Below are 57172 nucleotides of genomic sequence, written 5' to 3' on the forward strand. Positions count from 1 at the left end.
GGCGGCGCAACCTCTATCACGCACCGGAGCGCGACTGGCTGAACTCAGGGCCGGAATCGGCAACCTGTTTCTGGATAGACGACCTCGGCCTTCCAGGCCGAGGTCCGTCAAAATATCCAAGACTCGCTACCCCGTGAATCGAAAAGCCGCTCCGCTTAAGTGAACAGCATTACGCCGATGGCGGCCTCTTTCGTGAATGGAATGCAGACACAGCGTCGGCCTGCCTGCATTCGCGTTTACTTCTCGGCGAAGTCGGTGGCCAGGCCGACCTTGCGCCAGGCCTCGACCTCGGCCAGCAGGTCTTTCAGATAGCCGGTGACCTTCTCCACGCCCCAGGCGCCGAGCACCAGATGGCGTGGGGGATTGGCATGGTCGACCAGATCGATCATTGCCTGCGCCGCGAGGGCGGGATCGCCGGCCTGCTTGCCGCTGCCTTCGCTGGTGCCGCGCATGCGCGCGGCGGCGGTGTCGGCGTAGTCGGCGATCTTGCTCGGCGTCTGCTTGAGCGAGCGTCCCGCCCAGTCGGTGCGGAACGGGCCCGGCTCGATACAGGTCACCTTGATGCCGAGCGGTTCGACTTCCGCCGCCAGGCCGTCGGCCCAGCCTTCCACGGCGTGCTTGCTGGCCGCATAGAAGGCCGAACCTGGAAAGCCGATAAAGCCGGCGACCGAGGTGATGTTGAAGATGTGTCCCCGGCGCCGCGTGCGCATACCCGGCAGCACCACCTGCGTCATGGCGAACAGCCCGAAAACGTTGGCCTCGAACTGGGCGCGGATTTCCTTGTCCTCAGCTTCTTCCACGGTCGACTGATAACCGTAGCCGGCATTGTTGACCAGCACGTCGATACGGCCGAACTGGTCTTGGGCGGCTTTCACCGCAGACTTGATCTGCGCCGTGTCGTTGACGTCCAGCGCAACGGCCAGCGCCCGGTCTTCGTGGCCGGCAACCAGATCGGCGACCTTGGATGGATCGCGGGCGGTAACGACGGCGCGTGCGCCGCTCTCGATAACGCGCTGCGCCAGCGCGCGGCCCAGGCCGGTAGAGCAGCCGGTGATAAACCAGACGGGTGTGGATTCTGACATCGCAATGCCTCGCACGCTTAAGTGTTGATTGGGACGCCGAAGGTAAAGTCATTGCCGTGAATACGCTGGAAAAACGCAGCCGGCGTGAATTGACGGGGTATGTCGTTGGGCCGTTGTGCTTCGGCGGACAGCGCCTGCGTTTATCGATCGTGAGCCGGAAAAACATAAGGCCGCTTCGAGAGCGGCCTTATGTTGAACACCAAAACGTGATCGATCAGCCGGCCGAAGAGGCGCTTGCCGGAGCCGCGGACTTGCCGTGCTTGTGCGACGAGTGGGCGGCTTTCTTTTTGGCCTGCTCATTGCGGTACATCGCGTCGGCCACCTGCTTCTGCTCCGGCGAAAGCACGGCGTACAGATCGCTGAAGGCCGACGACAGCTTCTGCATGTTTTCCGCATGCTGCTGAGCCAGCGCCGCGTACGACTTCATGGCGTCGTCGGCGTTCATGCTGGAGAGCTTGCTGGCACGATCGCGGAAGGCGCCGTCGGTTTTCGTGGCGTTGTCACGCATGGTCTGCGTGAAAGCGTCCCACTGTTTGGACTGTTGATCGGTGATGTTGAGCTGGCTGTGCAGTTCGGCGATTCTCTGCTCGACCACGTCCGCATGCTTTTGCGCACGGCTTTTGGACATGGACGAGGAAGACATCGACGAACTGCTGGCGGATGCCGGTGCCTGTTGCGCGAAGCCCGCCGTCGTGACGATGGCAAGCGACAGCAGAGCAGGGAGCGCGATGCGACGAATGGTTTGTTTCATGGATGATGCTCCGATTCACAGGGTGTGATCGACAGCGGCCCGAGATGGGCGCGTCGCGCTGCTCAGTAACCGTTCTGCGGCGGCGGGTAATTGTTGTCGTAATAGACAACGCCCGGCGGCGGTGGCGGCGGTGGCGACGAATACACCACATCCGGCGGTGGACGCTGGGCCGCATTCGAAATGGCGGCGCCGGCTATCACGCCGAGCAGGGCACCGGCGATAAGACCGCCGCTGCCGCCGCCGCGACCACGGTCGCGATAGCGGTTGTCGTTGCGGCGGTCGTAGTGCGGCTGCGGGCGGCCGTGATAGCCATGGTCATAGCGCTGTGCCTGTGCGGGTATCGCAACAACGGTCACTGCCACGGCGACGACAGCCATGGCAAGGTAACGATGAAACGCGGTTCGAGCGATGTGAGTCATGAACGTATGCTCCTCACGGTGGGGCGAGTGATCGCCTATATCGGGCGGGCATGAAAAGGCGCCTCGAACAGGGTTCTTGAAGCTGACGGAAATCGATGGCCGCGACGCAGGCTATGTCATGGCCTCAGTCGCTCGCCGAGTCTAGGCGCATGTGTGTGATCGAGCATTTAACGAATGTCCGGGACCGTAGTGTCGGCGAAGCCTGCAGGGTTTCATGCCATGGAAGCGCTTCGTCCGTCCGATGCTCGGCGGCGTGCCATGAAGTGGATAGGCGGTGCGCAAAAGAACAGGCTCTTGGAGCCTGTTCTTTCCGTGCTGTGGGGAAGCCGATAGGCTCACTCAGCGTCGTCGCGTATCGCTGGCGGCATCGCCTTATGCGCCGTTCGGCGACCGGCTCACGCTTTCCACGCGGCCGCCGTCTCCTTTGCAAACGCCCGGTACGAGCGCGGCGCGTGGCCGAGGATGCCGGTCATGATGTCGATGGCGCCGGGCTTGGGCAGCATGCCGTCGCTCTGGAAACGCGCCAGCATCAGGCGAATGTCGTAGGCGGACCACGACGGCGCACGGCTGGCCATGTTCTTTTCGAAACCGACCAGATCGTTGCCGCCGTAGGCCACCGGCTTGCCCAGGGTTTCGGACCAGATCGCAGCGGCGTCCTTGCCTGTGATGGCATCGGGACCGACCAGCTCGATCACCTCACGCGGCAGCGGAGTCGCGGCCTGCTCGCGGCGCAGCAGCGAGGCGACGGCGATCTCGGCGATGTCGCGGGTGTCGACCATCGACACGCCGCGCTCGCCCAGCGGCATCGGGTAGACGCCGTTCTCCAGCGCGCCTTTCATCATGGCGTCGTTCTGCATGAAGTAGGACGGGCGCAGCACGGTGGCCGGCAGGTCGAGCTGTTCGATCGCACGTTCCACCGTGTATTTGCCGGTGAAGTGCGGCACGTCGGTGAACGCGTCGCTGTTCTGCACCGAGAAGTAGACGATGCGCTGGATGCCGGCTTCGCGCGCCAGGTTCAGCGCGATCAGCGCTTGAGTGACTTCGTCGGCGACGACCGCGTTGAGCAGAAACAGCGTGTCGACGTCCTTCAGCGCGGCGCGCATGGACTCGACGTCGGTCATTTCACCGGCGACGGCGCGTACGCCGTGGGGAAAGCTGGCCTTGTCGGGGTTGCGGGTCAATGCATGGACGGTGGCTTTATGGGCCACCAGGCCGTTGACGACCTGGGTGCCGATGGCGCCGGTGCTGCCAGTGACGAGAATGCTCATGTCATTACTCCTTATCGTTTCGGTGGGAATGGGTTTGGTCGGTTGCGGTGCGAAGCGAGTACGGAGCTACTTTGTGCGTTTCGCAAAAGAAACGAAAGACGCATAATTGGGACATCAAGTCTCAAAAATGGAACGTATATGGATCTCGAAGCGCTGGCCGATTTCAACGCCGTGGCCAACCACGGTGGTTTCAGTCACGCCAGTCGGGCGACGGGGCGACCGAAGGCCACTCTGTCGCGGCGGGTCCGGCAATTGGAGGATTCGCTCGGCGTGCACCTGATCGAACGCGGCGCGCGTACCTTGCGCCTCACCGACGACGGCGCCGCACTGCACGAGCAAACGTCCGCGCTGCTCGATCGCATCGACGACATCAAGGAGGCGCTGATCGGTGAGGTGGGTTTGCCGCACGGACGTCTGCGCATCAATGCACCGGTACTGTTCGCGCAGCGTGGACTGGGCCGCATTGCCGCGCGCTATGCGGCGGCCTATCCCGACGTGCAGCTGGAAATCACCGCCGACGATCGCTTCATCGATCCGCTGGTGGATGGTTACGATCTGGTGTTGCGGGCCAATCCCAAGCCGACCACCGAACTGGCCGGCCGCTGTTTTCTGCGCGACGAGCCGATCGTGGTGGGATCACCAGCGATGAAGCGCCCCGAGTCGGCCAGCGACGATGCGCCGGTGCCGGCCGTGTTGTTGCTCGGTGCGCCCGAGAGCTCGCCGTGGACAATCGCATACGACGGGCAAACCCAGCAGCTGCACACGCGCGCCGTTCTGCGTCTGTCATCCATGACGATGGTGCACGACGCGGTGCTCGACGGCGCCGGCGTGGCGATGATGCCGCGCTCGCTGGTGCAGGCCGATGTCGACGCCGGTCGACTGGTCGAATGGGGCACTGCCGTGGGTCGACGTCTTGAGGTATGGGCGCTGTATGCGCCGCATCGTCACGTGAGCCGCAAGGTCTCCGCCTTTATCCGCATGCTTACGGAGCAATTCGTCGACGGCTCACCGGAAGGGTTTCGATCGCTGTCGCGATCGGTGGGGTGAGTCGCCAGTCCGTATTGTCGCGTGGCGAGGTCGACCCGGCCGTGCCGGGTGCATCGAACATCAGGATGGTGATTTCCTTACCCTCGGGAATTTCCAGCGCCGGCGTGCCCAAGGCGGCGATGCGGCTCTTGAAGGCGTCGAGCGTTATGCCTGGCCCCATGGCCGAGCGCCCGTTGACGGCCCAGACGCGGCTACCCTGTTTCCAGCGTGCCAGGGCCACATCGAGCCTGGACGTCACCAGCGCCGACTGGTCGATCGGCACTTGGTCTTTAGGCTGCAATACGGCGAGCATGGTGGGCGCGTTCGTGTCGCCGGTGAAAACGGTATCGCCGGGGCGTACGTGCGCCGCCAGCGTCGCCGCGGCCCGGTCCCAGCGAGGCTTGGTCTCGGTGTGATAGATCGGTAGAAGATTGATCGTGCACAGCAACAGCAGCGCGATGATCGCGACTGGCAGCATACGGCGCGGCAGGGCGGTTGCGCCGATGCCGACCAGGATGAAAAACGGTGCCGCACTCCACAGGATGTAGCGCGGCAGCACCATCGACTTCACCAGCGACACGGCCAGCAGCAACAGCGGCAGCACGGCAAAGCCCAGCAGCAGCACGCGTCCTTCCAGCCGGCGGCGCATGCGATACAGCCCGATGCCGCCGAGTGCCGCCACCAGCAGACCGAGCAGGGGTACGACGGTGGGCAGCACGCTGAAGCGCACCACCGCAGCCATGCGCATCAGATAGGTGCTTTTTGCCGCAACTCGCAGATTTTGCCAGCTCAGCGGCGGAATCCAGTCGAACTTCTGCAGCATCTGGCCGTCGCTGAAGGCGAGGATGGCGCCGTAAAACGGTACGCAGAACATCAGGATGAGACCTGCGCTGAACAGCCAGTTGCGCCGAAAGCCAAGGCTCGCTTGGCTGTTGTGCGGCGTGCGCAGGCTGCGCCAGATAAGGTACAGCGACAGGTTCGCAGCCAGCAGCCACGGCGCCGCGTCGCCGAGTACGTCCAGCGCGCCGATCGTGCCGAGCACATAAGCTCCCCAGCCGAAGCGGTCGAACTCGGCATGGCGAAAATCCAGAGCCGCACCGCGCGGATTCTGCGCCAGGCGCACCAAGCCCCACAGTGCGACGGTGATCAGCAGGGTGACGAGCGTGTACGAGCGCGCTTCCTGCCCGTATTGCACCTGCAGCGGCGACAGCGCCATCAACAGGGCCGCGACCACGGCAGCCGCACGACCGGCAACGCGTCGCGCAATGGTGAACACCACGGCGATCGACGCGGTCCCGAACAATGCCGACGGTATGCGCAGCCCGGCGTTGTTCGTGTCGAGGGGCGAAAGCGCCTGCAGCATCAGAAAATAGCTCGGCATATGCCGGTTGCTGAAGCTGTCCGCGATCAGGCTGCCGATGCCCAGATGAACGCGCTGATAAGTCAGCGCCTCGTCGAGCCAGAAAGGCTGGCTGTCGATATGCATCAGTCGCGCCGCCAGGCCGATGAATACGATGATCAGCAGCCATGCGGCATCGCGCGCCGAGAATGTTCCGGTGCCGCTGGGCATCTGAGTGTCGGTGAGCATACGCGTGTTCAGAATGGGTCAGCCGTGGTGATGGTGCGACGCTAAAACCGTCGCACGCGGCGTATGAGGGACCAAAACTAATTCACCGATGTGACAGTCCGGCATCTCGGTTCGCCAACAGTCACGAAGCAAACGCCGTCGGCATCGATCGGTTGTCAGCGCTTGTGCCTGCGTTGTGCACCGTTCATTCCATTGCATCATTTCGATGCCCTAACTCTGCGGGCCCTGGCATGGTGAGATCAATTGACAACCGCTTCACTAAATGGCGCATGCGCTTGCAGCAACGCGCAGCCGCCACCCTATGACCATCAGGGAAAGATTTTGACGTCGAAGCGTCGTCCTGATGTGGGATCGGCTCTGTGCCGATGCATGCCGTTTCGTTATCGCTTATGTCATCGGGCCATCCGATCGGTCAGAGCGTCACATCGCATTGCCGATCTTGCGGGCGAGAAAATCTTTCATCAGCGCCGCGATGTCGTCGGCATGCGTTTCCAGTGCAAAGTGTCCCGTATTCAACAGATGCACTTCGGCATCCGGAATGTCGCGTTGGTACGCCTTGGCGCCTGCCGGCAGAAAGTAAGGGTCCTTGTCGCCCCACACCGCGAGCAGCGGCGGCTGGTGCTGGCGGAAATAGGCTTGCCACGTCGGATAGAGCGCGACGTTGCTGCGGTAGTCGAGGACGAGATCGAGCTGAATGTCCTCCATGCCCGGGCGAGCGATATAGGCGATGTCGAGGGTATAGCCGTCCGGCGAGACTTTGCTCGGGTCGGCGCCATGCAGGTATTGCATACGGATCGCCTCGGGCGACAGCGCCTCACGGCAGGCTGCGCGGGTCTGCTCCGATGGCGACCGCCAGTACGCCTGATACGGCGCCCATGCATCGCTGAGACCTTCATCGTAGGCATTGCCGTTCTGGCTGATGATGGCGCTGACGCGTTCGGGATGCGCCGCGGCCACGCGCAAGCCCGTCGGTGCGCCGTAGTCGAACACGTAGAGTGCGTATTTGTTCAGCGCCAGAGCCTCGGTGAAATCCGTGACGACCTGCGCGAGGCGATCGAAGCTGTAATCGAATTGCCCGCGCGGCGGCGTTTCGGTATTGCCGAAACCCGGCAGATCCGGCGCGATCACGTGATAATTTTCGGCGAGTTGCGGAATCAGATCGCGGAACATGTGGCCGGCGGTAGGGTAGCCGTGAAGCAGCAGCACGACGGGCGCGCCCGGACGACCGGCTTCGCGATAAAAGACGTCGACGTCGCCCACTTTCCTGGTTTTGTAAGTGATGATCATGAAGTTCTTTTCCTGGAGGGAGTTGGGGGGCCGGTCGAGTCGAGCCGCGGCTCAACCGGGGCAGGGCGTTACCGCTGCGCGTGGTCGCCAGCGCCACCGAACCGAGCGTTGCAGCGGTCAAAAAACGTCGTCGCTCGCGGCTCATGGGTGTGTCATCGTCCGGCTTCGAGGTTTTCATGTAAGTTTTTTTGGTTCGGAAGTGCCCTGCTGTGGCGTGTAAACTAACCGGTAGTTATCCAAAAAAACTACCGATCGGTCGTTAGTGTAAGAGTGTGAGGCCATGAAAACAAGCCTTGAGCAAATCGTCGTCGAAGCGCGTGAGCTTTTTCGCGAGCACGGCTATGCGGGAGCGTCCATGCAGGATCTCGCCGATCGCGTGGGTCTGAAAAAAGCCAGCCTGTATACGCGTTTTCCCAGCAAGGAGGCGCTGGTCGAACCGGTGCTCGCTCTGACGTTGGAAGAGACCTTTGCCGATATCGAAGGCGATGCCGATAATTGGTTGGCGAATTACGAGGCCGTGCTGAAACGCATCGCGGCCGAACTGACCGACCGCACGCGTTGCGTGGGCCTGCATCTCGCCTATGGTGTGCCGGCCGATGCCCCGCAAGCGCTGAGCGCCGTGCAGCACTATTTCGCCACTTTGCGGAATGGCCTGATCGCCATTCTCAGGCACGCGTTGAATGCGAAGCGCGCGGCGACCGTCGCTACCGATGCGCTGGTTAGCCTCGAGGGCGCCACGTTGTGGGTGGTGATAGAAGACGACCCGCAGCCGATGCAGCGAGCGCTGAAAAACCTGATTGCCGAAGCGCGCGCATTCGAAGCGTAACCATGGCCGCGCGTGCACGCCGTGCCGGGACAGGACCGCCGGGATCGATCGCCAGCGCTCATATCTCTTGCTGAGCCTTGGCACCGCGGATCGCGATGCCATCGATTGCCCCCACGCGGGGCGATCGACTCGACGGTGCATCCGATCAACGCCATGAAACGAAAAAGGGGCAGCCTTGCGGGCAGCCCCTTTTTAACCGACGTTTGGCTGAATTAGCGCACACCGCCACCCGCAAACAGCTGTTCGCCAGTGAGCCACGCCGAATCGTCCGAGGCCAGGAACACGGCAATCGAGGCGATGTCGTCCGGCTGGCCGAGGCGGCCTAGCGGGGTCTGTGCCACCGTGCCGGTTTCGAAATCCGAGCCGATGAAGCCGGCCGAGTGGGTGCCCTCGGTTTCGACCATGCCCGGGTTCAGCGCATTGACGCGGATCTTGCGTGGCCCCAGCTCGCGCGCCAGTACGCCGGTGATGGCATCCACCGCGCCCTTGGTGCCGGTATAGATCGCGCTGCCGGGCGGGGTGATGCGGCTGACGACCGAGCCGATATTGATGATGCTGGCCCCTTCGCCCAGATGCTTGCTCGCCGCCTGCGTGGTCAGCAGCAGGCCGAGTACGTTGATATTGAACTGGCGATGGAACTCCTCCTCGGTGATCTCCTCGATCGGCGAGAACGCATACACGCCCGAGTTGTTCACCAGCACATCGAGCTTGCCGTAGTGGGTAATGGCTGCGTCGACGATGCCCTTGGCTTCAGCCGCCTTGGAGACGTCTCCCTTCACCGCAACGGCCTTGCCGCCGGCCTGGGTAATTTCCGCAACTACCTTGTCCGCGCCTTCCTTGCTGGAGGCGTAGTTCACGACAACCGAAGCGCCCGCTGCGGCGAGGGATTTGGCAATGGCGGCGCCGATGCCTTTGGATGCGCCCGTGACGATGGCGACTTTACCGGAGAGCTTGCTCATGACGTGTCCTTTGGTTTCGAGTGGAGGATATTGTTCCGAGATCCTTAAATCCCGTAGTTCGTAACATATGAACTATAGAACTAAATGTCAAGGACTGCTAAGATAGGTCGCATGAGACCGCTGATTCATCCGTCGATCGAAGACGTCACCGTCGAGGGCATCCTGCATGCGCTCGCCGATCCTGTGCGCGTGGCGATCTATGCGGAACTGGCCAGTTCCGGCTGCGCCAATATCTGTTCGAACTTTTTGCAGATGAGCGATCGCAGCATTCCCAAGTCCACGCTGTCCCAGCACTTCCGCGCGTTGCGCGAAGCGGGGCTGGTGCGCAGCGAGCGACGCGGCGTGGAAATGCACAATACCGCTCGCTGCGATGAAGTGGAGAAACGGTTCCCGGGATTGCTCAGCACGATCATGAATGCGTACCGCATCCAGTCCGCCGAGGGCGCGCGCGCGGTCAAACGCCAGCAGGCGGCCGTCAGGAAAAAGGCGGGTTAGTTGTCATGCGTCGGCTTGGCGCCGGCGTCGTTTGTGGCGGCGCCAGCGGCGTTCGATACAGGTCAGGGCCTGTCGGGTCGGCCGGCGCAGAAAAGGCACGTCTTGCACGAGCAGCAGCAGACCCAGCGGGAGCATCCACAGACCGAGCAGCGGCAGAATGCTGAAGATGCCGCCCAGTACCAGCAGAAAACCCGCGGGCAGGCGCACCCATCGCGAGGATGGCTTGCGCAGCCATTGCAACGAACGGGCAGCCCAGCTCGGCAGCTTTTGACCGAGCCGGTCGAGCTGGTGATTCAGCCGCTGCTGGTCGCGATTCACCGGTTTACCGGCAGCGTTTACTGATCGCTCGCCGGCTTTTTGGCTGCGTTGTCGGAGGCGGCCCTGGCCGCTTCGCGCTCCTCGCGCTTGCGCGCGTCTTTCTCTTCCTGCTGCTTTTTCTTGGCGATTTCGCGCTGGCGTTTTTCGAACGAGTAGTTGGGCTTGGCCAAAGGTGTGTCTCCGTAAGGGCGACCTATTGTAGTCGTCCGCGCCCGACGAAGTGCCGAAACGTTGCCTGATGCAGGAAAAGGACGCAATCGGCGTCCGTTTCCCGTCAGCCGCCGATGCGCGGCGGCAGGATTACTTCGATATCAGCAACAGTATCGACTGGCCGCACTGGCTGTAGGTGGTGCCGGCGCCGCCGATCAGGCTCTCGTTGCCGGGCGCGACGAAGGTATTGGCGCCGTCGTTCCAGTTGCAGGTGTCGGTGACGCGATACCAGTGGGTGCCGGTGGGTGGCGCGGGCAGGGTGAAAGCCACGCTGCCCGACCAGCCGTTGTAGGCGACGTAGAGGGAATTGGCGTCGCCCAACGACGAGCCGTTGATCGCGTAGGCGATGGAGTGGTTACTGCTGTTGCTCCAGTAATTGCTGTCGGCGACGCTGCCGCTGGGCTGATACCAGGTGAGTTGGCTGGTGGTGTACCACGCCGCAGGGCGAAGCGCCGGATGCGCTTTGCGGAAGGCGATGAGCCGCTGCGCGAAGGTGTAGAAATTCGACTGGTCGGCGCTCCACGTGTTGGTGAGCCAGTTGGCAGTCGAATCGAGGTTGTAGGCGTTGTTGTTGCATTGAAGCGTGCGCAGATACTCATCACCGCCCTGCATCAGCGGCGTGCCGGCCGAGAGCATGTCGAAGGCCATGCCGGTGCGTGCGGCGCGGCGCTGATCGAAGGCGGTGCCGGTGCCGACGGACATGCCCTGATCCCAGCTGTAATTTGTGCTGGTGCCGCCGTCCGAGGGGCCGTACGGCCAGGCTTGCGCGTTGCTGGCGCCGTTGCACGAATACACGTCGTTGAGCGTCAGCCCGTCATGCACGTCGATAAAGTTGGTCGAGTTCCACGGCGCGCGTCCGCTGGCCTGAAACAGATTGGACGAGCCGGAGAAATCGTTCGCTTCCTGGCCGATCGATACGGCGATGTTGCCCAGTTCGTTCTGCGCCTGACGCAGGCTGTCGCGAAAGCTGCCGTTCCATTCGGACCAGCCCTGCGGAAAACCGCCCAGCTGATACGAATTGCCGCCGATCGCCCAGGGCTCGGCATACAGATCAAGGCCGCTGCCGCCGGCGGTCGGTCGCACGGTGAACTCGCGCAGGATGCGGTTGATCGCCACATTGCTATCGGCCGCGTCGAAGTTGTAGCCGCCGTTCGGGCAGTTGGGCGCGGCGGAGGTTGCCGCGCTGTTGAGGCAGCTGTTGCCCAGCACGGCGGCGAGATCGAAACGGAAACCGTCGACGCCCATCGTGTTGGACCAGTAGGCCATCGAGTCCACGATCAGGTTCTGCGCCACCGTGTTGTAGGTGTTGAAGTTGGCGCCGATGCCGGTGTTGTCGTAGTAATACTGGTTGCCCGAGGCGAGTTCGTAATACGTGCTGTTGTCCAGGCCGCGCCAGGACGTGATGGTCGCGGTGGTGGGATCCGAACCGCTCCATGTGCCTCCTTCGCTGGTGTGGTTGTAGACCACGTCGATATAGACCTTGATGCCGGCGTTGTGAAAGGCCTGCACCATCGCCTGGAACTCGGCGGTCGGGCCGCCGGCTGCCTTGTTGTAAGCATAGCGGCGGTCCGGCGCAAAGTAGTCTTCGGTCATGTAGCCCCAGTAATTCTGGTTGGCGTCCGAATTGGGCACGACGTCGTTGGCGTCGTTCTGGGTTTCCTGCACCGGCAGAAATTCCACCGCGGTGACGCCGAGGCTGGCGAGCGCGGGCGCCTTGAGTCCGGCGCCGCGATAGGTACCGCGATAGGCGGCGGTGATGCTGGCGTCCTGCTCGGTCAAGCCGCGCACGTTCACTTCATAGATCACGTCGTCCTTTTGCGCACGCGTCGGCTTGGTGCCCGTGCTTTGCGTGCTGGGGATCAGCACGATGCCTTTGGGTGCGTAAGTGCCGCTGTCGATAGTGCGATAGCTGGCGCCGGAGGCGAACACATCGGCGTTCTGGTTCGACGCATTGAGCGGGTCCTGACTCATCTCCTGCGCATAGGGATCGAGCAGCAGCTTGTTCGGATTGAAGCGGTTGCCGCTGGCGTCGACGTCCGAGATAAAGCCCGCGGCAGAGCCTTTGCCCCAGCCGGCGCTGTACGGCCAGTTGGGACCCCAGGCGCGATAGCCGTAGTACACGGTCCCGTTGATGCCCGCTGACTGGATCGACGACACCGGCACCGTCACCGCCCAGACGCCGTTGCCGACCGAGCTCAACACGTAGCTGGCAAGATCCTGCGCACCGTAGCCGCTGGCATACAGATACACCGCCATGCGCGTGGCCTGCGAGGAATACACGCGGAAGGTGATGCTGGTTTTCTGCGCGTTGTAACTGGCGCCTAGCGTCATGCTGTTGATCGCGGCGCGTGCAGGCATCGTCGGCGCGCCGGTAAGTCCGATACAGAGCAGCAGTGCTGCAAGAATCCCGTGACGTTTCATTCGCGTCGATCTCCCCATGGTGTCGTTGACGATCCGGTGCTGCGATGTCGACGTGGTGGAGAGTGCTGCGTGGTGATGGACGCCCTGGCGTAACCCGTTGTAGCGCCGCCGCGAGGTCGAAGACCGGTACTCACTGCACGTCGCGGACACGCCGCCACAATGCCGCGCTCCGTGCATGGATAGTAGAAAGCATCGCAGTGCAGCAACCAGCGTATGCATACGTATTCATTGAAATGCGTCTGCATCGACGTGCGAGCCGGCCGCGGCTGTATGCCGCTGTGTGTGCTCAGCCGATGGGTTAAAGCGCCTGCTTGCCGTAACGATATTCCGCAAGCAGCCAGAGCTTGCGCTGGCTCACGGTGAAGCTGTCGGCGCGATAGTCGCCGTATTGCAGCTCGAGGCTGAAGCGCTTGCTTATCTGCGCCTTGATACCGGCATCGGTTTCGGTACCGTAGCGCGCACCATTGCCGTTTTGCGGATCGAACCAGTGCTGGGTGACGAGCCAGGTCAGTGAGTTCCAGGGCAGCGTGCCATACACCCCGGCGTAGCGATCGCGCAGCCCGTGTGTGGGGATGGCGAACACGCCGACCCAGCCATCGAAACTGTGGCCCGAGCCGTAGGCGATGTTGAATGCATTCTTGCCATCGCCGCCCAGCGACTCTTCGCCGAGGCGGCCGGCGATGGCGGGCAATCCGTAGCTCAGTTCGAACAGGTGATAGGGCAGGCTGAAATGCGCCGGGTTATTCGCGTAGTCGTTCTGGTGCGCGCCCTCGATCGTCCAGCCGACCTTGCTGCTGTCGCCCAGCGGTGCGGTGCCGGTCCAACGTGCGCCGACGGTACGCACCGAGTTTTTCGCCGAGGTAATGTTTTTGACGAAGTAGCCGTAGCCGCTGAGCGTCCCCATTGGTAGCACCTGATCGAGATGGATCAGATGACCATCGAGCTCCCAACGCCGCTGCGCGTAGTCGGGGAAGTCCGCCCCGACCGTGCGGTTTACCTGATTGATCCAGTCATAGCTCAACGTCGTTTTTTCGGCGAGCTTGACGTAGGTCGTCATGCCATCGAACGACTGCGGATTCTGACGCCAGTAGTTCGGGCTGAAAAAACGGTGGTTGTCGATGTGCAGGTATTGCCGCCCGGCGCGAATACCGAAGTCGCCGTTGTCGTAACCCACCCACGCGCTGCTGAGTTCGGTGGATCGCGGGTCCGCCTCTGCCGGGTAAGGCGTGCGCCGGCCCGTCGTGTCGTCGTACTGCCGACCGAACAGCGGCTGTACCTTGGTGCCTTCGACGTAAGCCGCCAGATGCGGGGTGAACGCCCATAAATAGCCTATCTGCAGCCGCAGCGTATGCGCGCGGCCAGTCTTCTCGAAGCTGTTGGAATGCAGCGTGCTGTCTCGATAGCGCAGGCCGAGATAAGGCTGACTGACATAAGTGTCGTCATCGGCGTGGACGGCCGAAGAGAAAGCGATGGCGGCGACAACGGCGAGGTAGCGTGGAAGCGTCATGGAATCGGCAGCTGGCGGTGTAAACCTCCGTTTTAGCGTCTAGCGGCGATTTGTCATAAACATATTTTGTTATGTGGATATGGCGCGACGTGATGACCCCTCTCTATGGGAGAGATTTCAACTCTTCATATAGTCGGTAAACTTCTGCGCGTAATCCGGGTGCCAGCGCGACAGCGCCGGGCGGTTCTCGATAATGTCGTTGGTGGCCCAGCGCATCCGTTTCTCGTCGGTAGCGCGGTCCACATCGTTGTCGGGGCACAGAATGTAGAAGTCGCCGCGTGCCAGCGCAGGCAGCATGAAATCGACGACCTGGTCGGCCGTCCACGCCGCGGCAGGCTTTTCCGTGATGCCGCGCGCGCGAGTGAATCCGGTGAAGGTGAAGCCGGGGATCAGCAAATGCGCGCTGACGCGCCCGTTAGTGGAAAGCAGTTCGTGCGCGAGCGACTCCGTCAGTGCGCGCAGCGCTGCCTTGCTCACGTTATAAGCGGTATCGCCCGGCGGCAGGGTGATGCCTTGTTTCGATCCGGTGTTGATCACCATGCACGGCCAGCTCGCGCCCATCATGTCCGGCACCAACAGCTGGATGCCGTGCAGCGCGCCGCCGACGTTGATGTCGAGCGTGGATTTCCATTTGGCGACATCGGCGAACAGGCCGTCGCCGCCTTCGCGCGCGGCGTTGTTCATCAGCACAGCGACTTCGCCGAGCGCGTCGGCCTCGGCTTTTACACGCGCCATATCGTCGCGGCGGCTGACGTCGGCCTTTATCGCCCGAGCGCTGATTCCGTTGGACGTGAGATCGGCGACGGCGCGTTCCAGGGAGTCCGCATCGATATCGACCAGCACGATGCGCATGCCGATCTGGCCGAGTCGACGGGCCGTGGCAAGGCCGATGCCGCTGGCGGCGCCGGTGATGACCGCAACGCGGCCGGGAACGATAGCGGGATGATTCGACATGGGGGTTTACTCGAGGCGAAAACGCTGGATCGTGAATTTAGCGGAAGTCGCGTGATCTTTTCCTATGTATCGGCGGTGGGCTACGGGTGTCGCAGGCCCGATCCATGCAGCGCCGGAACCGCGGTTCGTGCGCTACGCTCGCTAGAATCGGAATGGCCACACCAGCGGTCGCCGACCGCGCGGTGCCACCGGGAGAATCGCATGCCTTACACAGCCAAAAAAACCACCTTGCGCCTTACCGGCGCGTGCGACGCTGCTGCATGAGTATTCGCGACGAGATATCGCCTGCAAAAGGCGGTGAAAAGCCGATCAGCGTGCTTCTGACCGGTGCCAGCAGCGGCATTGGACTGGCGATGCTCCGGCAGTTGCTGGGCAACCGGCATATCGCCCTCGCTTTTGCCGTCTCCCGATTCGCTTCGACATCGGAGGTGTTGAGGCAGCTGCGCGACACGCACGGGGAAAGGCTCGTGCTGCTGGACGCTGATATTACCGATGAAGGCGATCTGGACAGGTTGCGTGACACAGTGTCTTCGCACACCGATGCGCTTGATCGGGTGATCAATGCCGCCGGCGTGCTGCACGCGGCGAATCTGCAGCCGGAAAAAGCGCTCGAACAAATCACCAGGGCCAATCTGGAACGCGTGTTCGCACTCAACGCCTTCGCGCCGATTCTGCTGGCCAAGGCGCTGATGCCGCTGCTGTGCCACGATCAGGTGGCCGTGTTTGCCTCGCTGTCGGCAAGGGTCGGCTCGATCGGCGACAACCGCAGCGGTGGCTGGTATGCCTATCGCGCGTCCAAGGCGGCGCAGAATCAGCTGATGAAAACCTTTGCCATCGAACTGGCCCGGCGCAATCGAAACGCGTGCTGCCTGCTCTTGCATCCCGGAACCGTCGACACGCCGCTGTCCGCGCCGTTTCAGGCGCGAGTGGCGGCGGAGAAACTCTTCACCACGGAACGGGCCGCGACCCAGTTGCTGCAGATCATTGCCAGCCGTACGGCGATCGATAACGGCCGCTTTATCGCGTGGGACGGCACCGACGTGCCCTGGTGAGCGATGCTTGTGCACTTACGCTTTAGGTTGTTGGGTCGCTAGCGGCGTCAGAACTATTCGTCACACCATCGCGCGTCGCAAATCCTGCAGAGCCTGCTGAATATCCTGCGGTTCGCGCATCGCCTTGCGTGCTGCGCCGACCGCCTTGCGCAGCGAACCCGGTGTTTCGCCGTTCTCGATCAGCGAGATGGCGGGATCGCGGCATGCGATCAAGGCATCCACCCAGTCGGCCGGCTGCACGGTGCGCCATCGTCGCGTAAGCAGGCGGCTGGCGCGGAACGCAGGCGCGACGCTTTCCACCCGGCCTATCGCCATCACAAAACCGTCGGGGCCTCGCTGCGCGTTCGCGGGGTCCAGCGCATCGGCCAGAGCGGCGAGCGCGTCGGCGATGCGCACGCGCAGTACGCCCGTGGAGCGCACGGGCAATACAAACCACGCCGCGGCGACGCCGACGATCGCGCCGATCACGATTTCTTCCAGCCGCAGCGAAAGGATCTGCCCGGCCGATGGCCCTTCGAATCCCTGCAGCAGCGCCAGCGCCAGGGTGACGAACAGCGCCCACCACGCGTAGCCCAGCGGACGCAGCCAGATGCCCATGAACACGGCGGCAAGCATCAGTTCGACGGTTGCGGTATCGCTGACCGCGTGACCGGCGAACGCCAGCGCGAAGAGCGTACCCACGCCGGCGCCCACCACGCGCAGCACGCTTTTGTAAGCGACATCCAGCCGTCCCTGGTTGCCGCTGCCGACGATAAAGGCGGTCAGCACAATCCACGCCCATCGGTCTGCAAAGAAAACGTAGCCCACGACAAAGGCGACGGTCAGAGCGACCGCCATCTGGACGGCCATTCGCGTGCTTGCCACCGGTCGCATCGAACTGGCGCGCGCAGGCGATGCGGTGACGTCGTTCAGGACGCGTGTCGGCGGCAACCAGCGCAAGCGTCGGGCGCCCAGGTGAAACAGGGTGACCCAAAACAGCGCAAGCAGTGCGACGATGATCGGCAGGAGCAAGGCTGTCGTTGGGCCGACGCGCGTCGGCGGTGCGTAAGGCGTGGTGAGAATCACCACGAAAGGCAGCGCGATCAGCGAGCCGGCCCGGCGCACCAGCGGGCCAAACCGACGCAGCCAGATGGACAAGGAAATAGCGATCACGAAAAAGGCCGCGCCGAGCCAAGGCGCATGAAGCAGCAGCATGCCCACGGCCAGCGCCGCCAGGCTGACGGCGGGTAGGGTCAGTGCGGCTTCGATTCGGCCACGTCGATCGCGATCCAGCTGGCTGCGCGACAGCGACACGCACAGCACGATGGCCAATATGGCCGGGCCCGGCTCGGGATCTATGGTCAGGGCGCAAAACATGGTGGCCAGCGCGGCGAGCATAGTCACGATCGCCTCGCGCAATGCCTGGAAAATCTTGCTGGTGGTGATGGGCATCGCTGGCTCCAGTCCTTTGGCGCTCTGAGTAAGAGTGGACGCAGGTACGTTAGCAAATGCGTGACCTCGCGCGTATAAAAAACCCGGCCAAACTGGCCGGGTTTTTTTCCCATCATGCGCGTCCCTTCGCTGGCGCATCCGTACGCGGGATGAAACTACTGCTTGGGCGTCGTGCCACCAGTGTTATTGGAAGAGGTGTGCTTGTTCAGGCTTGCCGCAGCATTGCTGCTGGCGCTGCCGATATTGGCGGAAACGCTGGCCACGTTGAGGCTGCCGAAGCCGGTGGTGTAGTCCCAGCCGGCAGCGGCCGTTTCACCGTCGTTGTTGCCGGACGTCACGTCGTGGAAATCGCCGGAGTTGGCGGCCGCATCGGCGTACAGCAGCGGAGCGGCAAAGCCGAGGCTGCCGTTGGCTTGCAGAATGCGCGCCCAAGAGCCGACGAACAGCGGCGAGGCAAGGCTGGTGCCACCGATCTGCTGGTTGGTTTGACCGTCGACGACGACAAGGGAACCGGTTACCGGGCTGGCGTCGAACGCAATATCCGGCACACCGCGATAGCTGGAGCTGCCGTTGGCGCCTACGCCCTGCTGCCAGCTCGGGATCGGCTCGATCGTGCTGGGACTGCCGCCGGTAGCGCCTTCGCTCTGGCTCAGATTGTTCCACACGGTTTCCTTGCTGAACGTGGTGCCGCCCGTGGTGTAGAGCTCGGTGCCTCCGACCGCGACCACGTACGGCGAACTGGCCGGATAGCTGGGCGTGATGCCGCCGTCGCCGCATTCATCCGCGCCGGAGTCGCCGGAGGACACCGAGAAGGTTTGTCCCTGCGCCTGGGCCTGTTCGAAGATCTGGTCGTCGGTGGCGGTATCGGCGTCGGTCTCGCACTCGCCGAGCGAGACGTTGATGACCGGCACGGCGTTCGCCGAAACCACGGCGTTATAGTCGGTGCTCAGGTCGGCGTCGCTGAGCGAAGCGGCGTCGTACAGCACGAGCTTCTGGACACCGCCGGAAATACCGACAATATCCTGCGTATCCAGATCCCACTCGCCGTCGCCGCTGGTGTCGCTGCTGCCGTTGCCGACCACCTGTACGCTGACGGTGGGTAGACCGTTGTTCGAGGTGAACGTCTGCAGGTCGTTTTCGACGTTGGTCATGCTGCCTTCGGTAATCACGCCGACAGGAATCGATGTTGCCGGCGAGAGACTGCTGGCGCCGTAGATCGAGGCAAAGTCGGTCGGCTTGTGAGCTACCGCCGTACCGCTGGCATCGGTATGCACGGCGTTCGGATTGAGGCGCTTGGCAAAGGTATGTGCGACATGCACGTTCTGTAGGCCGACTACCTCCAGCACCGAATTCTGCAGTGATGAAGGAATGCGCACGTCGTTGTCGTTGGCAAACGCATGGCGGCCGTCTTTGGTGTGCACCTGGACAAACGTGGTGTTGAAGGCAGCCTGGGCGGTATCCGCATGACCATAACCTTCGACCAGCATACGGTTCGGCGCGATGCTGACGTTGGTGAAGCCTGCCTTGGTCATATAGTCGGCGACCGCTTGGGCTTGTGCGGCGGTAGGCGAATATAGCGCCGTGAACTGCGCAGGAGTGAGCGGCTTGTGTCCGGGTGTTTTCAGATAGCTTTGGAGCTGCGCCTGATTTTGCAACTTCAATGACACAACGACATGCATCGGCTGGGAATAGGCCAACGGCCCAATGACGGTATCGCCTTGTCGCAACGCGGTAGCCTGCTTGACCGTTACCAGCGTGGAGCTGGCGATCGATGCGTCTGACGCGTCGGCGTAGGCGAACGAACTCGCTGCGCATGAGGCAGCAGCAAGGCCGATGGCGGCAAAGAGGGATTTGGTGCGGAGATGACTCGGCATATGACGTGCTCCAATGTTTGTTCGGGACGATCCCCTTTCGGGCGAGCGTAAAATTCCACTGGTGTCGTGTTGTGCCGCGTAACGCTGCGGCGAAGTGCGAGGAGTGCTGTATTGGGCCGCCGTCACTTTCGACTGCCGCCCAACAGGGCTGCAGGGGCAGCGAATCCGATATGCCGGACAGGCTTCAACAGCGCGTGGCGGGGAACCTCCTCGTCAATGAGTGCTATCAGCAAAGGTCATGCTGAGGTTCGACATATTCGCCGTCTAAATGCATTTATTTAGCGTGACGAATGGAGGAAACATAATGATCTTGAAAATCATCGTCTATAAGAAATAATCCAATAGAAAATGCTGCTTTTTGACAAACATAAATAACTGTTCATGACTTTGTATATGAGATGAACAAAATATAGATAATCCGATCGTGTTCATTTCGGATTAAGAGATCGTGGCAAAGTGGCGTTGCAGCGCCTGTTGCAGGGGTGTGTCGCTGCGCGAATACGGCCGTGACTGACGTCTCAGCTGCCTATTTATCCGCCGATTCGTGACGAATTGGCGGGCGCAAACTTGCTTTTATCGTTTTTTGGCAGGCTGCCTCACCGCCACTTATCGACGAGCGGACTGAAGAATGGGGAGCCACTGGCAAATTTTTGCCTTCGGTGAAACTTCACCGATAGCGTTCGACCAGCAACCTGGTGGCGAGCCCGGCCATTTCTTTGTCCGCTGCGCCGGCGACACATATTCCGTATAGTCACGAGTGTGCTTCGCGTCACATTATGGCGAGAGCGCGAAGCGCCTTCGCTCCGCTGTCGATGCACACGTCAGCCACGCCGGCCAGCGGCTTGGCTGGTATCGACTGGATCGTCTCGAACGGAAAGATTCGTACGGGCGCGTAAATGAAGTATTTGCGAGAAGGTGCGTCGATGGATTTGCAAGCCTCGTTCAAACTCAGCCCGAATCGCCTTCTGTTGGACGGCGTCACCATGTTTTTCGCGCTGCTGCCAGATGAGCAGGCCAAGGCCGAGATGATCCGTATTGGCGAGCGCCTCGTGAAGTCGCATCGGCTGGGCGGTTCGTCGGTCGATATCGACCGGCTGCACATCACGCTCACGCCCATCGGCAAACCGGACCGCCTGCGTCAGCCGCTGGAAGGCGCACTTTTGGCCGCCGCTGAGAATGTGCGAATGAAGGCGTTTGAGGTCACGCTGGATAGCGCCATGCGTTTCAGCAACACCAGCGCGGATGGCCGCTTTCCGTTCGTGCTTTGCGCGGACGCTTCAACCACTCAAGCGGCGCTCAATTTACGCAAGGCGCTCGCCCAGGCTCAGTACGCACAGGGACTTTTCGTGCCAGGCGTATCCAGCTATATGCCGCACGTTACGCTGCTCTATGGCCATGGGGTTGAGGCGATCGAACAGCCGATTCCACCGATCAGCTGGAGAGCGCGCGAATTCATGCTTATCCGCAGCTTTTTTGGTCAGTCCAGGCACGAAGTCATGGGACGCTGGCCGCTCGACTCAGCAGGCTGAGGCGAGTTGACGGGGGTGATGATCTTGGCTCGATCCGGCCAGGATGCACTCTCAGCCATCATTCCTGCATCGTGAGTGGCTACTTTTCGCCAGGGGCCGTCTTGCCTCGATGGTACGACGATCAGGCCTTGATGACCGCGATGGCGATCGCGCCGATCCTGTCGGGCAAATTAGGACTGCGTTGGCTAAATGCTGTACGCGGCGGATAAGACCGGAGCGTGCGCTGAATTTTTCGGTGATCGAGATCTATTCTGGAGTGCAGGGTTCACATGCATTCCTTCACCTGCTTGAAAAACCAAGTGTCGTCGTCCGGCATCCGCGAGTAGTACTTGGCCGTCGTGTGATCTCCCACGGGCGTGATGTCTACAAGCGCAAGAACCGGACTGCTGTCGGTCTGCCGAAGTTGCAGGCTGGTTCCGCTGACTAGCGGGACATTGGCTATTTTGAAGGGTTTCGTCGCCCACGCGCTCGATACACACGAGGCCACGTCACCAACGCTACTGGTTCCTGTGTAGGCAGCGGTAGGTGCGTCGTTGCGTAAATTGCCTGCACTGGAGCATGCGGCTAGCGAGATCGCTGCAGCAATGCTCACGACGTACTTTTTAACGGCTATTGCCTGTCGATGATTCCGCATTGGTTGAATCCTGAGCACCGAATAGAGATGATTTTTGCGGTCTATCCTACAGCCGGAGGATGTGGCGTTCGAGGATCCCAATACTTATGGAACTGGCGCTCCCCTCTCTGCTAGTGAGCCCGCCGGGCCGTTACCGCGTAGCGGCCATTGTTGACTGCGATGAACTTCATGGTGTCCCCAAGCAATGCATACGGTTCGTGGTCCAAATGGAGGTTCTTGTCGCAAGAAATTACTTGGGGACTTCCTAAAAGTCCTATTGCCAACCCCCATGAGCGCTATCTAGATTCAAATGGCTGCAGCATGAATCAGAGGACGCAGTGAAAGACCGCGCGGTGCCTAAGGCATCGCATCCGACACTAAACCATGGAGAGATGGATTGTGAAATTACTGCCTGACAGTTCGGTTAATCGTAAAAACATAGTGCTCAAAAAATCGGTCGCAGCGCTGCTGTTCGCCAGCGCGCTGACGCTTGGTTTTGCGGCGCAGGCCACTGACACGCTGGTCGGCGCCAATCATCTGCTGAATGCGAACGTCCCAGCGGCCGTATCGTCGGGTCTGGCTGCGCATTCCGGCGTCATGGATCAGACAAAGAGCATGAAGCTCGGCCTGATTCTGCCATTGCGCAACGAAGCCGAGCTCGACAGCCTGTTGCTGCAGCTGCGCGATCCGCAAAGCCCCAATTATCACCACTATCTCTCGTCCGCCGAATTCACCGAGCGCTTCGGTGCGACCCAGAAAGATTACGATGCTGTCGTCGCATGGGCGACATCGAACGGGCTCACGGTTACCCAGACCACGCCGAATCGTCGCATAGTGGATGTGCAGGGGTCGGTGGATACCATCAATCGCGCGTTGCACGTGCAGCTGGGCAACTATCGGCACCCGACCGAAAATCGCATCTTCTTTGCACCCGATCGCGAGCCGACGCTGGATCTCGCGGTGCCGCTGCTGGACATCACCGGCCTGACTAACGTCAATCCGCCGAAGAACCATCTCGTGCATGGAAGCGACTTGCAGCACATGCAGGCGATCAAGGCCACGCATGGTTCCGGTCCGTCGGGCGAGTACCTGCCCAGCGATATGCGCGCGGCGTATTACGGTTCGGGCTCGCTTACCGGCGCCGGTCAGACCGTGGCCATTTTTTCCTATGACGGCTACAAGTCCTCCGACGTGACGCTTTATTACAGCAAGACGGGCATGAAATCCTCGGTGCCGGTCAAGAACGTGTTGGTCAACGGATACAGCGGCGTCTGTGATGCAGGCGATGGCAGCGGCACGTCCACCTGCGACGACGGCGAGCAGGTGCTGGACATCGTCAATGTCATCGGCATGGCGCCTGGTTTGCAGCAGGTGCTTTTCTATGAGGGCACCAGCGCTGGCGATATCCTCAACCAGATGGCGACGGACAATATCGCCAAGGTGATTTCCAGTTCCTGGGGCGGTGGCGATTTCGGCTCCTCGGACGACGCGATCTACAAGCAGTTCGCTGCGCAGGGGCAGACCTTCCTCAACGCCACGGGCGACGATGGCGCCTACAACTCCAGCACCTGGCTTCCACCGTCGCTCGATCCGAACATTCTGGATGTTGGCGGTACCGATCTCACCACGACCGGTCCCGGTGGTGCCTGGAGTTCGGAAACCGGCTGGAGTGGCAGCAGCGGTGGCTACTACAGCAAAGCGGGTTATTCGACGCCGACCTACCAGAAGTTGAGCGGTGTCATCACCAGCACCAACAAGGCGTCGAGCACCTACCGCAACGATCCTGACGTGGCGGCCGAAGCGAACTACGACAATCCGACGGTCAGCAACGGTTCGTTCGAAACCGGTTTCGGCGGCACCAGTTTCGCCGCCCCGCGCTGGGCCGGACTGCTGGCGCTGGCCAACCAGCAGTCCGTGGCGGCTGGCAAAGGGACGCTGGGCTTCGTCAACACCAAGATCTACAACCTTGGCGTTGGCTCCAGCTACAAGAGCCAGTTCCACGACATCACCAGCGGCAACAACAAGCCAGACGAAGGCAGCGGTTCCGGTTTCAATGCGGTGGCGGGTTTCGACCTGGTCACCGGTTGGGGCAGTCCGCAGGGCGCGGCCTTGATCAATGCGCTGACGCAGTGAGGCGATGGCAAGCGAGGTGTCACGTGAAGTGACGCAGAAAGAGGGTCGCCTTGGGCGGCCCTCTTTTTATATGGCCGTTGCAGGTGGTCATGGCAATACCGTGGTGCGGAAAAATGGAAGCCACGGCGATGATTAGGCTACTGCATACTGTCAGATCGACGAGTAGGCTTCGCAGGGACATTCTGGAGACTATTGATGCGCAAGGTATCAATCAGCACCGCAGTTGCAATCGCCGGCTTCGCCTGCGTCGCGCATGCTCATAGCTCGGCGGCTACGCCGTCCGCCATCGAGGCGTTTGGCAAGGGCGTGCAGATCTATACCTGCAAATCGGCAAGCGACAGTTACGCATGGACGTTGAAAGCCCCCGATGCCAACCTGAGTGATGCTCTTGGCCAACCGATCGGAAAGCACTTCGCCGGTCCCACGTGGCAGGCTATCGACGGTAGTACGGTTGTCGGCAATCCGCTGAATGTTTCGCCGTCACCGAACACTGGTGCGATTGCGTGGATCGTACTGCAGGCGAAGTCGCATACCGGCCATGGCCTGATGTCCAACGTCGACTACGTGGTGCGTACGCGTACCGAAGGCGGCGTGGCGCCGGCAGGGGGCTGCGATGCTGGCCATACTGGTGCCGAAGTGCGTGTGCCCTACAGCGCGGTTTATCTGTTCTTCCGCCACTGAACCACGGGCTCCGTCGCAGCGCTTGCGACAGATGGTCGCGATACTGCGGCTTCTACACACTCATGCCGCATCGGCTGCGCCATTATGGTGCCCTGATGAAACTCTCCGAAAAGCTCGCCATTCTCGCGGACGCCGCCAAGTACGACGCTTCGTGCTCGTCCAGCGGCGGGCAGAAGCGCGATTCGCTGAAAACCGGCGGCATCGGCTCGAACGAGGGCATGGGGATTTGCCATGCGTATGCGCCGGACGGCCGCTGCATCTCGCTGCTGAAGATTCTGCTGACCAACTTCTGCGTCTACGACTGCGCCTACTGCATCAATCGACGTACCAGCAACGTGCAGCGCGCACGCTTTACCGTGGCAGAAGTCGTGCAATTGACGATGGACTTCTATCGGCGCAATTACATCGAAGGTTTGTTCCTTTCCTCGGGCATCATCCAGTCGCCCGATTACACCATGGAGATGCTGGTGCAGGTGGCGCGTAGCCTGCGCGTGGATCACCGGTTTGGCGGCTACATTCATCTAAAGACCATTCCCGACGCGTCGCCCGAACTGCTCTCCGACGCCGCGCGCTGGGCCGATCGCCTCAGCATCAATGTCGAAATGCCGACCGAAGGTGGGCTGAAGGCGCTGGCGCCGGAAAAGGATCTGCGCGATATCCGCCGCGCGATGGGGCGTCTGCGCATGGGTATCGATGAGGCAAAAGCCGAAAAGAAGGCGCCACGATTTGCGCCAGCCGGGCAGAGCACACAGATGATCGTCGGCGCCGATGCTTCCAGCGATCGTGATGTGCTCACCAGCAGCACGAATCTTTATGCCAACTACAAGCTCAAGCGCGTGTATTACTCGGCCTTCAGTCCCATTCCCGACGCCTCCAAGGCCTTGCCGCTGCGTCCGCCGCCGCTGGTGCGCGAGCATCGGCTGTATCAGGCCGACTGGCTGATGCGCTTCTACGGCTTCCAAGTCGACGAGATCGCGCCAGCCAACGATAGCGGCATGCTCGATCTGGACGTCGATCCGAAGATGGCCTGGGCGCTGCGCCATCGCGAACAGTTTCCGGTCGACCTGAACCGCGCGCCGAAAGAAATGCTGCTGCGCGTGCCGGGTCTGGGCGTGCGCACGGTGCAGCGGTTGCTCGGCATGCGCGTGCACCGCAAGCTGCGTTACGAGGATCTGGTCAAGCTTCGCGTGCCGGTACGCAAGGTCGCGCCATTCGTTGCCACGATCGATCACCGCCCGCGCGTGGACAGCGAAAGCGGCGCGCTGCGTCATCTCGACACCACGCCGCGCCAGGCTGATTTGTTCGGTCACTGATGCGCTTGGTCGTTCTGCACGATGGCAGCGATTTGGCCGAATGGCGTGGTCAGGCGCGCGCGCTGCTGGCCGAAGACGTGCTGCCGTCGGATGTGCAATGGCAGGTTGGCGAGAGGGCGGGTCTGCTGCCGGCGGAATCATCGCCAGCTCATCAGCCATTGCGTGAGGCCAGGCCAGCTGGGACGGTACCGCGTGAGTTTCTGACTCTTGCCAGTACAGTGCTGGCGCATGCCGACGCGCGTCGCCACGCCGTTCTGTATCGCTTGCTCTGGCGCCTCACCCATGGCGAACGCCAGCTGTTGCATATCGCCAGCGATGACGACGTGGCCTGGTGCGAGCAGGCGGCCAAGGCCGTGCGGCGTGACATGCATAAGATGAAAGCCTTCGTGCGCTTTCGCGAAGTAGCGCAGCCGCAAGGCTCCGTCTTCATTGCGTGGTTCGAGCCATCACATGACATCCTTCCACGGGTGGCGCCGTTCTTTGTGCGGCGTTTTGCCGGCATGCACTGGTCGATACTCACACCGACGCGCAGCGCCCACTGGAACGGCGAAACCATCAGCTTCGGTGCCGGCGCGCAGAAAGCCGACGCGCCGAACGAGGATGCGCTGGAAGCTCTATGGCTGACGTACTTCGCGAATATCTTCAATCCGGCGCGGCTGAAAGTGCAGGCGATGAAGAACGAGATGCCGGTACGCTACTGGAAAAACATGCCCGAGGCCGCGCTGATCCCCGGTCTCATCCGCGACGCTTCTGCGCGCATGGATGCGATGGTGCAGAGGGCGCCGACCCAACCGAAAAAGCACATTCCCGCACCGTTGCCACGACAGTCGTCCGCGCTGCCGCAAGGCAGCCTCGCCGAGTTGCGCCTGCAGGCCGGACAATGCCGGGCGTGTCCCTTGTGGGAACCGGCGACGCAGACGGTATTCGGTGAAGGCCCCGACAATGCGCGCATCATGGTGATCGGCGAGCAGCCGGGCGATCAGGAGGATTTGGCCGGCCGCCCCTTTGTCGGCCCGGCCGGTCAGTTGTTCGATCAGGCGCTGGCGCAGGCTGGCGTCGAGCGCAACCGGCTTTACGTCACCAATACCGTCAAGCACTTCAAGTTCGAGCCGCGCGGCAAACGCCGCATCCACTCGCGCGCCAACGCCTCCGAGCAGTCGGCGTGTCGACCTTGGTTGCTTGCCGAAATCCAGCGCGTTGCGCCAAAGACCATCGTCTGCCTCGGGGCGATGGCGGCGCAGGCCATCTTCGGCAAGAACTTTCGCCTGCTTGAGCAGCGCGGCCAGTGGATTACCCTTGATAACGGTATCGGGGCCTTCGCCACGGTGCATCCGTCCTATCTCCTGCGGTTGCCGGACGAACGAGAACGCGGGGAGGCTATTGCGCATTTCGTACGCGACTTGGGCATGCTGCGTTCGTTGATCTAAAACCAGCACGTTATCCCTTAAGCTGCGCCCTGGATTTCCACCAAGTTGCCTCCGTGAACAGCCAAGCCCCACCGCATCCTGCTTCGAAGGTTCAGTCGATCTCTGCAGCGCTTGTCACCAGCGCACTGGGCGTAGTGTTCGGTGATATCGCCACCAGCCCGCTGTATGCGCTGCAGGCAGCATTTGATTCCCATGGTGTGCAGGCCAATCGCGACAATGTGTTGGGTCTGCTGTCGCTGGTGTTCTGGGCGCTGATCATCGTGGTGTCGTGCAAGTACGTGGCGTTCATCATGCGGGCGAACAACAACGGCGAGGGCGGCATCATGTCGCTGATGGCGCTGACCCGCGAAGTCTGCCGCGACAAGATTCCGCGCGGTTTGCTGGCCGTGGCGCTTTCGCTGGGGTTGATCGGCGCTGCGCTGTTCTTCGGCGATAGCGTGATTACGCCGGCGGTGTCGGTGCTTTCGGCGGTGGAGGGTTTGCAACTGGCGGCGCCTGCACTGAAGGCCTGGGTATTGCCGATCAGCATTGTGATTCTGTTCGGTCTTTTTTTATTGCAGCGCATGGGCTCCGCACATGTGGGCAAGATCTTCGGGCCGGTGATGGCGCTGTGGCTGGTGGTCATTGCGATACTGGGCGTTTATCGCCTGCTCGATCGGCCGGAGGTGCTGTGGGCCATCGATCCGATGTATGCATTGCATTATTTCGGCACCAACGGTTTCCGCGGATTTGAAACGCTGGGCGCGGTGATTCTGGTACTGACCGGTGCCGAAGCGCTGTACGCCGATATGGGGCACTTCGGCGCCGGCTCCATTCGCGTGGCGTGGTTTGCGCTGGTGCTCCCGTGCCTGCTGCTGAGCTATTTCGGCCAGGGCGCTTACCTGCTGGGTAACGCTGCCGCTGGGGAGATGCCGTTTTATCGCATGGTGCCACATGCGCTGTTGTACCCGATGATCGTGCTGGCGGCGCTGGCGACGGTGATCGCGTCGCAGGCGGTGATCGCCGGTGCGTTTTCGATGGCGCGCCAGGCGATGCTGCTGGGTTACCTGCCGCGCATGCGGGTGCAGCACACGTCGCACCATGTGGAAGGACAGGTGTATTTGCCGGGCATCAACCTGCTGCTGCTGATACTGGTCATGGCTGCGGTGCTGATCTTTCGCTCGTCCGATGCGCTGGCCTCGGCTTACGGCATTGCGGTGAGCGGCACGATGCTGGTCACGACCATTCTCGCGCTGCTGTACGCGCGCTTTGGGTGGCAGTGGCGTTATGTGGCGCTGGTGCCGCTGGGTATCGTGCTTATCACCATCGACGTGGCATTTTTCGGCGCCAACATTCTGAAGATCGCATCGGGCGGCTGGTTCCCGCTGCTGCTCGGTGTGATGATGTATGTGCTGATGTCGAGCTGGCACCGCGGTCGGCAGATTCTGATCAGTCACCTGAGCCGCGACGGACTGGAGCTTAAAAGCTTCGTCACCGGCATCGCCGCGCATCCGCCGCATCGTGTCGAGGGCAGCGCGGTGTTTCTCACTGCACGCAGCAGCGGTGTGCCGGTAGCTTTGCTGCACAACCTCAAGCACAACCGCGTGCTTCATCACACCAACATCGTACTGACGCTGGAGTTCGTCAACGCGCCTTTCGTCTCGACGACGAATCGCCTGCATCATATCGAGCTCGGCGATGGCTTCCACCAGGTCAATCTGCGCTTCGGTTTTGCCGAAGATACCGATGTGCCGCAAGCGCTGAGCGCCATGGAAATCGACGGTGAGCCGGTCGATCCGAACAGGCTGACCTATTTTGCCAGCCGCGAAAACATCGTGCCTTCACGGCTGCATGGCATGTCGCTGTGGCGCGCGCATCTGTTTGCCTTGATGGCGCGCAATGCGCTGGCGGCGACCACGCATTTTCACTTGCCCGACAACCGCATGGTGGAGATCGGTACGCGCGTCGATGTCTGAGGCGTCGGTTATCCGGTAGGGCATTTGTTTGCGCAGGTTGGGCTGAGCGCAGCGAAGCCCGACGTAGACACCGTGAAACATGTTGGGCATCGCTGCGCTCGGCCCAACCTACGAAATCCATAACGCGGCGAGCTTATGCGCTGCGGCGTTTCGATGCGGCTGCCGAGCGCGGCTTGGTCGCCGTCGCCGGCTTGCACCCGGCCTTGCCTGTGGCGCAGCCACGGGCGGACTGACTGCAGCAGTGGTCGGTGAGGTAGCCGATCAGATCGTTCATCGCCGCGATCACGGGGGAGTAATAGATAAATCGACCTTCCTGCCGGCTCGCCACCAGGCCTGCGTGGGAAAGCTCCTTCAGATGGAAGGACAGCGTGGCATTGGCCAAACCCAGCTTCTGCGCGATGGCACTGGCCGCCAGGCCATCGGGTGCGTGTTCGATCAGCAGGCGATAGACCGCCAGACGCGACGATTGCGCCAATGCGGAAAGAATGGTGACCGCCTGTTTGCTCTGCATGGCGATGGCTGTGTGTCTCTTTTTCGACATTTCCATAATGATAGAATCGTTTGATCGAGGCAACCGTGGCGATGTCACCGGTGACCACGCTGGCTTACGAACGATGGAAACACCGATGAACGATCTGCCCAATATTTCAGCCGATACGCTGGATACTCCAGATAGCGGCAAACTCGGCTTATCCCACGCTGCCGACCATCCACCGCGGATACTGATTCTTTACGGGTCGCTGCGGCCGCAGTCGTTCAGTCGCAAGCTTGCGCTGGAGGCGGAGCGCATCCTGCGCCAGTTCGGTGCGGAAACACGCGTGTTCGATCCGCTCGATCTTCCGATGCTGGACAGTGTGCCGGCCAGTCATCCGAAAGTGCGCGAACTGCGTGAACTGTCGCTGTGGTCGGAAGGACAAGTGTGGGTGAGTCCGGAGCGGCACGGTGCGGTGACCGGCGTGTTCAAAAACCAGATCGACTGGCTGCCTCTGGAAGAGGGCAGCGTCCGCCCGACGCAGGGACGCACGCTGGCGGTGATGCAGGTGTGCGGCGGCTCGCAGTCGTTCAACGTCGTCAATGCGCTGCGCTTGCTTGGGCGCTTGCTTGGGCGCTGGATGCGCATGGTCACTATTCCGAACCAGTCGTCGGTGCCCAAGGCTTGGGAGGAGTTCGATGACGCGGGCCGCATGAGGCCCTCGCCGTATTACGATCGCATGGTGGACGTGATGGAAGAGCTGTTCAAGTTCACCCTGATGATTCGCGATCGCAGCGATTACCTGGTCGACCGTTACAGCGAGCGCAAAGGTTCAGTCGAAGCACGCGCGCTGTCGCTGGCCGCAGGCGTTGTTTCTTCCGCTCAAATTCCAGCCAACGCAGACGAATAGATGTCCGAGATGACCGCCACTATCTATCACAACCCTGCATGCGGCACCTCGCGCAACGTGCTGGCCTTGATCCGGCATGTCGGCATCGAGCCGACCATCGTGGACTATTTGAAAAACCCGCCGGGCCGGACGCGGTTGAAGCAGTTGATCGACGATGCCGGGCTGACGCCGCGCGCGGCCCTGCGCGAAAAAGAAAAGCTCTGCGCCGAACTGGGCCTGGATGCGGCAGGCACAAGCGATGATGCGTTGCTGGATGCGATGATCGCGCATCCCATCCTGATCAATCGGCCCTTCGTGGTGACGTCGCTGGGCACGCGGCTGTGCCGGCCGTCCGAACGCGTGATGGATGTCCTGCCCCCCTTCGCCGAGCCTTTCGTCAAGGAAGACGGCGAGGTGGTGAAACCGCGCAGATAGATTCTGGAGACTCACATGCAGTGCTGTGGCGGGGGCGGCAGTCATTCCGGATTCACCGTGCGATGGTGAGCATCGGTGCTCACCCTATCCTCGAGGAGGCCGACTTGATCGTTTCATTGGCTATTGCAGCATTGGCTGCCTCGTCGTCACTGCCGCCGTTGTCAACCCGCGTGTTGCCGGCTTGCGGCACATCGCAGGTATCCATCACGTTCGATGGCGAGAACGGCCATTTTTCCGGCATGTCGCACGCCGGTACGCTGATGGTCGTGCGAAACATCGGAGTGGATGCCTGTCGCGTGCCGGCGCTGCCAGAACTGCGCTTCGAAGATGCTGCGCATCGAGCGTTGTCGATCGTGCGACAGGTGCCTAAGGGCATGCATCCGGGGCCTGTCATCCTTCCGGTAGGCATAGCGCCAGGCGCCGAAGCGACGGCGGAACTTCGCTGGGTATCGGGCGATGTCTACGACGGCCACCATTGCGTCACCACGGCGACAGCGATCGTGCAGATCGGAACCGATACCTACAAGCAAGCGTTTTCCGGCCAGTTTTGTTCCGCCGCGAATACGCCGGCGACGTTTACTCAAACGTGGCTAAAAACCGATGCACATCTCTAGCAGGCGTCGGTGGCGATAAAAAAGTATCCAGCGCCGTCGTGCCTGCTCTGGCAGAATCGAACAGCCTGCACTGTCGGAACATCCTGGAATGAGCCAAGCACCTACCGCGCCCGCCAATTCGCCCAGTCGCATCCTGTTTGCCAGCCTGATCGGTACGACGATTGAGTTTTTCGATTTCTATATCTACGCCACGGCCGCGGTGCTGGTTTTTCCCAAGCTGTTTTTTCCATCCGCCGATCCGGCCTCGGCGGCGCTGCAGTCGTTTGCCACGTTTGCGCTGGCATTTTTTGCACGGCCGATCGGTTCGGCCGTATTCGGGCATTTCGGCGATCGGGTCGGGCGCAAGGCGACGCTGGTGGCTGCGCTCCTGACGATGGGTATTTCCACGGTAGCCATTGGCCTCTTGCCGACGTACGCGAGTATCGGCGTGGTGGCGCCGCTGCTGCTGGCGCTGTGCCGTTTCGGCCAGGGGCTGGGTCTGGGCGGCGAGTGGGGCGGTGCGGTGCTGCTGGCGATCGAAAACGCGCCACCGGGCAAGCGCGCGTGGTACGGCATGTTTCCGCAGCTGGGTGCGCCGATCGGCTTTTTCTTTTCCAGCGGGCTGTTTCTATGGCTGACGCAGGGCATCGGCGACCAGGCCTTTTTCGCATGGGGCTGGCGCGTGCCGTTTCTGGCCAGCGCGGTGTTGGTGCTGATCGGCCTGTGGATGCGGCTGAAGCTGCAAGAGACACCCGCCTTTGCCAAGGCCATGGCGCACCACGAGCGCGTCAAGCTGCCGATGCTCACGGTGATCACCAAATACCCGAGGCCTCTGCTGGCGGGCACCTTCGCCGCGCTGGCGACGTTTGTGCTGTTCTATCTGATGACAGTGTTTGCGCTGAGCTGGGCGACCACCAAGCTGGGCTATTCGCGCGAGCAGTTCCTGATACTGCAGATGGTCGGCGTGCTTTTCTTCGGCGCGACCATTCCGTTGTCGGCGATGCTGGCCGATCGCCGCGGCAGCCGCTTCACCATGATTCTTTCCACGCTGCTGATCATCGTGTTCGGCATCGGCTTTGCACCACTGTTCGCCGCGGGAAGCAGCGGCAGCGTGCTGTTGTTTCTGGCGCTGGGGCTGGGTGTGATGGGTCTGACCTACGGACCGCTGGGCACGATCCTGGCGCAAATGTTTCCCACTGCCGTGCGCTACACGGGCGCATCGCTGGCGTTCAATATGGCAGGGATCTTCGGCGCATCGTTGGCGCCGTATATCGCTACCTCGCTGGCCAGGAGCTACGGTCTTGCCTATGTGGGTTATTACCTTGCGGCAGCGGCAGTGCTGACGCTGCTGGCTCTGCTGGCGACACCCGAGTCAGCGGATTGATGCGGTGCATGCGGTGGGTCTGCGACGCTCATAGGTCTGAATGGGAGTGTGGCGGCCGGTGGAAATGGTCGGGATAGTCCCCATGTTTCCAGACGTAGACTTCATGCCGGAGCGATCAGGCTCTCCAGGCATCGGCTGGACAGGAGACTCTTATGGCAACCGGTTGGGCCGGCGACGGCGCCGTACAGGATCAGATCGATGCCACCGTCAACGATGCGGTGACGCGGGCGCGCCGCCAGCTGCGGCAGGGTCCGGGCTTGACTCATTGCGAGGAATGCGACGCGGCCATTCCCGAGGCACGCCGCAAGGCCGTGCCCGGTGTGCGCCTATGCGTGACCTGCCAGGAAACGCATGATGAGGAGCAGGCGGCCGGCATCTACAACCGGCGCGGCAGCAAGGACAGCCAGCTGCGCTGAACTGCCAATAGTCTGTGGTCAGAATTACCAGGACTGCGATTGGGATTGCGACTGCCCGGATTCGGCGATGGATACTTCCACTTCAAGCGACTCGGCGATGCCGCCCAGACGCACGCCGCGCACCGGCGCGGCATCGCGATAGTCGCGCCCGCAGGCGATGCGCACGTAGCGCTCGTCCGGCGACTGGCGATTGGCCGCATCGAAGCCCAGCCAACCCAGATCGGCGACGAAGATCTCCGCCCAGGCGTGACTGGCCGCTGCGGTGCCCTCGACAGGACAGAGGTAGCCGCTGACGTATCGGGCGGGAAAGCCCAGCGAACGGGCCGCGGCGATCAGCACGTGGGCATGGTCCTGGCACACGCCGGCCTGCGCGGCGAACGCCTCCACCGCCGTGGTTTCCGCGTCGGTCTGGTAGGGCAGGTAGTCGATGCGATCGCGCACGCCGTTGGTCAACCGATGCAGCCGCTCCAGATCCTTGCCGTCGCCGGCGGATGATTTCGCCAGCTCATCGATTTCCGCGTTGCTTTCCGTCAGCGGCGTCGACGACAGATAGAACATCGGCGGCAGCAGCTCTTTCCGATCGCCATGCACCCCATGCATATCGCGCGTGTTGACCGAGCCGCGCACCGACAGGCGCAGGGTTTCCACGCTGCGGTCGACGGTGTGGGTGGCGACGGGGTTGCCGAAACCGTCGCTACAAGTGGGATGCAGCCGCCGGCCGTCGACGTCCACCTGCCAGCTGCCGATCGTCTGGCCGGCGCTCGGCGCAGGCCACATGCGCAGCGCCTGGATGATCATGCTGGCAGCCTGACCGTAGCGGTAAACGGTGTCGTGAACGATGGTCAGCTGCATGGTTAAAAAAGATGTCCTTCGGAGATCTGTGCGCCCAGTGTTTCGGTGCGAACGATCAGGTCGGTGAGATATTCGTGCAGGCCGTTGTTGATGATGTAGTCGATTCGGCCGTAACGAAGATTGGTGTAGATCGCGTGCGCCTGCCGCTTGGCTTCGGCGGCGCGCTGCGGATCCTGATCCTCGATCAGGTCCAGGTGCTGGGTGATCTGGTTGTAGCAAAACGCCAGCGAACGCGGAAACTCGCCGCGCATGATCAGCAGTTCGGCCACGTGCGCCGGCTCCACCTGGCCCTTGAACATCACGCGGTAGGCGCGGCGCGCGCCGACCACGCGCAGAATCGCCAGCCATTGGTAATAATCGACCACACCGCCGACGTCGTTTACCGAGGGAAGCTTCACGTGATACTTCACGTCGAGCAGGCGCGCGGTGTTGTCGGCGCGTTCGAGATACTGGCCGACGCGCACGAAATGAAAGCCGTCGCGGCGCAGCATCGCGTTGGAGCACACGCCGTGAAACAGTCCGACGCGCGACTTCACCCATTCGAGGAATTCGGACAGCAGGTCCTCGGTCATCGGCGTGTTGCGGTAGGTGGAAAGCTCCTGCCAGGTGGTGTTGACCGCCTCCCACATATCGGCCGTCAGCGCGGTACGCACGGCGCGCGCATTGCGGCGCGCGACCTCGATGCAGTTGACGATGGAGGAGGGGTTGTCGGCGTCGAAGGCGAGAAACTGGATGACCGACGGTTCGTCGGCGGTCTCGTGGCGTGCGTAGTAGCTCTCGCTGCCGCCGGCGGCGACGATCGCGGACTCCCACTCGCTATTGCGTTCGCTGTCCACGCGAACGGCGTTCATCTGGCCGGCCACCTGCAGCAGGCGGGCGACATAGTCGGCGCGTTCCATGTAACGCGAGAGCCAGAACAGGTTTTCTGCGGTGCGTGCCAGCATCAGCTTTCCAGTACCCAGGTGTCTTTGGTGCCACCGCCCTGTGAGGAGTTCACCACGAGCGAGCCCTCTTTCAATGCCACGCGGGTGAGGCCGCCGGGCACCACACGAATGCGATCGGCGCCACACAGCACGAACGGCCGCAGATCGACATGGCGCGGCGCGATGCCGGCGTCGACGAAGGTCGGCACCGTCGACAGCGCCAGCGTGGGCTGTGCGATGTAGTCGTTCGGACGCGTTTTCAGCAAGGCGCGGAAATCGTCCAGCTCGGTGCGGCTGGCGTGCGGTCCGACCAGCATGCCGTAGCCGCCGGAGCCGTGGACCGCCTTGACCACCAGTTCGTCGAGATGCTCCAGCACGTAGCGCAATTCGTCCGGCTTGCTGCAGTCGTGGGTGGGCACGTTGCGCAACAGTGGCTCTTCGCCGAGATAGAAGCGGATCATCTCCGGCACGTGGATGTATACCGCCTTGTCGTCGGCGATGCCGGCACCGATGGCGTTGGTCAGCGTGAGGTTGCCCGCGCGGTTGGCAAAATGCAGCCCAGGCACGCCGAGCATCGAGTTCGGTTTGAAGATCAGCGGATCGAGGTAGTCGTCGTCGATCCGCCGGTAAATCACGTCGACGCGCGACAGGCCGGCCGTCGTGCGTTGGTAGCAGATGTCCTTGTCGACGACCAGATCGGCGCCTTCGACCAGGTCGATGCCCATCTCGTCGGCCAGAAACGCGTGCTCGTAGTAGGCGCTGTTGTGGATGCCGGGGGTCAGCAGTACCACCGTCGGCTCGCCGGGACAGTTTGGCGGCGCCAGCGAACGCAGTGTGGCGAGCAGCTCGTCGGGATAGTGCGCCACCGGGGCCACGCGGTTGCGCCGGAACAGGTCCGGAAACAGCCGCTGCATCACCTCGCGGTTCTCTACCATGTAGGAGACGCCCGAGGGCGTGCGGCAGTTGTCTTCCAGCACGTAATAGTCGTCGGGGCCGGTACGCACCATGTCGATGCCGGCGATATGCGAATACATCTGGCCCGGCAGATCGAGCCCGGCCATTTCCGGCCGGAACTCGCTGTTGTGCAGGATCAGCTTTTCCGGAATGCGGCCTGCGCGCACGATGTCGCGGTCGTGGTACACGTCGTGGATAAACGCGTTCAAGGCCTTGGCGCGCTGCTCCAGACCCTGGCGCAAACGCAGCCATTCCGCCTGTGCCATCACGCGCGGAATGAAGTCGAACGGGATCAGCCGCTCCGGGTCCCCGCCCTCGGTGTACACCGCAAAGGTGATGCCGATACGGCGAAACAGCACCTCCGCCTCGCGGCGCTTGAGCGCCAGCTGCTCGGCGGGCATCGATTTCAGCCAGGAATCGATCAGCGCATACGGCGCGCGAACGTTCTCCGGCCAGCCCATCTCGTCGAATACAGGGGTTGCGTCGGCCATCAAAACTCCTGGTTGGGCAGCCACGGCAGCGATGGTTCGCCGTAGTGGAAAACGGTAGATGCTGAATTCGGCGTCGACCACTCGACATTACCGCGGGTGACCGATCGATGTCTAAATGTTTCGTCGTGACGTTGTCGACGGCTCGACAACGGCCTGGAATGATCCGGCAAGATCGCAGGGCGGGCGTGCAATTTCCGTGCAGTCGCGCTGCCGACATGGCGAAAGCATGGGCGCTTGTCGGCTAAAACGCGTGCGATCGGCTGTCTGTGTTCGGCGCGCTCCGGGCCAGGCCGCGCGAAGTGCTGGGTCTGTTTGCCTGCCTTTCTATGTCACCACTCGGTCGTGGGCGGACGTCCATTCCCTCGTTCTTTCTCGACCTTCGCGCCAACAACTCGTGGCGCAGGCCACGTGAAGATATAGAGCCGGCTCTCAGTGCGGACACCGGCGATGCCGCGTCGACAATGCGTATGAAGCATCCTGGCTGTTGAACGCGCGCTCGTATTCGACGGAGTCCGCCTGCCGGTGGCGCCGGACGCTTTGCCGCGGCATCGCGATGACGCGAGTTAGATAACGTTGTCATCTATTGTCGCAATCCACTTTCTCTTGTTCGCCGATATCGGTAAAGGACGCTCACGGTTCCGACGATCCACGGTGCGTCACCCGCGATGCGTGTTCCGACCGCCTTGTCTTCGACATTTTTTCAGCAGATGCCCGCGTCGACTAGGCAGCTAAAAATCGCGAGCCATTCCGATGGCGACTCATCACTGTTGCAGCGCGATACGTCGGCAAACGAGCGGCGCCGCGACGTGGCGTTACGACATATCGCACCAGCAGCAAAATAAAAAGCGCACGGCACAACGACAGCGCTGCGCTGGTGCTTCGCAGCAATTCACATGCGCGGTCACAGATGGGATTTTTTCCAATAGACAACGTTGTCATTTAGGCCTATCACAGGACATATTCCACGCATAACAAGCGGTAGCGTGCATGGATGCAATGAGGCGCCTATCCCCCATGGCCGATCGGATCGCGGCCGTGAACTGCCTCGGTAATTCACTTGAATTGATGCAGGCCCATCCGGAGAGCACGACATGTCACTCAAACCCCCGTCACCTTTTGTAAAACAGCCCGCCAAGTGTTTACGCATGGCATTAGGAGCATTCGGCAGCGTTGCTGCTACCGGTCTGTCCATGGCGCTGCTGGCCGCGGCACCGGTGCAGTCGGTGCACGCCGCGAGCGCGACCAGCTGCGCCGCAGCTTGGAGTGCGTCGCAGGTTTATACCGGCGGCAACACCGCCAGCGAGAACGGCGTCAACTACGTCGCCAACTGGTGGACGCAAGGCAATGACCCGGCGACCAACAGCGGCGGCGCAGGCTCTGGTCAGCCGTGGACCTCGCAGGGTTCCTGCAGCGGTGGCGCGCCGGCACCGGCGCCTGCACCTGCACCTGCACCTGCACCTGCACCGTCGCCGGCGCCTTCACCGGCTCCAGCGCCGGCCCCTGCGCCGGGCAGCTTGCTGTTCAGCCCATACAAGGACGTGACCATCAATCTCAACTGGAATACCAACGTCATGCAGACAGCGGTGACCGGTACGGCGATTCCCGTCGTGGGCAGCGGCAGCCTGGTATCGACCGCCGAACCCAACCTCGGTGCGATTACCTTGGCTTTCGCGTCGGGTGAATGCGGCAGCGAAAACTGGGGCGGCATTCCGGCGGCAAGCTTTGCCAGCGCGAACGTACAGGCGCTGGCCAACGCCGGGCTCAACTATGTGGTTTCCACCGGCGGCCAGGCGGGTACGTTCACCTGCTCCACGCCAGCGGGGATGGCGAAGTTCCTGTCGACCTACAACTCATCGCATCTGGTGGGCGTCGATTTCGATATCGAGGGTGGCCAGACGCAGGCGCAGATCACCAGTCTTGTCACCGAGGTAGCGTACGCGCACACGCTGTATCCGAACCTGCGCTTCTCCTTCACGTTGGCGACGCTGGCGGCATCGGACGGTAGCTACGGCGGGCTCAACTCACTCGGCGACATGGTGGTCAAGTCGATCAAGAGCGCCAACCTCAGCAATTACACGATCAACCTGATGGTGATGGATTTCGGCGGCCCCAGCGCCGGCGTGTGTGTGGTGGCCAACGGTGTCTGCAATATGGGCCAGTCGGCCATCCAGGCGGTGCAGAACCTGCAGCACACGTACGGTATCCCTGCCAGTCAGATCGAGCTGACGCCGATGGTGGGTGTCAACGACGTCTCCAGCGAAGTGTTCTCGCTGACCGATGTCGACACGCTGACCTCTTATGCGGTGAGCAACAAGCTGGCCGGTATTCATTTCTGGTCGCTCGATCGCGATACGCCGTGCTCGAGCAATTCCGGTTATGCCTCGCCGACCTGCAACTCGGTCAGCGGCAGCACCGCGCTGCAGTACACCAATCGGTTCCTGCAGGATCTCGGTCGCTAGTCGCGGTTGCCCCATCGATAGCCACGCGCAAGGCGCGGCTATCGATGGGGAAAATAGGATGAAATCACAACGCCCGATGCAGGAGATTGTCATTCTCCTGCATCGGGCGTTCTTGTTGAGCGTCGTTCTCTGGGTGAAATGAAGGCGCATCATTCGAGTCCGGACACGCCTGTAAGCAGATCCGGCTTCACTTGTGCGTCAGAAAGACGCATTCACGTTTGCTCACGGCATTCGCCATTACGATCCGATGCATGCCCGCGCCGCCGTTTTTCTCGATCATCATGCCGACCTACAACCGCGCCGCGCTGCTCGGGCGCGCGATCGCGTCTGTGCTTGCCCAGGTCGAGTCGCAGTGGGAGCTGCTGGTGGCCGACGACGGCTCGACCGACGACACCTGGCCGCTGCTGTGCGATTGGCAGGCAAGCGATCCGCGCGTGCGCTGCTGGCGGCATGAAAACGGCGGTCAGTCGGTGGCGCGCAATCGCCTTTTGGCCGAGGCCAGCGCACCATGGGTCGCGTTTCTGGACAGCGACGACGAGTTCGAGCCTTCGCATTTGGCGCGTCGCCGGGAGGCGATCGAGTCCGATCCGTCGGTGGATATGTGGATATCGCCAATGCGCGTCGTGGGCGATCCGCTGGTGCCGTGCCGACACCATCCCGGCCAGATGATTCATGTCGACCGCTGCCTGGGGGTGGGCATGATCGTGGTCCGGCGTGAAGCCATTGTGGCGGTCGGCGGCTTTCCCGAAATCCGCTATGCCGAAGACTCGGCGCTGGTGAAAAAGCTGGTCGTCGTCGGCGTTCGCAGCCGCAAGCTGCGCGATCGTTCGTACGTTTATCATCGCGACCATGCGGATACGATCACGCAAAACAGGCTGCGGGATGTGAGTGCGCCGAAAAACGATAGGCCGCTTTTTTAGCCGTTGCATGGACGTCTATACGTCCCAATCCAAGTATGGCCGCTCTAGTTCATCGACCGTCTGTCATACGTATCGAGGTATCGGGCCTGTCTGTGGCGTCTGGTCGGGCAGGTCGACCAGGGTGTCGTCGACGAAGCACCAGCCCCAGCCCTCTGGCGGATCGTAGCCTTCGATGATCGGATGCTTGGTGGCGTGAAAGTGCGCGGTGCTGTGGCGACCCGGCGATTGATCGCAGCAGCCGACGTGGCCGCAGGTTCGGCACAGTCGAAGATGCACCCAGGTCGATCCGTTTTTCAGGCACTCCTCGCAGCCCAGCGTCTGCGGCGTGACCTCGGCAATATCGGCGATATGTTTGCAGTAATCGCTCATGTGGCAGACTCCGACTGTTTGGCGGGCGTGGCGGCAAGCACTTGATGCAGGGCGGCCAGGACCTGGGCACCTTCGCCGACAGCCGCCGCGACGCGCTTGGTGGAACCGGCGCGCACGTCGCCGATGGCGAATATACCGGGCATGCTGGTTTCCAGCGCCAGCGGTTCACGCCCGACGGTCGACCACAATCGGCCGTTACCGGGCTGGCCGGTGCAGATAAAGCCCTTCGCATCCACGTCGACGTTGCAGCCTTCCAGCCAGGCTGCGTTGGGATCCGCACCTACGAATAAAAACAAGTGTCGCAGTGGGCTGGTCCATTCGGCGCCGGTGTCGCGATGGCGAAAGCTGGCGCCAGTCAAGCCGCTGCTCACCTCGCCCTGCAGCGCGATGACTTCGGTGCGCGTATGCAGGGTGACGTTGGGTAGCGCGGTGATACGTTCGATCAGATAACGCGACATCGACGCCTCCAGCGATTCACCGCGTATCACCAGGTGCAGGTGTTTGACCCGGGGCGCCATAAAAACCACCGCCTGTCCCGCCGAGTTGCCGGCGCCGACCAGGGCGATGTCCTCGCCCTCGCACAATTTGGCTTCCACCGGCGACGCCCAGTACGACACGCCGGCGCCTTCGAACAGGCTCAGGTTCTCGATGTCGATGCGCCGGTAGCGCGCGCCCGATGCCACCACCACGCTGCGCGCCTGCACGCCGAGGCCGCTTTCCAGCCGCAGCGTAAATGGATCGCCTGGCTGGCGCTGGTCGCCGCCGCATTCCAATGCGCTTACGGTGACCGGAATAGCGATTTCGGCGCCGAACTTCTGCGCCTGGGTAAATGCGCGCGCGGCCAGCGCATGGCCGGAGATGCCGCTGGGAAAACCCAGATAGTTCTCGATGCGGGCCGACGCGCCGGCCTGTCCGCCGAACGAGCGGGTATCCAGCACCAGCACGGACAGGCCTTCCGACGCTGCATAAACCGCTGTCGCCAGTCCGGCCGGGCCGGCACCCACCACGGCCACGTCGTAGATGCGGTCGGGGTCGAGCTCCGGTGTCATGCCGAGGCAGGCGGCCAGATCGACTTCGCTGGGATGCCTGAGCAGCGAGCCATTGGGGCAAAGTACGATCGGCAGGTCGTCATCGTGTACGCCGAACCGTTCGGCCAGCGCCTGGCCTTCGCCGCCGTCCGTCACGTCCAGCAACGAATAGGGGTGGCCGTTGCGGGTGAGAAAACCCTGCAGCCGCACCAGCGCCGGCTCACCGGGTCGACCGGCGAGCAGCGTGTTGGCTCCTTCGGCGATCAGCGCCGTACGGCGCAGCAGGAAGGCGCGCATGATGATTTCGCCAATTTCCGCCGAACCGACGATCAGCGCGCGCAGCTGGTGGGTATCGAAGCGCAATGCCTCGCAGCCGTTCGCACCCGCGCGCGCCTCGGCCAGCGCCGAACGGCCGCCGAGCTGGCTGACTTCGCCGGTGATGCCGCCGATCGGCAAGGTGGCGATCAGCTGATCCTCACCGCTGCTATGGCCGCGGTTGACCAGGACCTCGCCGGTGGTGACGATGAATACCGGCGCATGGCGCTCGCCAAGCGCGTAGAGCGTCTCGCCCGGCTCGAATTTCTGCGGCGGCGCCGTCGCAAAGCGCTGTGCCACCGCGATCTGCACGGCGCATAGCGCAGGGAACAGCTGATCACGCCGGGTTTCGGCCAGACTCATGTATTGCCCAAAGGCTGAAGAGTATCGGCAGTCTCGCCCGAGCACCTCAGGCTGGCAAGCATGGAAGCGAGCCGCGGCGGGTGGCGGCGTGCACGGAGCGGCGCGCTTCCTCGACACTGCAGCGCTGAAAAATCCAGCGCCCTGTAGAAATGGATTAGCGCGTACTATAGGGGCGCAAAGCACGCGCTATCGCGTGTTCTACGGGCTACCGATGCCGAATGACGTACACGGTATCCAAGCCATGCTTGCCAGACGAGTAGGGGAAGCTGCGGATGCGGCAAGCGTCGCCGCCGAGGCACTTCTGATTTGGAAGGACGTCGACGTGGCGCTGGCGCCGATCATCGGCCAGCCCGGCGTTGCGGCCCTTTACAAGCGCAGCCTGTATCTCACGTTGATCGATCATCCCTGTCTCGTGACCGCATACGAGGGTTCGCTGCGCCCCGGCGAATTCGAGGGTCTGAAAACCGCCTTGTCTCAACAGACGCCGGCGGAGGCCTTGGCGGCAACGATCTCGCTGCTACACACTTTCCACGATCTTCTTATCCACCTGATCGGCGGCTCGCTGTTCGAGCGTCTGCTGCGTTCGGTGTGGGACAAGTCATCCAGCGGCGATGCCGCGAAGGACAATGCTCCATGACCAAGGTCAAAGCCATCATCAATCGCCTTGCCACGGGAGTACCTGGACTGGACGACGTGTTCGGCGGCGGTCTGCCGGAGTTTTCCTTCAACCTTATCGCCGGGCCGCCGGGATCGGGCAAGACCACGCTGGCGCACCAGATCATGTTTGCGCTGGCCACGCCTACGCGGCCAGCGCTGTATTTCACCGTGCTCGGCGAGCCGCCGCTGAAGATGTTCCGCTATCAGCAACAGTTCGATTTTTTCGATACGGAAAAAGTCAGTCAGTCGGTCCACTTCATCAATCTGGCCGAAGAAACGGCTACTGGCGATCTGACCAAGGTGCTGGCGCGGGTGGTTGCCAAGGTCGAGGCGTACGGCCCCTCGTTGGTGTTTGTGGATTCGTTTCGGTCGGTCATCCTCGCCGGGGAGGGCGATCGCCATCCTTTCATCAGCCTGCAGCAATTCGTGCAGCAGCTGGGCATGCTGATGACGAGCTGGCAGGCCACTACGTTCCTGCTTGGCGAATACTTCAGCGATGACGATCCCAGCCCGGTATTCACGGTAGCCGACGGGCTGATCTGGCTGCGTCAGAGCGTGCAGAGCAATTCGATGGTACGCAAGATGGAGATCATGAAGATGCGCGGGCAACCGTCACTGCCTGGTCTGCACACGTTTCGCATCACGGAGAACGGCATTCAGGTGTTCGCGCCGCCGGTGCTGGCACCGCTGACCGACTGGCAGCCTGCGCTCGAGGCTGATCAACGGGTAAAAATGGGTGTGCCCGAACTCGATGCGATGATGGGGGGCGGCCTGCCGCGCGGGTACTCGCTGCTGGTCGCCGGGCCATCGGGTTCGGGCAAGAGCATTCTGGCATCGGCTTTTCTGGCCGAAGGCGCACGGGCCGGGGAAACCGGCGTCATCGCTGCGTTCGAACAGCGTCCCAAGCAATCGCGTGGGCGGGTGCTGGCCGATCTGATCGAGAGCGATCGGATCGGCATCATCGATACCCGATCCCTCGCGCTGTCGGTCGACGAAATTGCGATGCAGCTGATCGCCGAGATCCGCCGCCTCAAGGCGACCCGTGTGGTGATCGATTCGCTGTCGGGATTCGAGCTGGCGCTGGCGCCGACGTTTCGCGAGGATTTTCGCGAGTCGCTGTCGCGGCTGGTTTCCTCGCTTACCGATACGGGCGTCACCGTACTGATGACCTCCGAACTGGAGGATCGCTACAACGAGCTGCGCTTCAGCCCCTACGGTACGGCGTTTCTCACCGACGCTATCGTCGTGCAGCGGTATATCGAACTGGAGGGTCGATTGGAGCGGGTGATGGCGGTGGTAAAAATTCGCGCCAGTGCGCATTCCAATGCGCTGCATCTTTTTCATATCGATGATGACGGCATCCAGATCGACGAGATGCTGGCCGGTTACGAGGGTTTGCTGGGCGGTCGGCCCACGCGCAGCCGCAGCGGTTTGAATGGACCGACATCCGGCGCCGACGATGGATAAGTACAGCATCATGCCGTCGACGTCGTGACCGACCGAAACGATCCGCATACCGTTGCTGAAGCCGCGCAGACAGTGGCGTTACTCAACGGGCAGGCCGATGACCTGCGGGCGGATCTGGTCAAACTGCGCCAGGAACTGGTGGACGTGCGCATGGAGATCGGCAGCAATCGCATCACGCAACTGCTCGAGGCCAACGGTCGACTGATGCTGGCCGCACTCAATGCCGAATCCATCGCGGAAACCGCGGTGGCCAATCTCACCGAGCTGACCTATTCCAGCCAGCGCGATGCGCTGACGTATACGGCCAACCGTGCGCTGATGTTCGATCGCCTGACCCTGGCGATGACCATCGCCAGTCAGCGCAACAGCCGCCTGGCGGTGCTCTTTCTCGATCTGGATCACTTCAGAACCATCAACAACACGCTCGGCCATGCCGGTGGCGACGCCGTGCTGCAGGTGGTCGCCAGCCGCCTGGAGTCGGTGCTGCACGATGGCGACACCGTCAGCCGGCACGGCGGTGACGAGTTCCTCGTGTTGCTGACCCAGGTTGCTCAGGCTTCCGAAGCGGCGCGTATCGCCGAGATGCTGCTGGCGGCCATTGCGCTGCCCAGTTCGGTCGGTGAGGTGCGCCTGCAGCTTTCCGCCAGCATCGGCATCTCCTTGTATCCGGAAGACGGACTGGACATGGCCACCCTGATCGATCGTGCCGATGTGGCCATGTATCGTTCCAAGGAAAGAGGGCCCGGCGGATACCAGTTCCATGATGATGCGCCAACGAGCGAGCCTGGACCGCGCTCGGCACTGATGCCGCTGATCTGTCGCGAATCGCTGCCGGTCGAGGAAGCCGATCGCCTGGCCGATCTGCGCGATGCCAACGAAAAGTTATTGATGGCTGCACTCACGGCGCAGGAGCTGGAGCTGCACGCGCGCGAGGCACACCGCCAGCAGATCCAATTCATGGCGATGGTGGCGCACGAGCTGCGCAATCCGCTTACGCCGATACGTCTGGCGGCGAGTCTGCTGATCGATCGGCGAACCAACGACGCGCTGTCGCTGGCGCGTCTGCAGGTGATCATCGACGATCAGGTGACGCATATGTCGCGACTGATCGGCGATCTGCTCGATGGTTCGCGCATCAGCACGGGCAAGCTGCGGCTGGAGCGCAGCAACGTGGAAATGATCGACGTACTGCGTCTGGCGATCGAATCCTGCCGTCCCGCAATGGAAGCAAGAGGGCAGCAGATGACGATTGAGCTGCCGTCTGCGCCGCTGCATTTTTACGGGGACCGCGTCAGGTTGACGCAGATATTCAACAATCTTTTGGACAACGCATCGAAATACACGCCGGAAGGCGGCAAGGTTTCGCTGGTGCTGGTGGTGCGAGAGCAGGCGATGGCGATCACCGTGTCCGATAACGGCATCGGCATTTCGCCCGACGCGTTGCCGCATGTCTTCGACCTGTTCATGCAGGATGCGCGCGCGCTCGATCGTTCCAGCGGTGGACTCGGCATTGGGCTGGCCGTGGTGCGCGAGCTGGTGGAGGCACACCGCGGCACGGTCACGGGACACAGCGCTGGACGCAATCTCGGCAGCGAATTCACCGTGACCCTGCCGATAGATAGTTTCCCCGCAGCCGCATAGCTCTTGTCAACGCCGATGGCATCGCCATTTTTCGTCGTGCGCAGGTGCATGCACGATATCCACGCGATGCCTCGCCAGGCGGCTCGGCTACAGGGCCGACGCGAGCGTATTGGAGTATCGAGCGTTATTGTCCTCTGGACCGGCACGAACGCGGTGGCGGCCGCCTAAGGCGACGGCCAAAACCACGTGCCGTCTGTTTCAGATATTTCAGGCAGCCAACGTCGAGGGTGAGATCACTTGCGCGGCGAAACGTTCCATTTCTTCCAGCTGCGGGCTCATCTGCAGCAGGAGCAGATCGAGGCCGATCGCGGAGAATTCGGCGATGCGCGCACGCACCTGCTCGGGCGTGCCGATCAGACCCGGACGCAGGCCACGATTGGAGACCGAGTATTCCTTGATCTTCATCTCGCGCTCCAGCTGGGTGCCGGAGAGCCACTGCTCGAAGTTGGCGAAGCCGGCGGCTTCCGGGTCCAGCGCGGTAATGCGTTCGACCTCGGCCAGCGCTTCGGCCTCGGTATCGCGCACGATGGCGTAAGCCGCCATGCCGTAGATCATCGGCGGCAGGCCTTCGCGCTCGCGGCGAGCGCGCATGTCGGCGATTTTTTCGGCGATGAAGGCCGGTTCGTCGCCGTGCATGACGTAAGCGTCACAGCGCTGGGCGATCATCGTCTTGGCCGCTTCGGATTCGCCGCCGGCGTAGATGGTTGGACGCGGCGAAGAGATCGGCTTGGGCTCGCAGATCGCGTCCTTCAGCTGGTAGCGCTCGCCGCTGAAATTGAACGGCGTCTGTGTCCATAGGCCGTCGACCACCTGCAGCCATTCGTTGGTGCGACCGTAGCGGTCGTCGTGCTGATCGAACTGCAGGCCGTATTGCGTTGCTTCGTCGGCCCACCAGGACGACACCACGTTGAGCGCGAGTCGGCCGCCGGAGATGCGGTCGATATTCGCGGCCTGCTTGGCGAACAGCGCGGGCTGATGAAAATTCGGCCGCACGGCGACCATGATCTCCAGTTTTTTCGTCACTGCGGCCAGCGCGGCCGCACTGGACCAGGCGTCGAGCGCCGGTTCGTTGACGCCCTTGATGTCGTTGAGATTGAGTTCGGCGACCAGGGTGAGGTCGTAGCCAATCTGCTCGGCACGAAGGCACAGCTTGCTCAGATAGTCCCAGCTCGCCTCCATGTTTTCGTCGCGGATATTGCGCAGCCAACCGCCGAATACCGGGGCCCAGAATCCGTACTTCATGTTGCCTTCTCCTGCTTGGATGCGATCACGTCGATCAGATAGTCGACCAGCTTTTCGTGCGGGTCCCAGCCCAGCACGTGGAGCGGATCGGCGACGAAATTGGATAGCCCGTTGATATCGTAGAAACGGCGCGCACCGTCGCGTTCGTCGATCATGAATTCGATGCCGCCGATGTCCAGCCCCGACGCTCGCGCAATGGCTTCGGCCGCCTTGATCGCCTGCGCATCGGGCTTGAATTCCTGCACGGTGACGGTGGGCTTGTCGATCAGGCAGACGTCGGCAGGGCAAAGGTCGAACGTGCCGCCGTCGGTGTTGAGCGAGATCGCATAGAGAAATTTGCCGTCTAGCGTTTCCATGCGGACCATGTGCTTGTCTTTCGCCGGTACGTATTCCTGCACCAGCAGCACGCTGTCGATGCCTTTGGGCGCGCGGTCGTTGGCCACGGCCTGCTTCAGTTCGTCGACGCTGTCATAGCGCGATACGCCGGCGCCCGAGCCGCCGATGTTCACTTTCACGATGACCGGAAAGCGCAGGCCTTCGGTTGCCGCCACGATATCCGCCTGCCGGTGCACTACACGGGTGGCGGGAATATCCAACCCCAGCGACTGGATCACCGACAGCTGCCGTGCTTTGTTAGCATCGATCGCCAGCGCCTTGCTGCCGTTGATCACGTGCGCGCCGTTCAACTCCCAGTGCGCATACAACGCCTGCGCGTAGAAAATCGGATGCTCGTCCTGGCGCAAAAACGAACTCATGGCCAAACGGCTAAACACCACGGGTGCCGGTGCGTGCCTGTCGGCAAGGTCGAACTGGTGGTTTTCGAAGGGAAAGGCCTGGTAACCGACGCCGCGGCGATCCAGCGCGGCGAAAAGTGGCTTGAACCACTCGGGGTGCTCGTAAACGATCGCCAGGGAGGGCTGTTTAGACATGGGAGGTGAATTCTTCAGTTAAGCAGACGCCCATGGTCGACACGAGCGGTACGGATTGTCAACCGACAGCGATATTTGGACGGCCATTTGCCGCGGTATTCGCTGTTTCGTCAGACAGAATAAAAGTCGTGCGGCTGCGCGCTCAGTCGGTGCGCAGCCTCTTCGAGACGGCTTCGGCGATAGCCGCGCCGCTCTGGTATGCGCACTCCACACTCGCGCCAAGGCACCAGTCGCCGCCGGCGAACAGGCTGCGATCGGTGTTGGTGAGAAAAGGCTGGCCAAGCGCCTGCGTGGTCATCGCGTAGCGCCAGCGGTGTGCCTGGGCGGCGATAGTGTCTGGCAATGCCTGACCAACGGCGCGAGCCAGCTCCCGCTGCATCGCTCCTGCCGCCTGCTCGGGCGTCAGCTCCAGATGCTCGGCGCTCCACTCGGCACCCGCATGAACCACCCAGGCGTGGAGATTCCCGCCGTGCTCAGGCCGTGACGCCTGCCGTGCCAGCCAGGAGATGGCGCCAGTGTCGAAACGGCGCGCGTCGAAGTCCACATCGAGCGGCGCGGCAAACGTGATCATCAAGGTCCAGCACGGCGCCATGCGTACCGCATCGAGCGAGGTTTGCATTAACGCGTCGTCTGCAAAAAGCGCACGCGTTTGCACGGGCGGCGCGGTGCTGATCACCACGTCGAAGGATTCGAACAGTGCTCCATCGGCCGTCTGCAGCTGCCAGGCATTTCCGCTTCGCTCCAGCGTGCTCACTGTGGTGCTGAGGCGGATTTCGAGCTTTTCCGCCAGCGGTTTCAGCAGCGCACTCATGCCGGGCGTACCGACAAACCACGGGTGATGCGCCGCGTCGATGCCCAGACGCGGCTGCCATTCGTCCGCAGCGCCGTCGTGTCGAAGCCTGTCGATTAAAGCACTGAAATCGGCCGAGCGCGTGGTGATGTACTGCGCGCCATGGTCGAAGCTGTCGCCGCCTTCGATGCGTCGCGTGGCGAGGCGGCCGCCGATGCCGCGGCTTTTATCGAATAACGTGACGGCGAAATCGCGCTGCTGCAGCGCGTGTGCGCAGCTGATGCCGGCCATACCGGCTCCGATGATGGCGATTTGCGGCGAGTGGGTATTAAGGTCGTGCTGCATGCGTTGAACCTTGATGCGAATACCCGATGGTCGCATGCGCGACGTGCCGGTTTCGTCACGCGGCCGGCCTGCGACAACAGCGCACGTTGCAACTACTGCCGCGCCTGCAGCCTCAGCCCGCGCGGGGTCAGCCAGCGCTCGATGCCCTCGAAGACGCCTTGCGCCAGCAGCGCCAGAATCGCCGCAGGAATTGCCCCCTCGAGAATAAGGCTGATGTTGTCCAGCCGGATACCGGTGAGTATCGGCTGGCCGTAGCCGCCGGCGCCGATCAGCGCGGCCAGCGTGGCCGTGCCCACGTTGATCACCGCCGCGGTCTTGATGCCAGCGAGGATGGAACGGGTTGCCAGCGGCAGTTCGATCCGGCGCAGCCGCACGCCGCGAGGCAGGCCCATGGCCGCGGCCGATTCGCGCAGTTCCGGCGCAATGCCGACCAGCCCCGCGTGCGTGTTCCGGACGATCGGCAACAGGCTGTAAAGGAACAGCGCGGCAATGGCCGGCCACGTGCCGATACCGAAAACGGGAATCATGAAGACGAACATCGCCAGCGACGGTACCGTTTGCAGAATGCCGGTCAGCCCGATCACCACCTGGCCCAATCGCTTCAACCGCGCCGCCAGAATGCCCAGCGGAATCGCCAGCAGCACGGCCAGCCCCAGCGACAGCATCACCAGCTTGATGTGCTCGATGCTTGTCTGCAGCAATCGCGCGGCGAGTCCCTTGTCGGCGCTGGTATCGGGCTGGATGCCAAGAAACGCGGCGACCACGACGTTCTCTTTCATGCCCTTCAGCTTCACCTTGGCGTTCATCTGACGCACGGTGTTTTCGTCGATGCGGCCGGCGAGCTTTTGCAGCGCGGTGACGAAGTGCGGTGCGCTTTGCGCAAGCGCCAGCCGATACAGATACACCGCCTCGTAGCGCGGAAAATAATGGCGGTCGTCGTCCAGCGTGCGCAGATGGTAGTAGGGGATTTCCGCGTCGGTGCTGTAGAGGTCGGTCGCATCGACCGCGCCGCTGGCCACGGCGCGATACGACAGCGCGTGGTCGAGTCCGCGCACCTGCGTCTGCGGCAAGCCGTAGCGCTGGCGAATACCGGGCCAGCCGTCTGCGCGGTCGATGAATTCGTTGGAAAAGCCGAAGCGCAGTTCGGGATGCGCGACCAGATCGGACAGGCGGCTGATATGCAGCTGCGCGGCTTTATCCGCCAGCATGCCCACGGCATAGGTGTTGTTGAAGCCCAGCGAATCGGTGATGCCGATGCCCAGCGGCTGCAGCCGCGCGCGCAAGGTAGGGATGTCGGCGTCGGGCGCCACGTTTTTCAGCAGCTCGTGGGTGATGGTGCCGGTGTATTCGGAATAGACGTCGATATCGCCTTGCTGCAGCGCTTTCCACAGCACGCTGGTGCCACCGAGCTCGCGCTGGTGCACGGCATCGACGCCGGCCTGCTGCGCGGTGGCCTTGGCCAGTTCGCCCAGGATCACCGATTCGGTAAACACCTTCGAGCCGATGCGCACCGGCGTCGATTGCGCAAATACGGGCACGAGCAGCAGCGCCAGCAGCATCAGGCACCGACCCATCGTGCGACTCACGAACGCACCTCGGGCAGGCGACGCTGCGCTTCGACAAAGCGGGTCACGAAAGGCTCGGCGGGGCGATCCAGCAGATCCTGCAGCGTGCCGTCCTGCACGACGGCGCCGTCGCGCATCAGCACCAGCCGATCGGCGAACCAGGCCGCTTCGGCCAGGTCGTGCGTGACGATGATCACCGTCTTGCCGAGCTGCGCGAAAATGCGCTTGAGCTCGTCCTGCAGCTCGTGCCGCACGATGGGGTCGAGCGCGCCCAGCGGTTCGTCCAGCAGCAGCGCGTCGGGATCGACCATCAGCGCGCGCATCAGCGCCACGCGCTGGCGCTGTCCGCCGGAGAGTTCGGCGGGATAGCGATCGAGCACATCGAGCGGCAGATGGGTGAGCGCCGCGAGTTCCTCGGCGCGCTGCTGCGCGTGTTGCGCACGCCAGCCGAGATAGCGCGGCAGCAGCGCCAAATTGCCGGATACGGTGAGGTGTGGAAACAGTCCGCCGTCCTGGATCACATAGCCGACGCGTCGTCGCAGTTCGAGTACCTTGGAGGGGCCGAGCGGCTGGCCGTCGACGCAGACCGTACCCTCATCCGGATAGTCCAGCCCCAGCAGCAACCGCAGCACGGTCGACTTGCCCGAGCCGCTGCTACCGATCAGAGCGGTGGTGCTGCCCGCGGAAAAATCGATATCGACGTGATTGAGCGCGACCACCGCGCCGTAGCGCTTGCTGGCGCGCTCGAGCGCGAAGCCGAAGCGGCGCGCCTCAGCGATGGCCACGGGAATACTCGCAGAGCGTTGGGGCAACCTTGCAAATCGCGCGTCGGCTCATGCGTCGTCCGACGCGGGCGGTTCCGCTGCCGACGGGATCGGCAGCGCCTTGAAGCGCGCCACGAAATCGGCCGCCGGCTCGGGTCGCCCCAGGTGATAGCCCTGGGCGTAGTCGCAGCCCATCTCGGCCAGCAGCTTCTGCGTGGCCTGATCTTCCACACCCTCGGCGACGACAGTCAGGTCCATGTGATGGGACATGTTGACGATGGCGCGAACCAGCTTGGCCGTCTGCATGTCGTCGCGCATGTCGGCGATCAGCGACTGGTCGATCTTCAGCTCGGTCGCGGGGAATTTACGCAGATAGGCGATCGAGGCGTAGCCAGTGCCGAAGTCGTCGATGGCGATGCCGACGCCGCGATCGCGCAGGCGAGCGAGCACCCGCAGGCTCAGTTCCAGATCGTTGACCAGCGCGGTCTCCGTCACTTCGGCGATGACGCTGGTCGGTGCCACGCCCCAGATGTCCAGCGCGTCCATCAGCTGCTCGACGATGCCGGGCTTGGAGAATACGCGCGGCGAAAAATTGATCGCAAAGGTCAGCTCGTGTGCGCCGCGCAGCGGCGCCGCGTGGCGCAGGGTGGCGTTGATGCTCCAGCGGGTCAGCGCCGAGATCAGATCGCTCTGCTCGGCGAAGGGTACGAAGTTGGCCGGCGATACCTCGCCGTGCTGCTCGCTGGTCCAGCGGGCCAGCGATTCGACGCCGGCCACGCGATGACGCTGCAGATCCCATACGGGCTGAAAATACGCGCGCAGGCGATTGGTGTCGATCGCATCGCGCAGTTCTTCGTGGACGATCTCCACCTGCTTGTCCTGCGGCTGGTAGAACGCGTACTGGTCGCCGCGGCGTAGCGCGTCGTCCAGCGCCATCTCTGCATGCCGGCAAAGCGCGTCGGCGTCGATCCCATCGTGTGGATACAGCGCAATGCCCATCAGGGCGTGGCCGTGCCAGGGCGTGGTGCCGGCATTCATCGGCAGCTCGAACGCACGGATCAGCCGCGTCGCGGCAAGCAGTGTATGGTTTTGGTGACGCATCTGCGGCAGTACCAGCGCGAAGCTGTCGTCGCCGGCGCGAAACACCTGATCCATCGGCCGCATGGATTGCTCGATCAGAACACGTGCCCGATCTTCCGCCAGCTCACCTTGGGCATAGCCGAAGCGTAGCGCGATGTCGCGCAATCCACGCACCCGTAGGATGATGACGGCGAAGCTGCCGGCTTCGGCCGCGGTCCGTTCCACCTGCGTCTGGATCGCGGCAAAGAGGGCTTCCCGATTCATCATCGCCCGGGAATCCTCATCAATGCAGAAACAGTTCGGCGGCGTTGATGCCATAGTCGCCGGAGGCAAGGCTGCGCACGATGTCGATCATGCGCGTGACGGTGCGGGCGACGTTTTTCTTGTCCTTGGATGATTTCACAGGCTCATCCTGATTCATCAGGTCGAGCTGGCGAAAATCGTTTACCGGCTGCTTGTCCGCGTCGGTGAGGATGACCACCTTCGGCCGCAGGCGCCGGACCTGATTCTGCGCCATGACTACCGCGACCTCGCCAGTGCTCAACTCGACCAGCGAGCCGGTGGGATACACGCCGAGGCATACCTGAAACTGCTCGACCAGTTCGGTCTGGAACAGCGTGTCGCGCCCGGCGTAGATCTGGCGCAGCGCCTGGTGGCGTGAGATGGCGGCGCGGTAGGGGCGCGGGCTGATCATGGCATCGTACGCGTCGATGATCGCAAGCATGCGTCCGGTGATCGGGGTGAGGTCGCCGGTCAGGCTGTCCGGGTAGCCGCTGCCATCCATGCGCTCGTGATGCGTGCGTACGATGTCGAGCACATCCTGATCGGTGATGCCCGACTGCTCGACGATTTTCATGCCGCGCGCCACATGCGACTGCAGCTTTTTCGATTGGGCCGGGGTCAGCTTGCCGGTGCCCTGCAGCAGGGACTGCGGCAGTTGGGTCTTGCCGATATCCATCAGCAGGCCGCCGGCGGCCAGGCTGATGATGGTGTCTTCGGCAAAACCCATGTGGCGGCCGAACGCCGCGGCCAGCGCGCTGCAGCCGATGGCATGGCTGTAGGAATAGCTGTCGTGACCTTTCAGACCTTCGATCCAGAAAAACGCGTCCGCACTGCGCAGTACGCTGGCGACCAGCGGACGCACGGCGTTTTCCACGTGTTCCACCGACAACTCGCGGCCGCTGGTGACGTCCTCGAAAATGCGGTCGACCATCGCGGTGGCGTTGTTGAACGCTTCGCGCGCACGGGGTGCTTCCTCGTCGACCGGCGCCGTGTCCGCGTATTTGATCGTTCCGTCGAAGCGCGATTCGTCCAGCCGCGTGCGGGTGAGCGTCGTGGGTCGTTCCATCGATATCTGCCGGTGCGCGTCGATATAGACGTATTCGCACAGCTCACGGATGGTGCCGAGATCCTCCTCGGTCAACAGTTCCACACCCTGCAACGGGTACGAGGTTTCTTCCCAGGGTCGGTCCAGCCGGCACACGAACATGCCAATGTCCAAATCGGCGACGGCCATGCGCCGCTCTTCAATCTCAGAGGCCACGCGTTGCACCATCCCCATCAAGTCTGCTGCGCGTATTAATAGCGTATTTCGCCGACCTATGGAGTGAAGACGACTACACGTACGCGATGTGTGCCGTCGATGCGCTGTCGATCGGCAGGCCGGCACGGGGTCATGGACGAAATGCTCAGCCGCTGGCAACGCTCAGGGGCGTTCCGACCGTTTTTTCAACATCAGCGTCAATGCCACCGCGACCACGGCCGCCAGCGCGGCGAAACCGTAGACGCGGCTGAAGCCCATGCCCGACGCTATCCATCCACCGAGCGGTCCGACGGCGACCATGGCGACATCGAGAAAGACCGAGAACACGCCGATCGCCGCGCCGCGGCTGTTTTCCGGCACGCGGTTGACGGCCTCGACGCCAAGGGCCGGGAATACCAGCGAAAACCCCAGCCCCGCCACGGCGGCACCGGCGGCGGCCAGGCCCATATCGCTGGCCAGCCACAGCATCGCCAGGCCGACGGCTTCGACGGCGAACGACACCATTGCCACGCGGTAGCCGCCGACGCGGCCGATCATCGTGCCGAACACGAAGCGCGTGCCGACAAACATCACGCCGAAGATGCTCAGCGTCAGCGCGGCGCCGGTCCAGCCGTGTGCGAGGTAGAGCAGGGTAATGAAGGTCGCGATGCAGCCGAAGCCGAGCGAGCCTAGCGCGAGGCCGATGCCGTGCGGCAACACACGTGCGGCTACGCTGCGGATCGACGCGCGTTCGCCAGCGGCGACCGCGGTGGCCCGCTTGCGTCGGGCCAGCGGAAAGGCGATCACCATCATGCTCAGCGACATCGCACCGATGGCGGCGAAGCCGAAACTGTGCGCGATCAGCACGCCGAGCGGCGCACCGGCGGCGATGGCGCCGTAGGTCGCCACGCCGTTCCAGGAAATCACCCGCGCCGTATGCTGGTGCCCGACCTGGCCCATGCCCCAAGCGATGGCGCCCGTGCCCACGCAGCTTTCGGCGCAGCCCAGGGCCAGTCGCGCGATAAGAATCAGGCCAAGGCTCAGCGCCGGCACCGCTACCGCCAGCGCACCGAGCATCAGCAGCAGTCCGCTGACGCCGCACATCACCAGCCCGGTAAGTACCGTGCGTTTCGGACCGAGGGTGTCGGCCATATGCCCGGCGCGGGCGCGGCTGATCAAGGTGGCGACGTACTGCATGCTGATCGATAGCCCGGCCACCACCGCGCCGAAACCGAGCGTGCTGTGCACGAACCCGGGCAGTACCGCCAGCGACAGGCCGATGGTGAGATAGGTGAAGAAGGTGAACGCCACCGTGCTGAGAATCGGACCGATCACGCTGAAACGGCGCGGCTGGGCGCTCGCATGGGAAACGGAGGGGGCGTAGGAGGCGTCTGGCATGTCGCACGGAGGAGTGATGGCCCTGCGCTGCGCAGGCGATTGAAGTTTACGCTTCTATGACGCAACGCAACATGAAAGAAAAGTCATCCGTGCCCGTAGCCCTTGCTTCCCGCGGCGGGCGAACGCATGGTGATATGACGGATTAGAGATGGCGCGTTTGCTTGTCCTTCGCCAGCAAGTTTGGATCTCTCCGTTTCCGTCCCCCCAGCAAAAAGGAATCCCCATGGATTACAGACAACTCGGCCGCTCCGGCTTTCGCGTGCCGGCACTCAGCTTCGGCACCGGCACCTTCGGCGGCAAGGGCGAATTTTTCCAGGCCTGGGGCAATACCCAGGTCGAAGACGCCAAGCGGCTGATCGACATCTGCCTCGAAGCGGGCGTTACGCTGTTCGACAGCGCCGACATCTACTCCGGCGGCGCGTCGGAAGAAGTGCTTGGCGCCGCACTGAAGGGGCGCCGCCATGAGGCGCTGATTTCGACCAAGGCTACGTTCCGTTCCGGCGACGGCCCCAACGACGTCGGCTCCTCGCGCTTTCATCTGATCGAAGCGGTGGACGGCGCGCTGCGCCGGCTGCAGACCGATCATATCGATCTGTTCCAGCTGCACGGCTTCGACGCCATGACGCCGGTGGAAGAGACGCTGTCCGCGCTGGACGATCTGATCCGTGCGGGCAAGATTCGCTATATCGGCTGCTCCAACTTCTCCGGCTGGCATCTAATGAAGTCGCTTGCCGCGGCAGATCGCCACAACCTGCCGCGCTATATCGCCCATCAGGCCTATTACTCGCTGATCGGCCGCGACTACGAGTGGGAGCTGATGCCGCTGGGCGTGGATCAGGGCGTCGGCGCCGTGGTGTGGAGTCCGCTCGGCTGGGGCAGGCTTACCGGCAAGATCCGTCGCGGCGAGCCGCTGCCGGCGAATAGCCGCCTGCACAAGACCAGCGAGGCCGGCCCGCCGGTCGACGATGAATATCTCTACACGGTGGTGGATGCGCTCGAAGCCGTGGCGAAGGAAACTGGCAAGACGGTGGCCCAGGTGGCACTGAACTGGCTACTGCAGCGTCCGACTGTGGCCACCGTGGTGATCGGTGCCCGCGACGAGGCGCAGCTGAGGCAGAATCTTGGTGCCGTCGGCTGGAACCTCACCGCCGAGCAGGTTGCCACGCTCGATGCCGCGAGCAAGCCGGTCAAGGCCTATCCGTATTGGCATCAAACCCAGTTCGGCGAGCGCAATCCGTCGCCGGTTGCCGAATAGTCTGGACGGCTAGACGTCTATCCAACAAGGCGCGGTATCGAGGCCGCGCCTTGCTGGTCATTTCACTCCTTGGCATAGCCATCCGAGCATGAAGAAAAGCGAGCTGCCCCGCAAAATCTGTCCAGTTTGTCGGCGGGAGTTTGCATGGCGCAAGAAATGGTCGCGCGACTGGGATCAGGTGATCTATTGCTCGGATGCCTGCCGCAAGGGCACACCGCGCGGCAAGATTCTGTCGATCGACCTCTGAGCGTCGGCGTCGCCGGACAAACCGCATTGAGCCTAGTTGTGCGCGTGCGTCGGAGGCGTTTCGGCGTCGCGCGAGGCATCCTGCAGCAACTGTGGCGCAGCCACTTTCCACGTCTTCCAGTTGTGCCCGCCCGGGACCATCAGCACATGAGAGCTGCGCAGGGGCGGGGACATCAGTTCGATCTCCTTGCGCAGGCGGTCGTGGTCGCCATAGCCCAGCCAGACATGGCGGCCCCTGGCCGGATCCATCGACCAGGTTTTCAGATAGCGCCATAGCTCTCGCTGCCAG

52 protein-coding genes and 1 pseudogene (1 of these 53 cut by a window edge) are annotated in these 57172 nt (G+C 62.5%); 23 read left to right on the forward strand and 30 right to left on the reverse strand.

The window, feature by feature from the left end:
- Positions 1-163, forward strand: a pseudogene (locus HDE78_RS12150) (IS4 family transposase); the annotation flags it as partial.
- Between the two features lie 73 nt (positions 164-236).
- Here HDE78_RS12150 and HDE78_RS12155 read toward each other — a convergent pair.
- The 4 genes from HDE78_RS12155 to HDE78_RS12170 form a co-directional block, all read right to left on the reverse strand.
- Positions 237-1082 (reverse strand): oxidoreductase, encoded by an 846-nt coding sequence (locus tag HDE78_RS12155; protein WP_179479793.1) that lies wholly within the window; start codon positions 1080-1082, stop codon positions 237-239.
- Positions 1083-1296: 214 nt separating this feature from the next.
- Positions 1297-1833, reverse strand: coding sequence for a Spy/CpxP family protein refolding chaperone (locus HDE78_RS12160; RefSeq protein WP_179479795.1), 537 nt, complete (start codon positions 1831-1833; stop codon positions 1297-1299).
- A 62-nt stretch (positions 1834-1895) separates the two neighbouring features.
- Positions 1896-2252 (reverse strand): hypothetical protein, encoded by a 357-nt coding sequence (locus tag HDE78_RS12165; RefSeq protein ID WP_179479797.1) that lies wholly within the window; start codon positions 2250-2252, stop codon positions 1896-1898.
- 395 nt (positions 2253-2647) lie between these two features.
- Entirely contained in the window at positions 2648-3520 is an 873-nt protein-coding gene (locus HDE78_RS12170; protein WP_179479799.1) for an NmrA/HSCARG family protein, read from the reverse strand.
- Between the two features lie 138 nt (positions 3521-3658).
- On the opposite strand from HDE78_RS12170, the gene HDE78_RS12175 reads away from it, so the two are divergent.
- Positions 3659-4567, forward strand: a complete 909-nt coding sequence (locus HDE78_RS12175) for a LysR family transcriptional regulator (RefSeq protein WP_179479801.1) — start codon at positions 3659-3661, stop codon at positions 4565-4567.
- Here HDE78_RS12175 and HDE78_RS12180 read toward each other — a convergent pair.
- Together HDE78_RS12180 and HDE78_RS12185 are read right to left on the reverse strand one after the other, a co-directional pair.
- Complete coding sequence (locus HDE78_RS12180) at positions 4503-6134, reverse strand: glycosyltransferase family 39 protein (protein ID WP_179479803.1); 1632 nt, start codon at positions 6132-6134, stop codon at positions 4503-4505. The genes HDE78_RS12175 and HDE78_RS12180 overlap by 65 nt on opposite strands.
- Before the next feature lie 420 nt (positions 6135-6554).
- Positions 6555-7421 carry an alpha/beta hydrolase gene (locus tag HDE78_RS12185; RefSeq protein ID WP_179479805.1) on the reverse strand — a complete coding sequence of 289 codons (867 nt, stop codon included), beginning with the start codon at positions 7419-7421 and terminating at the stop codon, positions 6555-6557.
- 280 nt (positions 7422-7701) lie between these two features.
- On the opposite strand from HDE78_RS12185, the gene HDE78_RS12190 reads away from it, so the two are divergent.
- Positions 7702-8247, forward strand: coding sequence for a TetR/AcrR family transcriptional regulator (locus HDE78_RS12190; protein ID WP_179479807.1), 546 nt, complete (start codon positions 7702-7704; stop codon positions 8245-8247).
- A gap of 212 nt (positions 8248-8459) precedes the next feature.
- Here HDE78_RS12190 and HDE78_RS12195 read toward each other — a convergent pair whose 3' ends face one another.
- Positions 8460-9206: a glucose 1-dehydrogenase gene (locus HDE78_RS12195; RefSeq protein ID WP_179479809.1), complete on the reverse strand. Its 747-nt coding sequence runs from the start codon at positions 9204-9206 to the stop codon at positions 8460-8462.
- Between the two features lie 111 nt (positions 9207-9317).
- On the opposite strand from HDE78_RS12195, the gene HDE78_RS12200 reads away from it, so the two are divergent.
- The gene (locus HDE78_RS12200) at positions 9318-9701 is read left to right on the forward strand and encodes a helix-turn-helix domain-containing protein (protein ID WP_179479817.1); all 384 of its coding nucleotides are present in this window, start codon (positions 9318-9320) and stop codon (positions 9699-9701) included.
- Between the two features lie 3 nt (positions 9702-9704).
- On the opposite strand, the gene HDE78_RS12205 is transcribed toward HDE78_RS12200, so the two are convergent.
- From HDE78_RS12205 to HDE78_RS12225, 5 genes are all read right to left on the reverse strand, one after another.
- Positions 9705-10019, reverse strand: coding sequence for a hypothetical protein (locus tag HDE78_RS12205; protein WP_179479819.1), 315 nt, complete (start codon positions 10017-10019; stop codon positions 9705-9707).
- A 17-nt stretch (positions 10020-10036) separates the two neighbouring features.
- Complete coding sequence (locus HDE78_RS12210) at positions 10037-10189, reverse strand: hypothetical protein (RefSeq protein ID WP_179479821.1); 153 nt, start codon at positions 10187-10189, stop codon at positions 10037-10039.
- Between the two features lie 130 nt (positions 10190-10319).
- Positions 10320-12650 (reverse strand): alpha-amylase family glycosyl hydrolase, encoded by a 2331-nt coding sequence (locus tag HDE78_RS12215; RefSeq protein ID WP_179479823.1) that lies wholly within the window; start codon positions 12648-12650, stop codon positions 10320-10322.
- Between the two features lie 298 nt (positions 12651-12948).
- The gene (locus tag HDE78_RS12220; protein ID WP_179479825.1) at positions 12949-14157 is read right to left on the reverse strand and encodes an alginate export family protein; all 1209 of its coding nucleotides are present in this window, start codon (positions 14155-14157) and stop codon (positions 12949-12951) included.
- A 117-nt stretch (positions 14158-14274) separates the two neighbouring features.
- Positions 14275-15111 carry an SDR family NAD(P)-dependent oxidoreductase gene (locus tag HDE78_RS12225; protein WP_179479827.1) on the reverse strand — a complete coding sequence of 279 codons (837 nt, stop codon included), beginning with the start codon at positions 15109-15111 and terminating at the stop codon, positions 14275-14277.
- A gap of 260 nt (positions 15112-15371) precedes the next feature.
- Here HDE78_RS12225 and HDE78_RS12230 point away from each other — a divergent pair, with 260 nt between their 5' ends.
- Complete coding sequence (locus HDE78_RS12230) at positions 15372-16163, forward strand: SDR family NAD(P)-dependent oxidoreductase (RefSeq protein WP_179479829.1); 792 nt, start codon at positions 15372-15374, stop codon at positions 16161-16163.
- A gap of 60 nt (positions 16164-16223) precedes the next feature.
- On the opposite strand, the gene HDE78_RS12235 is transcribed toward HDE78_RS12230, so the two are convergent.
- A complete protein-coding gene (locus HDE78_RS12235) occupies positions 16224-17594 on the reverse strand; it encodes an FUSC family protein (RefSeq protein ID WP_179479831.1) in 1371 nt (456 codons plus the stop codon).
- Between the two features lie 155 nt (positions 17595-17749).
- Positions 17750-19468 (reverse strand): S53 family peptidase, encoded by a 1719-nt coding sequence (locus tag HDE78_RS12240; RefSeq protein WP_179479833.1) that lies wholly within the window; start codon positions 19466-19468, stop codon positions 17750-17752.
- Between the two features lie 983 nt (positions 19469-20451).
- Here HDE78_RS12240 and HDE78_RS12245 point away from each other — a divergent pair.
- On the forward strand, positions 20452-20997 hold the full coding sequence (locus tag HDE78_RS12245) for a 2'-5' RNA ligase family protein (protein ID WP_255457779.1): 546 nt from the start codon (positions 20452-20454) through the stop codon (positions 20995-20997).
- A 265-nt stretch (positions 20998-21262) separates the two neighbouring features.
- Here the strand turns inward: HDE78_RS12245 and HDE78_RS12250 are convergent, their stop codons facing one another.
- Positions 21263-21631 carry a hypothetical protein gene (locus HDE78_RS12250; RefSeq protein WP_179479835.1) on the reverse strand — a complete coding sequence of 123 codons (369 nt, stop codon included), beginning with the start codon at positions 21629-21631 and terminating at the stop codon, positions 21263-21265.
- 378 nt (positions 21632-22009) lie between these two features.
- Here HDE78_RS12250 and HDE78_RS12255 point away from each other — a divergent pair, with 378 nt between their 5' ends.
- The 5 genes from HDE78_RS12255 (at position 22010) to HDE78_RS12275 (ending at position 29119) form a co-directional block, all read left to right on the forward strand.
- Positions 22010-23743 carry a S53 family peptidase gene (locus HDE78_RS12255; RefSeq protein WP_179479837.1) on the forward strand — a complete coding sequence of 578 codons (1734 nt, stop codon included), beginning with the start codon at positions 22010-22012 and terminating at the stop codon, positions 23741-23743.
- 195 nt (positions 23744-23938) lie between these two features.
- Entirely contained in the window at positions 23939-24424 is a 486-nt protein-coding gene (locus HDE78_RS12260; protein WP_179479839.1) for a DUF3455 domain-containing protein, read from the forward strand.
- Positions 24425-24519: 95 nt separating this feature from the next.
- Positions 24520-25737: a putative DNA modification/repair radical SAM protein gene (locus HDE78_RS12265; protein ID WP_179479841.1), complete on the forward strand. Its 1218-nt coding sequence runs from the start codon at positions 24520-24522 to the stop codon at positions 25735-25737.
- Entirely contained in the window at positions 25737-27164 is a 1428-nt protein-coding gene (locus HDE78_RS12270; protein WP_179479843.1) for a UdgX family uracil-DNA binding protein, read from the forward strand. Before HDE78_RS12265 ends, HDE78_RS12270 begins: the two co-directional genes overlap by 1 nt.
- Positions 27165-27217: 53 nt before the next feature.
- Positions 27218-29119, forward strand: coding sequence for a potassium transporter Kup (locus HDE78_RS12275; protein WP_179479851.1), 1902 nt, complete (start codon positions 27218-27220; stop codon positions 29117-29119).
- Between the two features lie 133 nt (positions 29120-29252).
- Here HDE78_RS12275 and HDE78_RS12280 read toward each other — a convergent pair whose 3' ends face one another.
- The gene (locus tag HDE78_RS12280) at positions 29253-29630 is read right to left on the reverse strand and encodes a metalloregulator ArsR/SmtB family transcription factor (RefSeq protein ID WP_179480342.1); all 378 of its coding nucleotides are present in this window, start codon (positions 29628-29630) and stop codon (positions 29253-29255) included.
- Positions 29631-29745: 115 nt separating this feature from the next.
- Between HDE78_RS12280 and arsH the strand changes: the two genes are divergently transcribed.
- The 5 genes from arsH (at position 29746) to HDE78_RS12305 (ending at position 33308) form a co-directional block, all read left to right on the forward strand.
- Complete coding sequence (arsH, locus tag HDE78_RS12285; RefSeq protein ID WP_179479861.1) at positions 29746-30501, forward strand: arsenical resistance protein ArsH; 756 nt, start codon at positions 29746-29748, stop codon at positions 30499-30501.
- Between the two features lie 9 nt (positions 30502-30510).
- The gene (gene arsC / locus HDE78_RS12290; RefSeq protein WP_179480344.1) at positions 30511-30915 is read left to right on the forward strand and encodes an arsenate reductase (glutaredoxin); all 405 of its coding nucleotides are present in this window, start codon (positions 30511-30513) and stop codon (positions 30913-30915) included.
- A gap of 104 nt (positions 30916-31019) precedes the next feature.
- On the forward strand, positions 31020-31529 hold the full coding sequence (locus HDE78_RS12295; RefSeq protein WP_179479863.1) for a DUF4232 domain-containing protein: 510 nt from the start codon (positions 31020-31022) through the stop codon (positions 31527-31529).
- A gap of 88 nt (positions 31530-31617) precedes the next feature.
- Positions 31618-32892 carry an MFS transporter gene (locus tag HDE78_RS12300; RefSeq protein WP_179479865.1) on the forward strand — a complete coding sequence of 425 codons (1275 nt, stop codon included), beginning with the start codon at positions 31618-31620 and terminating at the stop codon, positions 32890-32892.
- A 152-nt stretch (positions 32893-33044) separates the two neighbouring features.
- A complete protein-coding gene (locus HDE78_RS12305; protein WP_179479867.1) occupies positions 33045-33308 on the forward strand; it encodes a DksA/TraR family C4-type zinc finger protein in 264 nt (87 codons plus the stop codon).
- Between the two features lie 24 nt (positions 33309-33332).
- Here HDE78_RS12305 and HDE78_RS12310 read toward each other — a convergent pair whose 3' ends face one another.
- From HDE78_RS12310 to HDE78_RS12320, 3 genes are read right to left on the reverse strand one after another with little or no spacing between them, the layout of a single operon-like run.
- The gene (locus tag HDE78_RS12310) at positions 33333-34160 is read right to left on the reverse strand and encodes a transglutaminase family protein (RefSeq protein ID WP_179479869.1); all 828 of its coding nucleotides are present in this window, start codon (positions 34158-34160) and stop codon (positions 33333-33335) included.
- A gap of 2 nt (positions 34161-34162) precedes the next feature.
- Positions 34163-35104: an alpha-E domain-containing protein gene (locus tag HDE78_RS12315; RefSeq protein ID WP_179479871.1), complete on the reverse strand. Its 942-nt coding sequence runs from the start codon at positions 35102-35104 to the stop codon at positions 34163-34165.
- Complete coding sequence (locus tag HDE78_RS12320) at positions 35104-36438, reverse strand: circularly permuted type 2 ATP-grasp protein (protein ID WP_304624653.1); 1335 nt, start codon at positions 36436-36438, stop codon at positions 35104-35106. Before HDE78_RS12320 ends, HDE78_RS12315 begins: the two co-directional genes overlap by 1 nt.
- A 1235-nt stretch (positions 36439-37673) precedes the next feature.
- Between HDE78_RS12320 and HDE78_RS12325 the strand changes: the two genes are divergently transcribed.
- The gene (locus tag HDE78_RS12325) at positions 37674-38987 is read left to right on the forward strand and encodes a carbohydrate-binding protein (RefSeq protein WP_179479875.1); all 1314 of its coding nucleotides are present in this window, start codon (positions 37674-37676) and stop codon (positions 38985-38987) included.
- Between the two features lie 251 nt (positions 38988-39238).
- Positions 39239-39907 carry a glycosyltransferase family A protein gene (locus HDE78_RS12330; protein WP_179479877.1) on the forward strand — a complete coding sequence of 223 codons (669 nt, stop codon included), beginning with the start codon at positions 39239-39241 and terminating at the stop codon, positions 39905-39907.
- Between the two features lie 63 nt (positions 39908-39970).
- On the opposite strand, the gene HDE78_RS12335 is transcribed toward HDE78_RS12330, so the two are convergent.
- Together HDE78_RS12335 and HDE78_RS12340 are read right to left on the reverse strand one after the other, a co-directional pair.
- Positions 39971-40276, reverse strand: coding sequence for a UBP-type zinc finger domain-containing protein (locus HDE78_RS12335; RefSeq protein WP_179479879.1), 306 nt, complete (start codon positions 40274-40276; stop codon positions 39971-39973).
- On the reverse strand, positions 40273-41982 hold the full coding sequence (locus tag HDE78_RS12340) for an FAD-dependent oxidoreductase (RefSeq protein ID WP_179479881.1): 1710 nt from the start codon (positions 41980-41982) through the stop codon (positions 40273-40275). The genes HDE78_RS12335 and HDE78_RS12340 overlap by 4 nt, the downstream gene beginning before the upstream one ends.
- 241 nt (positions 41983-42223) lie before the next feature.
- On the opposite strand from HDE78_RS12340, the gene HDE78_RS12345 reads away from it, so the two are divergent.
- The 3 genes from HDE78_RS12345 to HDE78_RS12355 are packed head-to-tail and all read left to right on the forward strand — an operon-like array spanning position 42224 to position 45747.
- Positions 42224-42619 (forward strand): hypothetical protein, encoded by a 396-nt coding sequence (locus HDE78_RS12345; protein WP_179479883.1) that lies wholly within the window; start codon positions 42224-42226, stop codon positions 42617-42619.
- Positions 42616-44106: an ATPase domain-containing protein gene (locus HDE78_RS12350; RefSeq protein ID WP_179479885.1), complete on the forward strand. Its 1491-nt coding sequence runs from the start codon at positions 42616-42618 to the stop codon at positions 44104-44106. Before HDE78_RS12345 ends, HDE78_RS12350 begins: the two co-directional genes overlap by 4 nt.
- Before the next feature lie 24 nt (positions 44107-44130).
- Positions 44131-45747: a diguanylate cyclase gene (locus HDE78_RS12355; protein WP_179479894.1), complete on the forward strand. Its 1617-nt coding sequence runs from the start codon at positions 44131-44133 to the stop codon at positions 45745-45747.
- A 207-nt stretch (positions 45748-45954) separates the two neighbouring features.
- Here HDE78_RS12355 and HDE78_RS12360 read toward each other — a convergent pair whose 3' ends face one another.
- The 8 genes from HDE78_RS12360 to HDE78_RS12395 form a co-directional block, all read right to left on the reverse strand.
- Complete coding sequence (locus tag HDE78_RS12360) at positions 45955-46989, reverse strand: LLM class flavin-dependent oxidoreductase (protein ID WP_179479896.1); 1035 nt, start codon at positions 46987-46989, stop codon at positions 45955-45957.
- The gene (locus HDE78_RS12365; RefSeq protein WP_179479898.1) at positions 46986-47918 is read right to left on the reverse strand and encodes an alpha-L-glutamate ligase; all 933 of its coding nucleotides are present in this window, start codon (positions 47916-47918) and stop codon (positions 46986-46988) included. Before HDE78_RS12365 ends, HDE78_RS12360 begins: the two co-directional genes overlap by 4 nt.
- Before the next feature lie 142 nt (positions 47919-48060).
- Positions 48061-49053 carry an FAD-dependent oxidoreductase gene (locus HDE78_RS12370; RefSeq protein WP_179479900.1) on the reverse strand — a complete coding sequence of 331 codons (993 nt, stop codon included), beginning with the start codon at positions 49051-49053 and terminating at the stop codon, positions 48061-48063.
- Positions 49054-49145: 92 nt separating this feature from the next.
- Positions 49146-50612 (reverse strand): glycine betaine ABC transporter substrate-binding protein, encoded by a 1467-nt coding sequence (locus tag HDE78_RS12375; RefSeq protein WP_255457802.1) that lies wholly within the window; start codon positions 50610-50612, stop codon positions 49146-49148.
- 23 nt (positions 50613-50635) lie between these two features.
- Positions 50636-51403 (reverse strand): ATP-binding cassette domain-containing protein, encoded by a 768-nt coding sequence (locus tag HDE78_RS12380; protein ID WP_179479902.1) that lies wholly within the window; start codon positions 51401-51403, stop codon positions 50636-50638.
- Positions 51404-51451: 48 nt separating this feature from the next.
- Complete coding sequence (locus HDE78_RS12385; protein WP_179479904.1) at positions 51452-52729, reverse strand: GGDEF domain-containing phosphodiesterase; 1278 nt, start codon at positions 52727-52729, stop codon at positions 51452-51454.
- Between the two features lie 16 nt (positions 52730-52745).
- Positions 52746-54005, reverse strand: a complete 1260-nt coding sequence (locus HDE78_RS12390) for an HD-GYP domain-containing protein (RefSeq protein ID WP_345776058.1) — start codon at positions 54003-54005, stop codon at positions 52746-52748.
- Between the two features lie 162 nt (positions 54006-54167).
- Complete coding sequence (locus HDE78_RS12395; RefSeq protein ID WP_179479906.1) at positions 54168-55382, reverse strand: MFS transporter; 1215 nt, start codon at positions 55380-55382, stop codon at positions 54168-54170.
- A 223-nt stretch (positions 55383-55605) separates the two neighbouring features.
- Between HDE78_RS12395 and HDE78_RS12400 the strand changes: the two genes are divergently transcribed.
- Together HDE78_RS12400 and HDE78_RS12405 are read left to right on the forward strand one after the other, a co-directional pair.
- A complete protein-coding gene (locus tag HDE78_RS12400) occupies positions 55606-56637 on the forward strand; it encodes an aldo/keto reductase (protein ID WP_179479908.1) in 1032 nt (343 codons plus the stop codon).
- Between the two features lie 88 nt (positions 56638-56725).
- The gene (locus tag HDE78_RS12405; protein ID WP_179479909.1) at positions 56726-56884 is read left to right on the forward strand and encodes a DUF2256 domain-containing protein; all 159 of its coding nucleotides are present in this window, start codon (positions 56726-56728) and stop codon (positions 56882-56884) included.
- A 32-nt stretch (positions 56885-56916) separates the two neighbouring features.
- Here HDE78_RS12405 and HDE78_RS12410 read toward each other — a convergent pair whose 3' ends face one another.
- Positions 56917-57172 carry the final stretch of an alpha/beta hydrolase-fold protein gene (locus tag HDE78_RS12410; protein WP_255457780.1) on the reverse strand. 638 nt of this gene lie beyond the right edge of the window, so the window shows 256 of its 894 coding nt (coding positions 639-894); its start codon lies off the right edge, out of view; it ends in the stop codon at positions 56917-56919.

This window comes from Rhodanobacter sp. K2T2, assembly GCF_013408815.1.
Classification (GTDB): Bacteria; Pseudomonadota; Gammaproteobacteria; order Xanthomonadales; family Rhodanobacteraceae; genus Rhodanobacter.

Excerpts from the sequence above, each read along its gene's own strand:
- HDE78_RS12155 (WP_179479793.1), bottom strand. The coding sequence starts at position 1,082 with ATGTCAGAATCCACACCCGTCTGGTTTATCACCGGCTGCTCTACCGGC.
- HDE78_RS12385 (WP_179479904.1), bottom strand. The coding sequence starts at position 52,729 with ATGATGAATCGGGAAGCCCTCTTTGCCGCGATCCAGACGCAGGTGGAA.
- HDE78_RS12235 (WP_179479831.1), bottom strand. The coding sequence starts at position 17,594 with ATGCCCATCACCACCAGCAAGATTTTCCAGGCATTGCGCGAGGCGATC.
- HDE78_RS12320 (WP_304624653.1), bottom strand. The coding sequence starts at position 36,438 with ATGCCCGCCGAGCAGCTGGCGCTCAAGCGCCGCGAGGCGGAGGTGCTG.
- arsH (WP_179479861.1), top strand. The coding sequence starts at position 29,746 with ATGAACGATCTGCCCAATATTTCAGCCGATACGCTGGATACTCCAGAT.
- HDE78_RS12395 (WP_179479906.1), bottom strand. The coding sequence starts at position 55,382 with ATGCCAGACGCCTCCTACGCCCCCTCCGTTTCCCATGCGAGCGCCCAG.
- HDE78_RS12345 (WP_179479883.1), top strand. The coding sequence starts at position 42,224 with ATGCTTGCCAGACGAGTAGGGGAAGCTGCGGATGCGGCAAGCGTCGCC.
- HDE78_RS12185 (WP_179479805.1), bottom strand. The coding sequence starts at position 7,421 with ATGATCATCACTTACAAAACCAGGAAAGTGGGCGACGTCGACGTCTTT.
- HDE78_RS12200 (WP_179479817.1), top strand. The coding sequence starts at position 9,318 with ATGAGACCGCTGATTCATCCGTCGATCGAAGACGTCACCGTCGAGGGC.
- HDE78_RS12240 (WP_179479833.1), bottom strand. The coding sequence starts at position 19,468 with ATGCCGAGTCATCTCCGCACCAAATCCCTCTTTGCCGCCATCGGCCTT.
- HDE78_RS12230 (WP_179479829.1), top strand. The coding sequence starts at position 15,372 with ATGAGTATTCGCGACGAGATATCGCCTGCAAAAGGCGGTGAAAAGCCG.
- HDE78_RS12245 (WP_255457779.1), top strand. The coding sequence starts at position 20,452 with ATGTTTTTCGCGCTGCTGCCAGATGAGCAGGCCAAGGCCGAGATGATC.
- HDE78_RS12160 (WP_179479795.1), bottom strand. The coding sequence starts at position 1,833 with ATGAAACAAACCATTCGTCGCATCGCGCTCCCTGCTCTGCTGTCGCTT.
- HDE78_RS12195 (WP_179479809.1), bottom strand. The coding sequence starts at position 9,206 with ATGAGCAAGCTCTCCGGTAAAGTCGCCATCGTCACGGGCGCATCCAAA.
- HDE78_RS12180 (WP_179479803.1), bottom strand. The coding sequence starts at position 6,134 with ATGCTCACCGACACTCAGATGCCCAGCGGCACCGGAACATTCTCGGCG.
- HDE78_RS12340 (WP_179479881.1), bottom strand. The coding sequence starts at position 41,982 with ATGAGTCTGGCCGAAACCCGGCGTGATCAGCTGTTCCCTGCGCTATGC.
- HDE78_RS12225 (WP_179479827.1), bottom strand. The coding sequence starts at position 15,111 with ATGTCGAATCATCCCGCTATCGTTCCCGGCCGCGTTGCGGTCATCACC.
- HDE78_RS12310 (WP_179479869.1), bottom strand. The coding sequence starts at position 34,160 with ATGCAGCTGACCATCGTTCACGACACCGTTTACCGCTACGGTCAGGCT.
- HDE78_RS12335 (WP_179479879.1), bottom strand. The coding sequence starts at position 40,276 with ATGAGCGATTACTGCAAACATATCGCCGATATTGCCGAGGTCACGCCG.
- HDE78_RS12265 (WP_179479841.1), top strand. The coding sequence starts at position 24,520 with ATGAAACTCTCCGAAAAGCTCGCCATTCTCGCGGACGCCGCCAAGTAC.
- HDE78_RS12400 (WP_179479908.1), top strand. The coding sequence starts at position 55,606 with ATGGATTACAGACAACTCGGCCGCTCCGGCTTTCGCGTGCCGGCACTC.
- HDE78_RS12165 (WP_179479797.1), bottom strand. The coding sequence starts at position 2,252 with ATGACTCACATCGCTCGAACCGCGTTTCATCGTTACCTTGCCATGGCT.
- HDE78_RS12330 (WP_179479877.1), top strand. The coding sequence starts at position 39,239 with ATGCCCGCGCCGCCGTTTTTCTCGATCATCATGCCGACCTACAACCGC.
- HDE78_RS12405 (WP_179479909.1), top strand. The coding sequence starts at position 56,726 with ATGAAGAAAAGCGAGCTGCCCCGCAAAATCTGTCCAGTTTGTCGGCGG.
- arsC (WP_179480344.1), top strand. The coding sequence starts at position 30,511 with ATGACCGCCACTATCTATCACAACCCTGCATGCGGCACCTCGCGCAAC.
- HDE78_RS12170 (WP_179479799.1), bottom strand. The coding sequence starts at position 3,520 with ATGAGCATTCTCGTCACTGGCAGCACCGGCGCCATCGGCACCCAGGTC.
- HDE78_RS12300 (WP_179479865.1), top strand. The coding sequence starts at position 31,618 with ATGAGCCAAGCACCTACCGCGCCCGCCAATTCGCCCAGTCGCATCCTG.
- HDE78_RS12370 (WP_179479900.1), bottom strand. The coding sequence starts at position 49,053 with ATGCAGCACGACCTTAATACCCACTCGCCGCAAATCGCCATCATCGGA.
- HDE78_RS12280 (WP_179480342.1), bottom strand. The coding sequence starts at position 29,630 with ATGCAGAGCAAACAGGCGGTCACCATTCTTTCCGCATTGGCGCAATCG.
- HDE78_RS12270 (WP_179479843.1), top strand. The coding sequence starts at position 25,737 with ATGCGCTTGGTCGTTCTGCACGATGGCAGCGATTTGGCCGAATGGCGT.
- HDE78_RS12325 (WP_179479875.1), top strand. The coding sequence starts at position 37,674 with ATGGCATTAGGAGCATTCGGCAGCGTTGCTGCTACCGGTCTGTCCATG.
- HDE78_RS12260 (WP_179479839.1), top strand. The coding sequence starts at position 23,939 with ATGCGCAAGGTATCAATCAGCACCGCAGTTGCAATCGCCGGCTTCGCC.
- HDE78_RS12215 (WP_179479823.1), bottom strand. The coding sequence starts at position 12,650 with ATGAAACGTCACGGGATTCTTGCAGCACTGCTGCTCTGTATCGGACTT.
- HDE78_RS12350 (WP_179479885.1), top strand. The coding sequence starts at position 42,616 with ATGACCAAGGTCAAAGCCATCATCAATCGCCTTGCCACGGGAGTACCT.
- HDE78_RS12305 (WP_179479867.1), top strand. The coding sequence starts at position 33,045 with ATGGCAACCGGTTGGGCCGGCGACGGCGCCGTACAGGATCAGATCGAT.
- HDE78_RS12375 (WP_255457802.1), bottom strand. The coding sequence starts at position 50,612 with ATGCTGCTGGCGCTGCTGCTCGTGCCCGTATTTGCGCAATCGACGCCG.
- HDE78_RS12360 (WP_179479896.1), bottom strand. The coding sequence starts at position 46,989 with ATGAAGTACGGATTCTGGGCCCCGGTATTCGGCGGTTGGCTGCGCAAT.
- HDE78_RS12315 (WP_179479871.1), bottom strand. The coding sequence starts at position 35,104 with ATGCTGGCACGCACCGCAGAAAACCTGTTCTGGCTCTCGCGTTACATG.
- HDE78_RS12220 (WP_179479825.1), bottom strand. The coding sequence starts at position 14,157 with ATGACGCTTCCACGCTACCTCGCCGTTGTCGCCGCCATCGCTTTCTCT.
- HDE78_RS12175 (WP_179479801.1), top strand. The coding sequence starts at position 3,659 with ATGGATCTCGAAGCGCTGGCCGATTTCAACGCCGTGGCCAACCACGGT.
- HDE78_RS12250 (WP_179479835.1), bottom strand. The coding sequence starts at position 21,631 with ATGCGGAATCATCGACAGGCAATAGCCGTTAAAAAGTACGTCGTGAGC.
- HDE78_RS12365 (WP_179479898.1), bottom strand. The coding sequence starts at position 47,918 with ATGTCTAAACAGCCCTCCCTGGCGATCGTTTACGAGCACCCCGAGTGG.
- HDE78_RS12190 (WP_179479807.1), top strand. The coding sequence starts at position 7,702 with ATGAAAACAAGCCTTGAGCAAATCGTCGTCGAAGCGCGTGAGCTTTTT.